Origin of the sequence: Neobacillus rhizosphaerae, assembly GCF_050477885.1 — a bacterium.
In the GTDB taxonomy this organism is placed as follows: domain Bacteria; phylum Bacillota; class Bacilli; order Bacillales; family Cytobacillaceae; genus Neobacillus; species Neobacillus rhizosphaerae_A.
This window is the reverse complement of record NZ_JBCNAC010000088.1, coordinates 1-57,671: the sequence shown is the minus strand read 5'-3', so window position 1 is coordinate 57,671 and position 57,671 is coordinate 1. Positions and strand designations below refer to the sequence as shown.

Here is a 57,671-nt window from a genome sequence, read left to right as displayed (position 1 = left end):
TCTTTACTTATCTACACAAATTCACTACTTATCTACAAATTTGCGCCAGCCAAACCTTACTTCACATTACTCTCAGTCCGCATTTTCTGCCGCAGCTGGTATTTCAAAACTTTTCCAGAGGCGTTTCTCGGCAACTGCTCCTCGATAAAAATCCGTCTAGGCACCTTATAGCCTGCGAGTTTTTGGCGACAGAAGCTTCGTAATTCCTGCTCATCAAGCACCGCCCCTTCTTTAGGGACAATAATCGCACAGACCGCCTCACCCCAAACCTCATCTGGCAAGCCAATAATTGCAGCATCAAGGATACCCGGATGCTCAAAGAGAACGCTTTCAACCTCCACCGAATAAACATTTTCCCCGCCAGAGATAATCATATCTTTCTTCCGGTCCACAAGCGTAATATAGCCTTCCTCATCAATCGTGGCTAAATCCCCTGTATAAAGCCAGCCGTTTTTCAGCGTGCTCTTCGTCTCCTCCGGCTTTTTATAATATTCCTTCATGACCATCGGACTGCGAACAATAAATTCCCCAATCACGCCGGGCAGTACATCGATTCCCTCTTCATTCACCACCCGCGTTTCCGTTAAGAAGATTGGCTTTCCGCCCTTGCCAAGATGATTCTTATGCCCTTCCGGATCGAGTAGAATTCCGCCAGGTCCTGCTTCCGTTAAACCGCACAGATTATAAAACTGATCGGTTTTAAATAGCTGCATGCTTTTTTTGACCAACTCTGGTGCCATCGGTGCAGCGCCATACCCGACTCTCTTAATCGAAGATAGATCGTAATCAGCTGCGTTCGGCACTTGAAGAAGGAAGTTATACATAGCTGGTACTGCGAATAGATGGGTAATTTTATGCTCTTGAATAGCTTGAAGTGTTTTTACTGGATGGAAATCACGATGGATAATATGGGTTGCACCGAGTGCCACACCAGAAATAAGGAATAGGTTCAGCTGCGCTGAGTGAAACAGTGGTGCTAAATGTAGAATATGCTCATGCGGCCTAATCCCCATATTGATGACTACTGCCATGCCAACTTTAAAAATTTGGCTGTGATCAAACAGTGCTCCCTTTGGACGGCCTGTTGTTCCTGATGTATACAGAATTTCTAAATCGTCTTTTTCAGAAACCTCAACATTAGGTTCTTCTTTGTTAGCAGATCGAATCTTTTCATACGAGTAATAGCCTGTTGTTTCTGGTTCTCCAACAGTTACTACTAGACGGACGCCTGAATCCTGCTTCGACTCCGCAATGATGGATTCAAATTCCTTGTCACAAACGACAACTGCAGCATCCGATTGGTGCAAAATATATTGGACCTCGGTAGCCGTCAGTCGGAAGTTAACCGGAACGGCAACCGCACCAATTTTAGCAGCTGCGAAAAAAGTAAACACAAAGTGATCCGAATTCTTCATCATTAATGCAAGCTTGTCACCTTGTTTAACTCCCTGACCCATTAACCCGTGTGCCAGTTGATTGACTTCCTCGTTAAATTGGCGGTACGTATAACTTCTGCCTTCACATTCAATGGCTAATAAATCAGGATATTTGCAAGCATTTTGCGTTAATAGGCTGCCGATATTCATAATTGGGATCCTCCTTTTATAAAAATGATTCACCATTATACATGCAATATTTATGCCAATATTCTGAATAAAAAAATAGCTTATTGGACAGTATTATTCAAACTCCTCATGTTTTACAAACATACACAGACGACAACTAACTGTCCAAAAACTGGACACAAAGGTCCAGACCCCTTTTGTGCCTAGGTTGATAATTGGTATTTTTTTATTTTTTCATATAAACCTGACCGGCTGATCCCTAGTAATCTAGCGGCCTTTACTTTATTTCCTTGAACTTGAACTAGTGCCTTTTTTATCGCTTCAAGCTCGGCATTTTCAACTAAGGAAACATTCACTAATGGTTCGTAAATGGTCACCTTCTTTGTCACATAGTCAGGCAGGTCATCATATTTAATTCTCCCGCTTTCAGCAAAGGTCATGGCCCGCTCCATCACATTCCTTAATTCGCGGACGTTGCCTGGCCAGTCATACCCTAATAATGTTTCTCTGGCCCGTTCCTCCATCCCCGTTATACTGGTGCCCAAAATCTGATTGAATTCAATCATGAACTGGCCAATCAAATGAACGACATCATTTAAGCGTTCCCTTAGTGGCGGGACATTTAAGGAAATGACATTCAGACGGTAATATAAATCTTCTCTAAAGGTGCCTTCTTTGACCATTTCCTCGAGATTTCGGTTGGTTGCGGCAATAATTCTGACATCCACCTGAATTCTAGCTGTTCCGCCAACCCTATAAAACTCTCTCTCTTGAAGGACCCTTAATAGTTTTGCCTGGAGAGCTAATGACATATCGCCAATCTCATCGAGGAAAAGGGTGCCACCATTAGCTAAATCGAACTTTCCCAGCTTCCCTTTTTGTCTCGCTCCTGTAAAAGCCCCTTCTTCATAGCCAAAAAACTCAGATTCAAGCAAGTCCTCCGGTATCGCCGCACAATTGACAACAATGAACTTTCCTGTGCTTCTTGCACTACTTTTGTGAATGGCGTGAGCAAACAATTCTTTTCCTGTACCACTTTCCCCGCGGATTAGTATCGTCGACCGGCCCTTTGCGGCTTTGGCAGCACTCTTTTTCAATTTATTCATATAAGGATCTACGGACAATAGATGGTCCCATGTGAACCTGGCTGATTCCGACTTTTGATACTGCTGACGATAAAAGCTTGCCTTGTTCTCTGCTTTTTGCAGCTTCTTGAATAACTCGCTGACTTCATTTAATTGCCGGAATACCACCTTTCCAATAGCACCGATTACTCTTCCATCTTCAACAATGGGAATGCGATGAACAATATATTTAATGCCATTTATCTCTAAAAACCCGCTCACTTCCGCTGTTTCAGATTCATAGACTTTTTCTAAGTGGAGATGGGGTAATACTTTTTCAGCTGGTTGGTGTAATACGGTTTCTACTTGAAGATTAAATAATTCTAAAAGCGGCGGACTGACCATTTGGATTTTTCTCTTCTCATCCGTCATGACAATCCCGTCAAATGCATGATCAATCGCTGTCTCCAATGTTCTTTTTAGTGTTTGAATCGTACGTAATTCCTGGGAGGTTTGCAAAAGGGACATAACCATATCCGTCTTTGTTAGAATTCCCACCACACGTTTCTGTTCATCGATAATTACACCGGTTCCAACCTGACTTGTTTTTACAATTCTCTCAATCTGTTCGTACGGGGTATTGATCTGTAATGTTTCTACCTGTTTTTTTATGTATGTTTTGATGGGAGTGTTAAGGGGACATTCAGCTATGACCATTTGATATAAACTGCTACGAGTAAAAACACCTAGAAGCCTTCTGTTTGAATCAGTTACGGGCAGTAGGTTCCACTTCTTTTCTTGCATTAGATCAAGGGCTTCCCTAAGCGTTGTAACTTCGGTTATCCTACAATCCACTGGCGTAATGATATCTTTAAATTCAAGCATTGCGTCACCACCCTTTTTACATAGTTTTATTGTACCAAAGAAGAGGGATATTTTTGAATTTTTAAATAATAAATAGGCCCATTTGGAACCTTTTAGCAAAACAATCGTAAATAATAGAGGGATTTTATAAAGGAGTGAGATTATGAGCGAAAAAGGGTGTATTAAATGTGGTAGTAAGGAGACTGGAACAAAAGATGTAGCTATGACCGGAACTGGTCTGTCAAAAATGTTCGATCTTCAACACAATACCTTCACGGTGGTTTTCTGCAAGAACTGTGGTTATTCTGAGTTTTATAATAAAAAAACATCTACAGCTTCAAATATCATTGACCTTTTCTTTGGTGGTTAAAGGGTTGGGAATGTAGTGCTCTAAAAAAGAGAAGGTCCCAGCCTTCTCTTTTTTCTCCTATTTATTTGGGTTGCATCCTAATCGCTCCGTCTAGCCTAATCGTTTCACCATTTAGCATTGGATTTTCAATGATACTTTGGACGAGCTGAGCATATTCAGCTGGATAACCAAGCCTTGGTGGGAATGGCACCATTTTTCCAAGTGAATCTCTCGCTTCCTGTGGGAGCGTATCAAACATTGGTGTGTGGAAAAGTCCCGGGGCAATCGTCATCACACGGATTCCGTATCGGGCAAGCTCTCTTGCAATCGGTAAGGTCATTCCGACAATCCCACCTTTTGAAGCACTGTAGGCAGCCTGGCCTATTTGACCGTCAAAGGCAGCAACAGAGGCGGTATTAATGATTACACCTCTCTCGTTTTGTTCGTTCACTTCGTTCCTCGACATTTTCTCAGCCGCGATCCGAATAACATTGAAGGTCCCAATTAAATTGACATTGATGACCCGTGAAAAAAGCGATAGATTATGGGCACCATTTCTGCCAATGACTTTCTCAGCAATCCCAATTCCCGCACAGTTCACAACTGCCTTAACTTCCCCCATAAATTCAGCCGCTTTAGATACTGCTTCCTGAACGTCTTCTTCCTTCGTAACATCCACCTTTAAAAATAATACCGCTTCTCCTAACTCAGATTCGAGTTGCTTCCCTTTTTCTTCTGACTGGTCAAAAATAACTACCTTTCCGCCTCTATTAACAATGTTCCGAACCGTGGCCTCCCCTAGTCCTGATGCTCCTCCTGTTACAATGGCACGACAAGCTTGAATATCCAAAATAAGTACCTCCTTTTAAGAATTCTATTTTGTTATTTTGCAAGATTTATGCCAATTTGATTGATAAGGAAGTGTAATGTGAAGTTGATACCTTATGTATAAGGTTCGGACACTTTTTACGCAAAACTGACCAAATATTGGACACGGCAAAAACAATAGACCCCATATTAAAATGAGGTCCTGACCTTTTTCTTTGATATTATATTTTCCTGTGAAGCTACTGCTCGTTTCTTTTTTTCCATAATAATAACTAAGGCGATAGCAATTAGTAGAAAAAGACTCGCAATCCGGAAGATCGAGGCAGTATCTACAAACTGTGCAAGTGCCCCAAAAATCACACCGCTAAGTCCGATTCCTAAATCAATAGATGAAAAAATCATTCCGTTTGCTACACCGCGGCGGTTGGTTGGAGTCATTAACAATGCCCATGACTGCAATGTTGGAATTAAGCAGCCAAAGCCTAAACCAAAAAACACACCTGCAATCGCGATTAAAAGACTTGAATGAGCATAAGAGAGTACCCACATGCCGATGAAAGTAAGTATGGTACAGAAGAGCACGAGTCCGATCGGCCCCTTCTCATCAAACCATTTTCCTGCAATCGGTCTTGCCACTGTAGCCATTATTGCATTAAAAATATAAAATAAAAAGATTTGATCGATGCCTCTCTCTTGACCAAAGATGACAATGAACGTGACGATTGATCCGTAGCCAAGATTGATTATGATCGTAATAAACGCAGGGAACCAACTTGATTTTTCAACTAATGAGCCTACATAAGAAAACTTTAAGTCTTCTTTTTTTGTATTTAAGACAGCTTCAGGGGTTTGATACCGAACAATCATAAGCAAGACAATCGCAATAACCCCTAACAGTGCTGAAATATAAATGAGATTTGTAAATGAAGTGATTTTATATAAAAAGATTCCTAGACTTGGAGCAACAATCATCCCAATTGTAATCGATAATCCGTAATACCCCATCCCTTCACCAAGCCGTGAATTAGGGATCACATCGACTGCTGCCGTCCCATTAACCGTTGTTGACCAACCCCAGGCCAAGCCGTGGACTAAGCGGAATAATAGAAAAATCAGAACCACTTGTGAAATCGGATAAAGAATCGTTATGAGTAAGAGCATAACTGCTCCTGATATGACAAGAGATTTTCTCGCTTTATATTCAAGCATAAAGCCAATAAACGGTCGGCTTATAACGGCTCCAATCGAAAATAATGCCGTAACTAACCCAATTTCTAAACCAGATGCTCCAATCGACTTTATATATGGCGGCAAAGTTGGAATAAGCATTTGAAATGACATAAACACAAATAAATTTCCGACCATGAGCATAATAAATGACTTCGTCCACAAACGCTCCTTCATCCTACCACTTCCTTCCATCAAAAAAGAACCTTCTCCGAGAAGATTCTCATTCATTTATTTTATTTCGCATCGCTAAATAATAGCACAGAAGCTGGAAAAAGGAAACCAGAAAGATTATTCGAAACAAGTTAATATTTCTGCCTATTTACGCTATCATTAAGTTAGATAAACATCATTCGAACGGAGGATTCTTATGCTAAAGAGAAAGCTAGTGATCACCCATACTTTAGATCAAGACTATATTAATCTATTGGAAAATATCTTACCGGATTGGGAGTTATTCATCGGTAAAGACAAAGAAATCTGGCAGGATCATTTGAAGGAGGCAGAAATAATTGCTGGCTGGAAAAAGGGCTTAGAGGAAGAAATACTCGCCCCTGAATCAAAACTTAAGTGGCTGCAAACCTGGAGTGCTGGGGTGAATAACTTGCCACTTGAGGAATTAAACAATAAAAACATAACAGTTACCAGTGCCAACGGTGTTCATGCATACCCTATTTCCGAAACAATTCTTGCCTTAATGCTTGGCTTAACTCGCAAGCTGCATACATATGTCAAAAACCAGCAAACAAAAACCTGGCATCACGCCCATATGGGATTAGAAATGCACGAAAAAACAGTAGGGATCATTGGGGTTGGGGAAATTGGAAAAGAAACAGCGAAGATTGCCAAGGCCTTTGGAATGAACGTCCTTGGTGTCAGGCACTCAGGACAGCCAGCAGACTATGTGGATAAAATGTATACACCTGACCAACTAGATATGTTGCTCCCCAAGTGCGATTATGTGGTGGTGACATTACCTCTTACGAAAGAAACTCATGGATTATTTGGTGCAGAACAATATAAGCAAATGAAGTCCTCTGCTTTTTTCATTAATATTGGTCGAGGAGAAATTGTGGTAGAAGATGACCTCATTCAGGCATTGAAGGACGGTACCATTGCCGGTGCTGGATTAGATGTATTTGAAAAAGAACCGCTTAGCGCGGAAAGCCCATTGTGGGAAATGGAGAATGTCATCATTACCCCACACACTTCTGGTTCCACAGAGCACTATAATAAGCGGGTCATCGAGGATATCCTTATCCCTAACTTAAAGGAATATATAGCAGGAAATATCCCGTCCATTAATCGGGTTGATTTTACAAAGGGATACTAACAAAGGAGCAACAGCATGCAGCAAGTTATAATCGATAAAACAACGAAAAAGAAAAAGCGCCTTGTAAAAGCGTTAAAATATATAGTTCCGGCCATCCTTATTTTCTTGTTGGCCGTTAATTTCATTCCAGTTAAGCAAATAAGTCAAAAGAGCTTTTTCAAAAATAGCCGGCCGTTAGTCATTGCTCATCAAGGAGGAGAACTACTTGCCCCATCTAATACGATGGCAGCATTTACGAACGCGGCAAATATGGGGGTGGATGTGATTGAGACCGATCTCCACATTACAAAAGATGGGTACTTGGTTGCTATCCACGATCCTACCGTCGATCGAACAACGGATGGACATGGCAAGGTTGCAGACATGACATTGGAGGAAATCCAGAAGCTTGATGCGGGGTACCAGTTTAAAGACCTAAAGGGCAACTATAACTACCGTGGCAAAGGAGTCTATATACCCACTATCGAAGAAATGTTTCAGACATTGGGTGATATGAGAATTGAAATGGAAATTAAGGACGACAACCCGCCTGAACGAACCGAAGAAATGGCCACTAAACTATGGGCACTTATCGAGAAATATCACATGGAGGATAAAATTCTGGTGGCTTCTTTTGACCAAGATATTCTAGAAACTTTTAACAAGTATGCGAAGGATCGGGTAGCTACTTGCGGCGGGAAACAAGAGGTAACGAAATTCGTTGTCTTCCATAAATTCTTCCTGCGGAACCTTTATCAACCAGAAACTGATTCCTTTCAAATCCCCACCGCAGATAGCGGATTTGATTTAACCGATCAAAAGTTGATTAACGGGGCACACCGACGTGGACAAGACATAAGCTATTGGACCATCGATGATCCAATAGAAATGAAGAAACTCTTAGATGCAGGTGCAGATGGAATCTTAACCAATCGACCGGATTTACTATTAAAATTAGTTGCTGAAAAATAGGAAAAGGGCTGCCCTTCAAATGGGCCGCCCTTTTATAGTTTAATTGATATCCACCTTTTCAATATTTCTAAAGGGTAAATAAGCAATTACGCAGCCGGCAAGAGCAAGGGCAATGGGTACGAAAATGAATGAAAAAATATTTACATTATCAGCGGAAGAGCTAGTAATTGAAACCAAAACAATCGCAGATACAATTGTTGCTGGAACCGACTTCTTCCTCATTCCAAAATACAGTGGAATTAAGGCCATTCCCGCTGAGGCTATCGCGCCAAGAGTCATGCTAAGCAATCCATTAACTAATACATCTGATGTTAAAGCCTTAGGTACAAAATGAAAATACGAATCTGCTAAATAAAACATTGTACCAACAAAAAGGTTCGACAAGAAAATTGTTAGGAAGGTGAAGCATGCAACTATAATTAACTTGGCAATGATGATTTTCTTCCGATTAATCGGATACATAAACATTAAGGAAATAGAATTACTTTTATATTCATCAATAATGAGCCTAGAGATCAGTACGGCAGCAAAGATAATAAAGATACTTCTAATAAGACTACCAAATGCCCCGAAAGCCATATCATAGCTAGGAAAAGGAATATTTCCATCACTTTTTTCAGCAAAATACAGCAAACAAAGGACACCCATTACAACCACATTGACAATTAACACATTTTTTATATATGAAAATAGTTTATACTTCTTTATTTCAAGACCGATTAATTTACGCACTAATACCGCCTCCATTAATAATTGTTAAAAAATAATCTTCTAGTGAATGGTTCTTCTTACTGAGTTCTTCAATCATAACTCCATTTAGAATAAGCGTTTTAGAGATATCCTCTTGAGAGATTCCTGCTTCATAGATCCGGAAACGTCCTTCTTCTACTACTTTAAAATTGGTGAATTTCAGGACCTCCTCCAATACATAAAGGGCCTTTTTCACATCATGAACGGCAAGCTCGAGATATTCTGTATTTTGTTCCTGAATTTCAGACATTGGGACCTCTTTTATTAACTTCCCGTCACTAATAACTCCAATGGTATCGGCAATCTGTTCAATTTCACCGAGAATGTGTGAAGAAATTAAAAGAGTCATGCCATATTCACGGCAAAGCATTTGAAAAAGTTTTCGCAGTTCTTTAATGCCGACAGGATCCATTCCATTAATGGGTTCATCTAAGATTAACAATTCCGGCTTGGTAATGATGGCACGAGCAATGCCGAGGCGTTGCTTCATTCCGAGAGAGAAGTCTTTTACTGGTTTATCCTCGATATTTGTTAATTTCACTAAGTCCAACGCTTGATCAATCGCCTTTTTGTCATAGTAACCCATATATTCGCAATGAAGCTCCAGGTTCTCTCTTGCTGTTAATCGATCGTAGAAGGCAGGATATTCAATAATGCTGCCCAGACGCTTCAGTACTTCATAGGACGTGTTGGTAAGTTTCTCACCAAAGATTTCAATCTCACCGCTTGTCGGCTTCACTAGATTGGTAAGCATCTTCATAATCGTCGTTTTACCGGCACCATTGGGTCCGAGGAATCCGTAGATTTCTCCTTTTTTTACTTTCATATTGACGTTTGTGACAACTTCTTTGCCCATATATGATTTTGTTAGTTGATTCGTTTTAATGATGTAGCTCATTTATTTCAGCTCCCCTTCGTCTTTAACTACTTTTATTCTAGTCAGTAGAGTTTTCTTTTTTATTAATCAAATCTTACGAAATTCTTAAGAAAGAAAAGGATGACCCGAAATCGAGACACCCTTGATGTTTAGTATGTTATTCGATTGAGCTTGACAGTAAATGTAGTCTTTTCATATGGTTTGCTGTTGAGTAAAATTTCTCCGTCCATTTTTTCTACCAGCCTCTTTGTGATTGTTAAACCGAGGCCGCTTCCTTGATATGATTTATTTCGTGAATCTTCAAGAGTGTACATTCTTTCAAACACCAAATCTTTATGGAGCGCACTAATGCCCTTTCCTTTATCCCATACGTCTACATAAACAGAATGTTGATCCGTTCTAAGTGTCAGACCAAGCACTTTCCCCTCACTACCATATTGAATCGCATTAGAAATCAAATTATTTAAGATACGGTCTAACTCCTCTTCGTTTCCAAGAGCATAGAGATTTTCTTCTGGGACATCAATTGCCACCTCAAATCCCTTCAAGGTGAGAACCTGATAAAAGTTTAATATATTTTTTCGGCAAATCTCATTCATGTTCACTCTTGTGAGCGGAATGTCTTTATCCCCAGATTCAAGCTTAGCCAAATCAAAGAACTTCTTAATAAGTTCTAGAACTTCCACCGTTTTCCCATGGACCTTTTGCAAAAGTTCAGCCGTTTCTTCCTGGCTTCTATTTTGGTCATTTAACATAATCTCAATGTAGCCAAGCACAACTGTCAGTGGTGTTTTCAAATCATGTGAGATGTTGGAAAGCATTTTCCGCATAGATATTTCCGTCTTATTGTAGCTGGCCATGATTTTCTGGTTGTATTCTAAGAGACGATTGATTTGGATTAATAACTGTTTAATATCTTCACGATCGGTATGTAGTAGCAATTTTTCATCCGTTTGTTTATTGATAATCCGCTGCAGCTTTTTGTGGATATACGTTAAATTTTCCTGGTCATTTTTTTTCGATCGATATTGTAAAAAGTTTAGTGCAGCTAATCCAATTATGATAAAGAGTAAAAAGAGGACCATAATTAAAACTCCCCGAGCTTGTAACCAATTCCCCATAAGGTTTTGATGTAATTTGGTGAAGAAGGATCATCCTCAATCTTTTCTCGTAGTCTTCTCATATGGACGTTGATTACATTTTCATCCCCGTAGTACTCATCTTCCCAAACTAAGCTATAAATTTGTGCTTTTGTATACACACGGCTAGGGTGTGAGATAAATAGTTTTAGAATATGAAATTCCTTTGATGTCAGCTTAATTTCAGTGCCGTTCTTATGTAAGGAGAAATTATCTAAATCAAGAGTTAAATCGCCAGCAGTCAATACCTTTTGCTGGTGCTCTTGTTCGGTACGAGAATAGTGTGTCGCCCTTCTGATGGCTGCCTTCACCCTAGCCGTCAGCTCAATCATCGAAAACGGCTTAGCAATATAATCATCTGCCCCAAATCCTAATCCTAATGCTTTGTCTAAATCTCCATCCTTAGCCGACATGATTAATACTGGGATCATGCTTTTCTCCCTGATGATTTTCAGAAATTCCATTCCATCAAGCTTTGGCAGCATTAAGTCCAGCAAAATCAGGTCAAATGTATCGCGTGAAAATTTCTCAAGAGCTTGTTCCCCGTCAAATGCAGGTACCACCTCAAAACCTTCTTTTGTAAATTGACCTTTCACCATATCACTGATGGCCGTATCGTCTTCAACTAACAATATTTTGTGTTTCATTTTGTCCTCCACCCTGTTTTTTCCTTTATGGTACATTTCCATATTTTGTGTCGAAATTCCTTCATATGGATTATAAAAACAAATAAAATAGATCTAGTCTGAGACTAGATCCGTTTTTCAACATCTTTTCTTATTGATTCAATAATATCCTCTGGTAGGTTGGCCGGAAGCGACGTACCATCTTTAAATACCCAGGCATTCACTATTTCCAGGTCTGTCTTTTTAAACGTAATACTGTAGTCATGATTTTGATATGAAAAGTCCACTGTTACATATTCTTCATTATAAAAGTCATCATCAATAATCATATTACTAATTTCAAATGGCTTCACAGTTAGCTCCTTTTTGTCGATCGTTTATGTACTTAGAGTTAACCTTTTCCTTTTGTTTATTCAGTTATTTGAGCAGTCTCCAATAATTTTTCTCCCGTTTTCAATAACTCTAAAATAAACTCTTTTATATCACCTGTCAGGACTCCTCCGTGACCAGAACACATTGCCTCAGGATCAAATTTAGACAGGATTTCTAACCCACTAAGAAACGGAGGAAGATGTTTGTTTGGCACCCCGCCATTTCGTAAATACTTCAGCCATTCCTCTCGAAGCTCCGTTCCCACCGATACCAAACCATCTGGTGATAAGGGATCTCCAAAGAAGCATAAAAAATCTCCCGTAAACAAGAGCTTAGACGGTTTATGAAAAAGAATAACTGAACCTGGAGTATGATAGTCAACCAGCTGACAATCAAACTCTCCATAATGCCCATCGCTTGGCAATTTATATAAAAATTGTTCAGGCTCAGGGCTTTCTATCGTCTCTTTCTCATTTGGATGAATCACTTTTTTTGCATGGTTAAAAATTGAGGAAGCTTGTACATGATCCTCATGCCCGTGTGTAGCCAAGAAAAGAACCACATCATCGACAGACCTTCCAATGCTGTTTAATGCCTGCTCAATGAATCCAGCGTGCTGTTGTTTCCCCGAATCAATCACCGTAACCGATTGTTCTTCTACTATTAAATAACAGTTATTATACGAGCCCCAGCTTTCATCCCAAACTGCTAGTACATATATGTTTTCTTTTACCGCTTCAAAAATATACTCCACCTTGTATCCTCCTAAAAATTCCTCCCATTTCTCCCTTATTTATATTTCCACAAAACTGCTTTATTTCCTTTATCCCTTTGCCAAATCTCTTCGATTGGCAGCTAATGGAGGCTGTTCTAACCACCCATTTGCGATCATAATATTAGCTCCATCCTCCGAATACTTTAAAATCTCTGCATTTAAACGTGAATAGTCTATGACCATATCACTTCTCTGACTTTCAGCAATAGCGACTCCATAGTTTCCAATACCTGCATAAATCATCAGGCTAAAATGAAACATCATTAATTTATCTGAGAAAGGAGATTCTGTAGATTCCGTTACTTCCTGGTCATAAGACATAGGAGGTGGAAGTGAATCCATTTCTAAATAACTACTAAATACTTTAATGTGCTTCAAGGCAATTTCTTTTCCTCTTAGAAAATAGTTACGGACTTTTTTCGATTCCGCCACTTGACTAAAGCCAGTAGTGATACTTGTACCAATATGGTTAGACTGAATATTCGCGTATAGATTGGTCACCTCTGTTCCAGTTAGCGATTCCCGTCTGCCAAGTCCTTCTAATATAAAAGATTGTTTATGAACAAACTCAACTTTTTTGGGATAGGGAATCGTTGGTGGGCGGACAACTAATCCCTTTTCAAGTAAAACCCTCACAGTTTCGGTGTCTAACTCCAGGGTGGATGTTAAGCACTTGGCATAGAATGAACGGATATCATGGCGATAGACATTCTGTAACACTCTACCGTATGTAATCAGTCCGCCCTTAGCCATATTTCTAACATATTTTAAGTAAAAAATATCTGAAAATAACCGCTTGGCCTTTAAGTTTACATCTTTGTCCGTAAATCCTTGTGGAACTTTGATATCTTCTTTTGTAAAAATGGCTCGAATATGCTCTACATGTTGTTGCGACAAATCCAAGGCGTGCACGACTACTTTTTTGATATCCTCGTCATCTATGTATTGTAAAAAATACTTGATTATGCAAATGGACATACTATCCGCAAGATACGAAGTCCACAAATACGACAATTCCGATGCTGTTAACTTTATATGTTCGTGAGTAGCTTCCATCGAATACCCTCCTACTTATATCTATTACGGAATAATATATCCAAAATGGAAAAAAGTATGAACAATAAGCAAAAGGGAGATGTCTTTGGACATCTCCCTTTTAAAGAACTATTAGTATATCGTTTGCATCCCTTTTCCTGCCACTGTCATCCATTCAAATTGACGTAGTCTTGCTTCAAACAACGTTAATGGATCACGGAACATTTCAGGATTAGTATTTAACTTGTTCAGCATTTCTTGATTTGCATGAATCTCGTTACGTGTTTCATCCACAGAACCATTTAAGATGGTAGCCGGACTTTTGAAGAATAACGTGACATCCCGTTCCAAGGATTTTTCAAACAACTCAAAGGACTGGAAAAACTGCTGATTAATCGCCGTGATTGCTTCTGAATAATCCTCATTTTCTACAAACGATTTATACTTATTATAGAGCAATGCTTTATTTTGAGAGATGGCTCCTAATAGCTTTCCAGCACTTTTTAATAGAAATTGAGACGGAGTCCGGCGGAGCAGAATATTGACAGTTTCCAGCTGGAATCGGCTTGTCATACGGTCTGTGTCTCGACGCCAATCATCAAGCACCTTAAAGTCACACTCCAGCTTGAGTCGCTCTTCCCCATACATTTGGTTAAAGCCTTCACCCATCTCATTTAAATATTCCTGACTTTGATTAAACTCCTCATGGCAAGTCTCAATCCACTCCTGGAAGGATAGGTAGAAATTCGGCATCACCGTTTGTTCTAAATATTCTTGAATCCGTCGATTCATTTCTTCATTAAGATCAAGATGAATTTTACTAAAATTACTATCTTCCTTAATCAAAGAAGAACATTCCTGGAGCATCTTCGGAATAGTTACTGAAATATCCTGCTGAATGGTTTCCTTTATTGCACGATAGGAACTCACAATAGCCTTCGCTTTCTGAACCTCAGTATCTCTCAGCTGGTTAACGGCTCCATTTAACTTTATTAACATTTCTTCATTCCAGCGGATGGATTCAACTAGTTGATTCTCAACATCAATACGTTTCTGTAAAAGACTTGAGATCGTTGTCCGGATATAGTATAGCAGCTTAGCCAAACGCTTATCTTCTATATTTCTCGTATTTTTAACAGACTGAATAAATTTGGTTAGGTCCTGCAGCTGCTGTTTTCGATCATATTGAGAAGAAAAAGCAAAAACTTTTGCATCCGGAAGATAAGAGTGAAGAATGGTCCTAGTTTCATCAAAAACTTGAATAGCCTCCTGCTCATCAGCTATCGTGTCCATCTTACTTAATAGAAAATGAACTGGAATATCTGGTGCTAACTCTTGTATTTGCGCTAGTACGGTTCGTTCCTTTTCCGTTAACGGTGCATTGGCATCTAGAACAAAGAGAACAGTGTCTGCTACATGGAGATTTCGTAAGATTTCATAACGGTCATAATGGTTTCCTTTTAATCCCGGTGTATCAATAAAAGCAATTCTATTTTCTTGTAAAAATAGGTTCGGCTCCCTGAATTCGATGATAGATTCTAGTGCATTGCGTCGTCGGTCCATTCGTTCTTGGAAATCCGAAAATTCCGGTAAAATCGTGACGGCGTTATCAGTAATTTCGGTAATTTCTTCTTCCTCTCCATGTGTAAACATAACCACTGAGGATGTCGGACTATCCTGTAAGTCTTCTCCTAACACAGTGTTAATAAAAGTCGATTTTCCGCTTCCACTTAATCCCGCAATGAAGAGATGTTGGGTATCAAAATCACTTAGCTGTTCCACAAGCCATTTCACCCGATTATTTTGACCCATATCATGAGCCTCTGCCCAACTCAAGATGCTAGTAAAAAGTGACAGACACTCATCACGTTCATCGAAGTTCAATTCAGTTGTGCTGATTAAATTTTCTGCCTCACTAACAATGGACGTACTAATGCTTGTTGGAAAAAGTTCATTCCACGAGAGTACAGCTGCAGATGATATCACCACAGTTGATGGGTCTGCTAATCGCAGCCAATTTGTTAACAGGTCTGGAATGAACCCTTGTAGCATTTTAATGAAGTATCTTCCCTCAATTAAACTTAAATAAGCTTCCTTATGGAGCTGCGAAAGGCCAGACCAGTTACTGTCTCGATTGATATCAAGATTTAATAACAAATGATTGATTTCTGTAATCCACGTAAAATAGGATTCTTCATTCTGATAACTTTTCCAGAGTGAGGTGATAAGCTGTTCAAACCTTTTCTGATCGAGGTTAAACAAGAGAAGTAACACCTGTGAGAAATAACTTGGTTGATGATTTTTCGCTACACCCTTTTCAATATACGAATCGATGACATCAAACCAAAGTAACGATTCAGTACGCTTCGCTTCAATTACTGCTAATTCAATCGCATTGGTCCAATCCTGTTGTTCCTCAAAAAAGGCGCGGGCGATTTCGGTCACATTTGGATAATCAGGATTGGCATTAACCGTCTTTTTAATGGTAGACACTGCTGCCTCTAATTTACCTCGTTCGATATAGAGTGAAAATAAATGTAAAGCGACCTCTGTATTTAAAGTAAGATTATCTGATTTTATGGCTGTATAAATATCTTCTGCTGTTGATAAAAGACCAAGCTCATAGTAGGCATCTGCTGTATTTTTCTTTGCCCATGGTTCAAGTTCATCACTGATATTTTCCCATTTAAAAATGGCTGCTTCGTAATCTTTATGTTGAAAATACACTTCACCCTGAGCAAAGCGAATCGATGATAAATCAGGTACATCCTTTTGTGCTTCCTCTTGAAAGGCTTCACCCAGCACCTGAATCGGGTGGATATCCTCATGTTCATTAATGAACATTTTATAATAGGTTTTTTCTTTTAATTGCTTTTCTAACGTCATTATATTTCCCTCCAATTGCAACCACTCTATGTCATTCATATGGAAAAGAGGCACAATTATTCCATATAGTATTCGATGTAAGTTCAGAATATAGGTCCCAATTATTAAGATTCTATCAGAGGTATTTTTTAAAAAGATGTCAGTTGTATTTCAATTTGGAGTCAAATGTAACTGTTAATGAGAAGAAATGAGTATTTAATCAAGCGGGACCTTATTCCCTTTAATACCACAAACGCAGTATAATAAAACCAAAGTCATAAAGGAGAAATGAACTTGGAAAAAGACCAAGCCTTATTTTTGTCCCATTGTATAGAAAACGCTAGTCCAATTTCATATGATTTTAATAAACTTGAAATCGTCAGCGGGACATTACCAAAGTTTCACCAATGGACGAATGGTAAGCATACATTGGCTGGCTACGAAGTAACCCGCCTCGACAGTGACATAGGCTATTACTTTTTATTCATAGATTGGCATCGCAATGAAAACTATTATTTAGTAATTTATGCACATGACAAGTCCACCACCTGTGCTGAAATTCGGCAAATTCAAGAGATTGATGGAACCCCCCATTTTGTCTGGATGTATAAGCCGTTTAAACGTGACGGGAAAAACGACCAAAGAAAAGCCTTTTTTAAACAAATGTTTGGATCGACAACGGTTCAAATCAAACTTCCTTCCTCTCCGCATGAGGTGGATGACTTTTTCAACCAATTGTTTAAGCTCTGTCAAAACCGAATTAAAGCCGACAAAATTGTAGACGTATTTGACTTTGAAAAATAAGTAAAGGAATGTGAAAAATGACTACCTATAAAAACTGTCAAAGCTGTGGAATGCCTCTTGCAAAAGATGAACTTGGAGGGGGGACCGAAAAGAACGGGACCAAAAGTACCAAGTATTGCAGCCATTGCTATTTGAATGGAGAGTTCACTTTACCGAATATCACTGTCGAAGAAATGAATGAACGAGTAAAACAGAAAATTGTTGAATTTGGAATGCCTAGGTTTATTGCGGGAATGTTTACGAGAAATATACATAAGTTGGAAAGATGGAATACGAGTAACTAAGCAGAAAAGGAGACCGCTTTGGCCTCCTTTTTGTTATAGTTATAATATTTTACTTAAAAATGCTTTTGTCCGTTCTTCCTTTGGATGATCGAATAATTCAATTGGGACATTTTCTTCGACAACTAAGCCGCCATCCATGAAGATCACCCGATCGCCCACTTCTTTAGCAAAGCCCATTTCATGGGTGACCACGACCATTGTCATTCCTTCTTTAGCTAGCTGCTTCATGACCTCGAGTACCTCACCGACCATTTCCGGGTCGAGTGCAGACGTTGGCTCATCAAACAGCATGATTTTCGGTTCCATTGCGAGCGCCCTAGCAATTGCTACCCGTTGCTTTTGCCCCCCGGATAAAGAATCAGGATAGGCCTCGGCTTTGTCTTCTAATCCTACTTTCCTTAAAAGCTCTAATCCTTTTGCTCTTGCCTTTTCTGCTGGTACATTCCTTACCTTCATGGGAGCAAGCATTATATTTTCAATCACCTTTTTATGCGGAAAAAGATTGAATTGCTGAAACACCATACCTACTTCGGTTCGGACTTTATTAATGTCAGTTTGCTTGTCCGTTAGGTCTACTCCTTCAATGCATACATGGCCGCCAGTGATGGTCTCAAGCATATTTAGACAACGTAGGAAAGTGGATTTCCCTGAGCCCGAAGGTCCAATGACAACTACAACCTCTTGAGGCTGGACCGTAACATTGATATCCTTAAGAACTTCATTACTTCCAAATGACTTTTTCAGATTTCTTACTTCAATCATTCAGTTGCCAACCTCCTTTCAAGACGTGATAACAGGAAGCTTAATGAGAGAGTTAACACGAGATAAATAACTGCTGCCGTTATATACGGCTCCCAAACCCTGAAATACTGCCCTTGCATAGCTCGTCCCCAATACATTAATTCGGGGGCGGCAATTAAAGCAGCCAGTGACGATTCTTTAATGAGGACAATAAATTCATTTCCTAAAGGTGGAATCATTCGTTTAAACGCTTGCGGTAGGATGATATACCACATGGATTGGACGTGAGTCATCCCTAATGAACGAGCTGCCTCCATTTGCCCTCGATCAATGGACTGAATGCCAGCTCTGAAAATCTCTGCTATATATGCAGCAGCATTTAACGAAAGAGTTAGAATGGCAGCAGCAATAGCGTTTGTACTCCCAGTGAATAATGGTACAACTGCAAAATGAATTAATAGAATTTGCACGAGTAATGGAGTACCACGAAAAAAGGTAATATAAATACTAAAAGGTAATGCTAAGAGCTTGTTCCTCATCATTTTTCCTAGACCGATTACTAGCCCCAGGACCGTTCCAATTATTATACTGGCGATTGAAAGACCAATAGTTAGTAACGTCCCTTTTAGAAAAAAAGGAGCGTATTCAGCTAAAATATCCCAACGAAAATCCATCATTTGATCCCCCTATACAGACATGATGCTCCCTATGCATCGAGTGCGGTTGTTAGACAGTGTTGCAAAAATAACCAAAAATTGCGTAACTGCTGTTTTGAAGAGTTACGCAATTTTTTCAGTTCTTATTATTGTTGGTCTTTTAGAATTTGTGTATCTGGCTCTACCTTAAACCATTTCTTGTAAATCTTTGCGTATGTTCCGTTATCAATAACTTCCTTAATTGCTTTATCAAGATCTGCCTTAAGCTTGCTTCCCTTTGGCATCATTAGCCCATAAAATTCTTTAGCAAATGCACCTGAATCTTCGATAACGACGAATTTATCTTTCGGGTTATTTTTCACATATTGTTCAACAACGGTATTGTCAGCAACAACTGCGTCTGCACCGCCGCTCTTTAATTCAAGAATTGCCAGATTGTTATTTTCGAATTTTTTAATTTTCTCATTGTTTTTACCTAGAAGCCCTTCAACTGCTTCTTGTCCAGTCGTTGCGTTTTGAACTGCAACTGTTTTACCATTCTTTAAATCTGCTGCACTCTTAATATCGCTGCCTTCTGGAACAAGGATTTTATTAGTTGATAAGAAGTACGGAATAGTAAAGTCGTAGGATTGCTTCCGCTCATCGTTAATCGTGATGGCAGAGATACCAAGATCAGCAGTCTTCTTGTCCAGCTCCACAAATAATGGATCCCAGCCTACATGTTCCACCTTAATTTTAACTCCTGCTTCCTTAGCCACTGCATTAATAAAGTCAATATCAAAGCCTACAACTTCTCCTTTGTCCTGGTATTCAAAAGGCGCATATGCTGCATCGGTAACAACTCTTAATGTTTTTTCACCGTCGCCTCCTGTTTTACTTGTCCCACAGGCTGATAGAATTAAGAGAAATGCCATCATGAAAAGGGTTGAAACTAATTTTAATTTCTTCATTTCTAGACCTCCATTATTTTTATATAAAAACAATTTTACCAAATCTTAATAATATTTTGAATATACTTGATTATAACTTTTTTTGTTTATATATTCAATCGTTATAATTTTCTTACTATAGCAATACACTAATTGACTACCGTAATAAAGTCTTTTTGAAATTAGGCATTCGCCGTTACACCCCGAAAGTCCCGGCATAATTTATAGGGTATATATCATGTTAGGAGAGATGCCCAATGAACCCCTACGGTTACTACCAAGTTCCACAAATGCCGATTGAATATCATAGCTATGTGCCAGCTGAGCAAATGAATTCTTATGTAACACATGATTCTTATGTAACCCAAGACCCTTATGCCACACAAATTCATTATGACCCCAATCGCCAGCCTCAACAGCTAGAGCGTCGAGTCAACCAGCTAGAAAGACAAAATGAGCGTCAGGAAAGAGAAATCAACCAGCTTCAACGAGATGTTAATCAGCTTCAACGCCGTCTACAACGAGTTAATCAACGTGTTCGCATACTCGAAAGAAGATTTAACATCCCATTCACTCCATTTGATGGAGAGTATTAAAAGACATTTAAGCGGAACCAGGCGCGTGCTGCCTGGTTCTTTTTTTATAGAAATCTTACATAGTTATAAGGGTTTCTCCCATTGATTTTCGCCATCTGGAAAAATGCTGTTACCTTTTCTTACACAGTTACTGACAAAGGGTACGAATTCAGATAAGTTTTTCAATATAAACACAGAGAGGAAGATTACAAATGTATCAAAGACAAGAGATTCAATTAGCTGAAAAGATTCTTCAGTTAGATAGGTTACGAGACGAATTGTACGAAGAGCTAATGAAAGTCATGGGTTCCCAAGCAAACGACCTGTTACGAAAACTACAAAATTATTAGAATCATTGAGGAGGGGAAAATTTGGCCACTCATTTACGTAAAGGACTCGAACGGCTAAAACAATTTTATATAAAAAAATTAATGGAATCGGAACAACAAAGCGGTACATCCGGAAGCGAGCTTCATTCCCTTACCATCAGAGAACTTGCAAATCTTTATAAAAAAACATACCCCGCTAATAAGTAGTATTACTTCAACTCTAATAACCTTTTCAAAAAAATTATGCATTATCGTACCAAAATCCAGTCCGATGTGAGAAAATCTAACATATAATGTAGTGTATATTACGAATTTTCCAACTATAACACGAACGGGTGTGGTGAGAGTCTAAAATGGGAAAAGATTTATCATATAAAGATAAGAAGGTAATCACCATTGGAATCGTTAGAGATCTAACCGGTCTTTCCGAGAGACAAATAAGATATTACGAGGAGCGGAAACTTATTTTTCCTGAAAGATCAGCAGGAGGAAGCCGAAAATTCTCTTTTTCCGATGTAGAATCGCTGATGGAAATCGCCAATAAAATCGAAGACGGTATCCAAACACATGAAATTAGAAAAGAAATGCTTCGTGATCAAAAGAAAATCAACCAGGATGCTATTCGCCGAAAGATGATTCAAGGACAGCTGAATGCTCAATTTGGCATTCGAAAAAATTAAAAATCCCCATCTATTGCCTTGACTCCTTGTTAGGAGCAAGGTTTTTTTATGTTAAAACTTCCCTTTCAACCAAGCAAAATTGCTCATTCTTCAAAAACCATGTTAGATAACCTTACAAACTTATAGATTCAACCACTTTTTCATGTAAAAATACAACTACACTAAATGTTATAAAAATTAACATTATTCTAAAGGGGGAGAAAAATGGATACTTTATTTTTAATGAACAGTTTATGGGTAATGGTTAGTGCTGTACTCGTTATTCTAATGATTGGAGGGTTCATCCTTCTTGAAACCGGATCAACAAGAATGAAGAATGCAGGGCATATTGCTGGGAAAACTATCCTAACCTTTGGAATAAGCTCCATTGTGTTTTGGGCAGTCGGGTTTGGATTGATTTTCGGAAAAGGAAATCCAATCATTGGTTTTTCGGACTTCTTATATTCTGGTTATGACATGGATAGCTTGTCGCTATCAGGCTCAGTTTTCTTTTTATTCCAATTAGCTTTTGCAGGAATTTCATTAACCATCGCATTCGGTGGATTTGCCGAACGTGCTAAATTGAGTGCCTACCTTGTCTTCGCCGTACTTTTCTCGGTCATCGTCTATCCTCCAATCGCTCACTGGATTTGGGGAGGCGGCTGGTTAGCCGAACATGGAAAACAGGATTTTGCAGGTTCAACGGTTGTTCACTTAACAGGAGCAATGGCAGCCCTTGCTGCTACTATTCTCTTAAAACCTCGAATTGGAAAGTTTAATAAAGATGGTTCAGCCAATAATCTTTCCGGCCATAACCAAGTCTTCACTGCGTTAAGCGTATTACTTCTATGGGTAGGCTGGTTTGGATTTAATGCAGGTAGTACCCTATCGGTTGACAAAGGATTTTTCGGATTCGTAGCCATTAATACGAATCTTGCAGCTGCAGCTGGAACAGTTGCTGCCATGATTATTTCTTGGATGGTTTTAGGTAAAGCTGATGTACCTATGATGTTAAACGGTGCGTTAGCCGGTTTAGTTGCCATCACAGCCTCCTGTGCATTTGTTGATACATGGGCCGCTGTTCTGATTGGCTTTATTGCCGGTTTTCTCGTATTCTATAGCATTCGCTTCTTTGAAAACAGAGGAATTGATGACCCGATTGCCGCTTTGTCTGTGCATGGAACAGCTGGTGTATGGGGGACACTGTCCACTGGATTCTTTGCAACAAAAGAACTAGCTACTGTTGGAAAACCAGGATTATTTTACGGAGGAGGCCTGCATCAGTTGGGCGTTCAAGCACTTGGCGTCTTCACTTGTGCATCCTTCGCCTTCATTGTATCGTTTGTTTTACTAGCTATAATGAAAAAGTTTATGAATGGTCTGCGTGTAACTGAAGAAGAGGAAATCATCGGCCTCGATATGAGCGAGCATGGCAGCTACGGATACCCCGAATTGCTTACAACTGAGCAAAAGGTAAAAGCGCAATAGTAATGATCCGGAGAGACTGACTCCTATTCATAAGAGTCAGCCTCTGCCTTTTTCATTTTTTATATAGGAGGTGGTAAGGATGGATTCTACAACCTACGAAAACATAGGAAATTTTAGAAAGTTTCAAATACTACAAGTCTCACATGATCATTTTCAATTAAACCAACTGCATCATCAAATTTTAACTAAAGTTTTAGAAGCAGCCATCGATCAAGTTTCTACTCGCTATGGCCCCCCGCCCTCTCCCTTCTCCTTCTTTGTCATGGGCAGTGCTGGCCGGCAAGAGCAATCGATTTGGAGCGACCAGGATCATGGAATTGTTTATCATGATCTAAGTGAGGAGGGAAGGTCCTACTTTTTAACACTTGGAAAGGAAATCTCAAAAGGGCTTTATCAAGTTGGATATCCTTATTGTGACGGGGGAATCATGGCAGGTAATCCTTTTTGGTGTAAATCCATAACCGAATGGCAGGAACAACTTGCGAAGTGGACAACGGAAGCCTCCTGGGAGTCTATCAGGTACCTACTAATCTTTCTTGATGCTCGGTCAGTTTATGGTGAAGGTGAGTATGTGAATGTCTTAAAACGCCAAATCTATCAAACCATTAACAAAAATCATCTTCATACAAAATTACTCAACAATACTTTGCATCTAAAAAAAGGAATTAATGTGTTAGGCCAGCTTTTAGTAGAGACACATGGCCCCCATACAGGTTCATTAAACCTAAAAGAACTCGGCTTTTTACCTTATGTGAATGCCGTACGGTTGGCAGCTATTAAAGAGAACGTATTGGAATCAGCTACTCTTTCGCGGTTAGAAAAAATACCTGTGACATGGTTGTCAACGAAAGAAAGAGAGTACTATATCGATCAATTTACAAGGTTGCTCAACTACCGGCTTTTATTTTGTCATTCAAGCGATTATGATTCCGGCCATTATCTGCCTATCAACCGTTTATCGAAGGAACAAACGAAAGAGATAAAAGAAATCATTAAAAGTGGAGCCTCCCTCTATCAAACCGTTAGAAAGTTACTAGAGAAGGAAGATTACTATGGGGATGAATGAAATGATCCAATTTTTCAAACAAATATCGGGTAAGCTTAGTCCAACTATTTATGCAGGGGTACAAGGGCAATCGACTCCACAACAAATCGCTTTTCTTAGACAGATACAAAGAGAAATGAAACAAAAAAGCACCTTAGACTCCCCTCTTAACGAATTGAGAGTAGTCGTGTTTGACTTAGAAACGACTGGATTTTATCCAGACAAGGGGGATCAAGTGATTTCCATTGGGGCTGTGAGGATGACGGGTTGCCAAATCAAAGAGACAGAAACATTCTATTCCTTAGTTCATTCGGACCTTCCACTTTCGGAGGAAATTTCTACACTTACTAATATCCAAGAATCGGAGTTGCGAACGGCACCGCCTGCATCGAATGTCTTAATCCAATTTATCCAATTTATTGATAGTGATATTTTGATCGCACACCATGCAAACCATGAACAATCCTTTATGCAAAAAATGACTTGGGAACTATTACGAACAAAATTTAATCACCGAATTATAGATACCTCGTTCTTAATTCGACTTTTTAACCCTTCTATCAAATCTTTGCCCCTTGAAGAGGTTTGTACTCAATGTGAAATTGAAGTAAAAAATCGTCATCATGCCCTCGGAGATGCGATGATGACCGCACAAATTTGGGGTTATTTTTTGCAGCAGGCCCAAACAAAAGGATTTCATACTCTACAGGAGGTGTATGAATATCTTGCTAAAATAGGTTAATAGAAAACACTATCCTACAAGTGTTTTCTTCTATCATTATCATCATTATTTTTGATCAAATCACTCGTAACCCTCTTATCTTTTATTCGTCCCCCTCTCTATTTTAAAATTTTTTTTTAAATTTTTTTCCCTCCTTTTTCCTATAAGAACAAGAATGAAAACGCTACCAATTATTTTGACTGTTTTGAATTGTCAGATTTTAATGTTGACCATGTTATCTTTTGGTTGTATGATTATCGAAAATAATCATCCATAAGTTATTACAGCCTTTGCACATCACCTTTTCTACGATGAGCAAGGGAATTCTTTTTAAAAAAATATTTAATCATTTAAAGCGGTTTATCACTAAAGAGGAGTGGTTAGGTTGGGAAGTCAATGGATTTTCCTTGGCGGCGAGTTCGTCAAGAAAGAAGAAGCTGTTATTTCAGTATATGATCACGGTTTTTTATATGGAGATGGAGTATTTGAAGGCATTCGTGTATACAGCGGAAACGTCTTTAGACTCGACGCTCACCTTAAAAGACTGTACGAATCAGCTCAATCCATTATGCTGAATATTCCATATACACAGGAGGAAATGACGCAATTAGTTGTTGAGACAATTAGAAAAAACCAACTGGACAGCGCCTATATTCGTGTCGTTGTTTCACGTGGTAGAGGAAATTTAGGCCTGGACCCTTCATCCTGCTCTAATCCAAACGTAATCATTATTGCTGAGGAACTAACCATGTATCCAAAGGAATTTTACGAAAATGGAATTAAAATAGCCTCCGTAGCGAGCAGAAGGAATCGCCCAGATGTACTAAGTCCACAAATTAAATCGCTTAATTACTTAAATAATATCCTTGTTAAATTAGAAGCCAATCAAGTAGGGGTTCAGGAAGCCCTCATGCTGAATGACCAAGGTTATGTAACTGAAGGTTCTGCTGACAATATCTTCATTGTAAAGAATGGTGTTATTTACACCCCTCCTGTTTACTTAGGAGCTTTAGAAGGAATTACTCGGAACGCAATCATTGATGTGGCGAGAGCGAAAGGGTACGAGGTGAGAGAATCACCGTTTACGAGACATGATGTATATGTGGCGGATGAAGTATTCCTAACGGGAACAGCTGTTGAAGTCATTGCCGTTATCGAAGTCGATCGCCGGATAATCAAAAATGGCAAACCTGGTGAAGTTACAACTCAACTATTAGAAGAATTTAGACGAATCGTCACAACAGACGGAGTGGCTTGTTACCCTGAAGGTGCAAACCACGCCATTGTCAGTTAGGAGATAGATACATGCGAAGCGATATGATTAAAAAGGGAATTGACCGTGCCCCCCACCGCAGCCTTTTATATGCAACTGGGGTAAAAACGAGTGATTTAGAGAAACCGTTTATTGGGGTTTGTAACTCGTTTATTGAAATTATTCCCGGACATAAACACCTTAATCATTTCGGTGAGATTGTAAAAGAGGCCATCCGTGAAGCTGGTGGAATTCCTTTTGAATTTAATACGATTGGTGTTGATGACGGAATAGCGATGGGACATATCGGCATGCGCTATTCCCTCCCAAGCCGTGAGATTATAGCCGACAGTGCCGAAACAGTTATTAATGCCCATTGGTTCGATGGTGTGTTTTACATTCCAAACTGTGACAAAATCACACCTGGAATGCTGATGGCTGCCGCAAGAACGAATGTCCCATCTGTTTTTGTTTCAGGTGGTCCAATGGAAGCAGGTGTTTCTCCTTCCACAGGGAAAAACCTCTCCCTCACTTCTGTATTTGAGGGTGTCGGTGCTTACCATAACGGCACCATTAGTCAACAGGAGCTTCTTGAAATTGAAACTCAAGCCTGCCCTACATGTGGTTCTTGTTCTGGAATGTTTACAGCAAACTCCATGAATTGCCTCATGGAAGTGTTAGGAATGACGGTTCCTGGCAACGGAACGATCGTTGCTACGTCTGAAGAAAGACATGAATTGATTCGCCAGGCAGCTAGACATTTAGTTGACTTGGTGAAAAAAGATATTCGTCCACGGGACATTATTACAAGAGAAGCAATTGATAATGCTTTTGCACTTGATATGGCAATGGGCGGATCTACCAATACTGTGTTACACACACTTGCTATTGCCCATGAAGCGGGGATCGATTACGATCTTCGTGAAATTAATAAAATTGCTGAAAGAGTTCCTTATCTTTCTAAGATTATGCCAGCATCTGATTATTCAATGGATGATGTTCACCGGGCCGGCGGGGTTAGCGCGATTATCAACGAGCTTTATAAAGTCGAAGGTGCGCTACATAAAGACTGCTTAACGATTACGGGAAAAACGCTTGAAGAAAATGTGAAAGATGCAACAATCACCAATGAAATGGTTATTCGTACGAAAGATAATCCATATAGTCCTGTAGGTGGCCTTTCCATCCTTTATGGAAACATTGCTCCAGATGGTGGCGTCATTAAGGTTGGTGCTGTTGATCCTTCGATTAAAACATTCCTAGGAGAAGCAATCGTATTTGAATCCCAGGATGAAGCATTAGAAAGCATTCATAACGGAACAGTTAAAGCCGGCCATGTAGTGGTCATCCGCTACGAAGGTCCAAAAGGTGGGCCAGGAATGCCGGAAATGTTAGCTCCTACCTCCGCTATTATGGGCCGGGGCTTAGGAAAAGAAGTTGCCCTCATCACAGACGGACGTTTCTCAGGTGCAAGCCGTGGTATTTCCATCGGTCATATCTCGCCTGAAGCAGCAGAAGGCGGGCCAATTGGCCTTGTTGAAAATGGTGACAAAATCTTAATTGATTTAGAAGCGCGTTCAATTGAACTACTCGTTGATGAAGAAGTGTTAACGGCTAGACTTGCTGCATGGGTAAAGCCAGAACCAAAAATCAAATCTGGCTATCTAGCAAAATACGCAAAGCTTGTTACCTCTGCTAATACAGGCGGGGTTATGAAAATATAATATTTCGCAAAGTTAATAGATAAAAGGGATCCACTAGTACCCCTCCCCTTCCACAGAGAAGTAAAGGTACTAAACCATTCGTTCCATCCTTGACAACCAAATACGATAAATCGATGACGGGAAAAAAGGAATAAGAATATGCATTTTCAGAGAGCTGGGGTTGCTGGAAGCCCAGTAATGCACCTTATTCCGACATCATCCCTGAGTATTGGGCTGAACGGTTACACTTAGTAGGCTCAATCAGGTGTTGTTTCTTAACACCTGTTACCAAAAGAAGCGTTATTCTATTTGTTGTCGCTTCATAAGGCGGTATTCGTAAGGATACTGTAAAACCGGGTGGTACCGAGAAAAAGAAAGGCCTTTTCTCCCCGATTATTCTGCTTTTGATATACTTCACTGCAGTCTATTCGGGGAAAATAGGGCCTTTTTTACTATGTATGGAGACAAATTTTTTATCAAAACCACAGCCACACGCTGAGTTTTTCAAATATTCAAATATCCACAAGGAGGGATTACGACGTGAAAGTAGAAGCAAAAAAGCTGGAATTCCAAACCAGTACTGAACCCAAAACTGGTGCCGACCTTCTGATCGACTTATTGAAACAAGAAGGTGTTGATACATTATTTGGGTATCCAGGAGGTGCAGTCCTTCCGATCTATGATGCCATCTATCGGGCAAAAGGAACCATCAACCACATCCTTTTCCGCCACGAGCAAGGTATGATTCATGCTGCTGAAGGATATGCCCGGATTACTGGAAAACCTGGAGTAGTCATTGCCACTTCAGGACCAGGAGCTACTAACCTGGTAACTGGAATTACAGATGCCATGATGGATTCTCTGCCACTCGTGGTATTTACCGGGCAGGTTGCACGAAGTGTCATCGGAACAGATGCCTTCCAGGAAGCTGATGTGATGGCTATTACAACACCAATCACCAAACATAACTACCAAGTGCAATCTATATCCGATTTGCCAAGAATCGTGAAGGAAGCTTTCCATATTGCTTCTACCGGCCGACCAGGTCCAGTCTTAGTCGATATTCCAAAAGATATCTCAGCAGGAGTATTAACAGAAGAACCAAAAGAAGCGAGTATTCATTTACCAGGCTACCAGCCAACTACCAAACCAAATCCTTTGCAGATTAAAAAACTGGCTGACTCTATTTCTAAAGCAAAGAAACCTGTTGTACTTGCCGGAGCCGGAGTTCTCCACGGAAAAGCTTCAGCTGAACTGACTGCACTTGCTGAAAAATACGACCTACCAGTAGTCACCACCCTATTAGGATTAGGCGCCTTCCCGGCTGACAGCCCTCTCTCCTTAGGAATGGGTGGAATGCATGGAACGTATGCCGCAAACATGGCTTTGCATGATTGTGATTTACTAATCAATTTTGGAGCACGCTTCGACGACCGTTTAACAGGCAATCTGAAACACTTTGCCCCATTTGCAAAGGTCGCTCATATCGATATTGACCCTGCTGAAATCGGCAAAAATGTGTCAACACAAATCCCGATTGTTTCTGATACACGTGAGGCATTAATGGAATTAGCACAGCATGAAGTAGAACAGCCAGAACACGAAGCATGGCTCACAACCCTCCAACAGTATAAACAGGAATATCCGCTTTGGTATAAGCATGATCCAAACGGAATGTGTCCACAGTGGGTAATTGAAGCAGTGCATAAGGTAACAAATGGAAATGCCATTGTAGCAACCGACGTAGGTCAACATCAAATGTGGGCTGCGCAGTATTACACCTTTAAGCAGCCGCATCGCTGGATCACATCAGGTGGACTTGGCACGATGGGATTTGGCTTCCCTGCAGCCATTGGGGCACAAATTGCATCACCAGAAAGTACAGTTGTTGCCATTGTCGGAGACGGCGGTTTCCAAATGACCCTTCAAGAATTATCGGTCATTTATGAACGAAACCTTCCTGTAAAAATCATCATCGTTAACAATGGAGCACTCGGAATGGTTCGTCAATGGCAGGAATTATTGCATGGAAATCGAATTTCTGAATCCATCCTTCATACCCAACCAGATTTCGTCAAGCTGGCTGAAAGTTACTCGATTCGCGGTGTGAAAGTGAACACTCAGGAAGAACTCATTACCGTCTTACCAGAAGTTTTTGCACACAATGGCCCTGTTCTTGTTGATTGCCGTGTCCTTCAGCAGGAAAAAGTTTTTCCAATGATTGCGCCTGGCAAAGGAATCCATGAAATGATTGGGGTGAAACCATGAAACGGATCATAACAGCCACTGTTCAAGACCGAAGCGGTGTACTAAATCGGGTCACTGGCCTCCTTCAAAGACGTCAATTCAATATTTCTAGCATCTCTGTTGGGCCGACTGAAACAGAAGGCGTCTCCAAAATGACCTTAGTTGTTGAAGTCGAAGACGAGCAACGTCTTGAACAAGTGACGAAACAATTAAACAAGCAAATTGATGTATTAAAAGTGTCCGATATTACGGATAAAGCCATTGTTGCAAGGGAACTCGCTCTCATTAAGGTAGCAAGCAGCAGTCAGCTTCGAAGCGAGATCAACGGAATTATTGATCCGTTCCGTGCCTTGATTATTGATGTGAGCAAAGATAGTCTAGCCGTCCAAATCACTGGCCGCCCTGACAAAATCGATGCCTTGATTGAACTGCTCCGCCCTTACGGCATTAAAGAAATTTCCAGAACCGGTCTGACTGCCCTCCAACGAGGCCATCAGCCACAAGTAAACGAACTAGCTACCTACTCACTATTAAAATAAAAACTATTCCTGAAAGGATGATTCATAATGGTAAAAGTACTTTATAACGGAGATATTCAAGAGGCAGTTTTACAAGGAAAAAAAATCGCGGTAATCGGATATGGTTCACAAGGTCATGCACATGCCCTGAACTTAAAAGAAAGTGGATTTGATGTAGTCGTTGGTCTAAGAGGCGGAAAATCATGGGATAAAGCAGTGGAAGACGGCCTTGATGTACGCTCAGTTGCCGAAGCAACAGCTGTTGCAGATGTAGTTATGGTCCTCCTTCCAGACGAAATGCAGCCTAAAGTGTACGAAGAAAGTATCAAACCGAACCTAGAAGCAGGAAACGCTCTTGTTTTTGCCCATGGCTTTAATGTTCACTTTAGCCAAATCGTTCCTCCAGCAGATGTGGATGTATTCCTAGTAGCACCTAAAGGACCAGGACATTTAGTACGCCGCACATACACTGAAGGCGCTGGTGTTCCTGCCCTATATGCTGTTTACCAAGACTACACGGGTCAAGCGCGTGAAGTAGCTCTTGCCTATGCAAAAGGAATTGGTTCCGCTCGTGCAGGCGTGTTAGAAACGACTTTCCAAGAAGAAACAGAAACAGATCTATTCGGCGAACAGGCTGTCCTTTGCGGTGGTACGACTGCCCTAATCAAAGCAGGCTTTGAAACTCTAGTAGAAGCTGGATACCAGCCAGAAGTTGCATACTTTGAGTGTTTACATGAATTGAAATTAATCGTGGACCTTTTATACGAAGGTGGCTTTGAAAACATGCGCTACTCGATCTCTGACACAGCACAATGGGGAGATTTCGTATCTGGACCACGCGTGGTAAACGAGGATACAAAAGCCCGTATGAAGGAAGTTTTAAAAGATATCCAAACTGGCGTGTTTGCAAAAGGCTGGATCTTAGAAAACCAAGCAAATCGCCCACAATTCAACGCCATCAACCGCGCTGAAAACAATCACCAAATCGAGACTGTTGGCCGAGAGCTTCGTGCATTAATGCCATTCATTAAAAAGCCAGTAAATGCAAAGAAGGAAGTGGTGGTAAATGGTTCACGTTAACATCTTTGATACAACCTTACGCGATGGTGAGCAGTCCCCAGGTGTGAATTTAAACCAGCTCGAAAAGTTAGAAATTGCGAGACAACTAGAACGATTTGGTGTAGATATTATGGAGGCCGGCTTCCCGGCTTCCTCACAAGGAGATTTTGAAGCAGTACGAGCGATTGCCCAAACAATTAAAAACGCATCCGTCACAGGCTTGGCACGCGCGACAAAATCAGATATTGACATTGCGTGGGATGCCTTAAAAGATGCAGCTGAACCAAGATTGCATGTGTTTCTTGCTACCTCCCCTATCCATATGAAATATAAATTAATGAAAACACCGGAACAAGTGACACAAGCGGCAGTCGACATGGTCGCATATGCGCGCCAAAGATTCCCGCAGGTGGAATGGTCTGCAGAGGATGCTTCCCGCTCTGACCTTGATTTTCTCGTTCAAATCATTACAAAGGTGATTGATGCAGGAGCAACCGTGATCAACCTTCCAGATACAGTTGGTTATACCACACCGGAAGAATATGGCCGTATGTTCCGCTACATTCGAGAAAATGTACCTAATATTCATAAAGTATCCCTCTCTTGCCACTGCCACGATGACCTTGGTATGGCTGTAGCAAATAGCCTTGCTGCCATTGAAAATGGAGTGACTCAAGTAGAAGGCACGATTAACGGAATTGGTGAACGTGCCGGTAACGCCTCTTTAGAGGAAATCGCTGTCGCCTTAAATATTCGAAAAGATAAATATCCTTACACAACAAATCTAGTATTAAAAGAAATCAAACGTACAAGCGATCTTGTCAGCCGGTTTACAGGCATGTTAATTCCCCCTAACAAAGCGGTTGTTGGAAAAAATGCCTTTGCCCATGAGTCAGGCATTCATCAGGATGGCGTGTTAAAAAACACGTTAACCTATGAAATTATTACCCCTGAATTAGTTGGGGTAAAATCTAATGATTTGGTCCTTGGAAAACATTCTGGCAGACATGCATTCAAAGATAAAATTGAGCAAATGGGTTATACCCTTTCACCTGAAAAACTAGGTGAAGCGTTCACTGCATTTAAGCAATTAACTGATCGCAAAAAAGAAGTAACGGACGAGGATTTATTTACGATTTTAACCGATATTCAAACGACAGCAGTCGATGTAAAAAAATACGAACTTGTTGCTTTCCAAGTACAATACGGTTCAGCCAATCTCCCTACTGCGACGGTAGCCTTAACTACCCCAGAAGGAATCCGCGTGGAAACCGCACGTACAGGATCAGGAAGTGTCGAGGCGCTAATGAACACATTAGAAGCACTCATTAAAGAAGAAATTCATCTGACAGATTTTAGATTAAGTTCAGTTGGTCAAGGCCGCGATGCCCTTGCTGAAGTTCACGTAAAAATGACCGTTAACGGCACTAAAGTCAGCGGCCGCGGATCAGCACAGGACGTCTTAGAAGCATCAGCAAAGTCATTCTTAAACGCAGTGAATCGAGTTTTTTATAACCAAAAAGCATTAGTAAAAGAAACAGCTATTTCTTAAAAGCAAGGGCGTATAATCGCGCCTTTATTTTACAAAAAATGAGGAGGTTGCTCTAATGAAAAAACATATTGTCTTACTTCCTGGTGACGGAATCGGTAAGGAAGTCATTCATTCAGCAAGAGAAGTATTAAGTGCCGTAGCAGAAGAATATAATCATTCTTTCAGCTTTGAGACCCATGAAATCGGAGGAGCAGCCATTGATCAATACGGCACTCCCCTTCCAGAATCAACCGTTGATGCTTGTAAACAGGCAGATGCAGTATTACTTGGAGCAGTAGGCGGACCAAAATGGGATCAGAACCCTTCCCATTTACGTCCAGAACGTGGCTTGCTTGGCATTCGTAAGGTCCTTGATTTATATGCAAACTTACGGCCAATCAAAGGATTTAAAAATCTCCTCCATGCATCACCATTAAAGGAAGAAGTGGTATCTGGCAGTGACCTCCTTATTGTACGTGAATTAACTGGCGGCCTTTACTTCGGGACACCAAGTGAACGCCGTGATAACGGAAACGCGGTAGTAGACACACTTGCTTACACACGTAAAGAGATTGAAAGAATTGTAGATAAAGGCTTCCAAGCTGCACAGCAGCGGCGCGGTCATTTAACTTCTGTTGACAAGGCAAATGTCCTTGAATCGAGTAAATTATGGCGCGAAGTGGTCGAGGAGAAAAAGGCTCAATATCCGGATGTTGCAGTTGAACATTTGTTAGTTGATGCAGCGGCAATGAAATTGATTACGAACCCTACTCACTTTGACGTCATTGTTACCGAGAATCTTTTTGGAGACATCTTAAGTGATGAGGCATCCGTTCTAACCGGTTCGCTCGGCATGCTTCCATCTGCCAGCTTACGTGAAGATGGGGTTGGCCTTTATGAACCTGTTCATGGCTCTGCTCCAGATATTGCTGGAAAAGGAGTGGCTAATCCAGTTGCGATGATTTTATCGGCTGCTCTCATGCTTAGATATTCCTTCCAATTGGATGATGAAGCGAAGGTCATTGAAGACGCGGTTCAGTCTGTACTCGATGCAGGCTTCCATACGGGGGATCTCCAAGTGACAGATGGGCGCCTTGTAGGCACAGTAGAAATGACAAAACTGATTGTAGATTACATTAAATCGCAAAACGCATCTAAGTGTATCGCCAGCTGTTATTTTTGATAGGTAAAGCAGAATCCGTCAGGCTTGTTCTTCAACGATTGCCTGGCGGATTTCCTGCAAATTTTTCAACATCAAAAATCTATGAACGTGAGGAAGGAAGCTATGCAAACACCAAAAAATATTATCCAAAAAATTTGGGAACAGCATGTGGTCCATCAAGAAGAAGGAAAACCGGATTTATTATATATCGATTTACACCTCGTACACGAAGTGACCTCTCCTCAAGCATTTGAGGGCTTACGTATAAATGGACGCAAAGTCCGTCGTCCGGACCTTACTTACGCAACTATGGATCATAATGTTCCTACCCGACAACGTCTTGTCATTAATGACCCAATCTCTAAAAAGCAAATCGATACCTTACAGGAAAACTGTCAGGAATTCGGTATTACACTTGCTGACATTCATCATCCCGATAATGGTATTGTCCATGTCATCGGTCCTGAGCTTGGCCTCACCCAGCCAGGAAAAACGATCGTCTGCGGGGATAGCCACACCTCTACACATGGTGCATTCGGAGCTCTTGCCTTTGGGATCGGCACAAGTGAAGTGGAACATGTACTTGCCACCCAAACGCTTTGGCAGGCACCGCCAAAAACTCTTAATGTAAAAGTAAACGGCAATCTTGGGGTTGGTGTAACAGCCAAAGATCTAATTTTAGCCATCATCGGCAAATTTGGAGTCCAATTTGGAACGGGTTATGTGATGGAATACACAGGTGAAGCGATTCGAGCCTTGTCTATGGAAGAGCGGATGACTGTCTGCAATATGTCGATTGAGGCTGGTGCAAGAGCGGGTTTGATCACTCCTGATGAAACTACGTTTGAGTATTTACGAGGACGCCGTCATGTGCCACAAGGTGAAGCATTTGAAGAAGCTGTAGCTAAGTGGCAATCACTTGCAACAGACGAAGGCGCAGTTTATGATGCAGTGGTTGAAATTGATGCAGCGGCAGTCGAGCCACAGGTTACTTGGGGAACAAATCCTGGCATGTGCATTCCTGTAACAGCTAATGTTCCAAGTCCAGATGATGTTGAAAGACCAAGCGAGCGAGATGAAATTAACCGTGCTCTTGGATATATGGGACTTACGGCTGGAGAACCGATCTCCAACGTTAAAATTGACCATGTTTTCATTGGTTCGTGTACAAACTCCAGGTTAAGCGACTTACGAAAAGCGGCTGAAGTCGTACGCGGAAGAAAGGTTAGCCCTTCTGTTACCGCTATCGTGGTGCCCGGTTCGTTTAGTGTAAAACTGGCTGCAGAGAAGGAAGGCCTGGATGTAATCTTTAAAGAGGCAGGATTTGAATGGCGAGAGGCCGGCTGCAGTATGTGTTTAGCGATGAATGATGATATCGTTCCTGCAGGCGAACGCTGTGCCTCCACTTCTAACCGAAACTTTGAAGGGCGTCAAGGAAATGGCGCACGGACCCATTTGGTCAGTCCAGAAATGGCTGCAGCTGCTGCAGTTGCAGGTCATTTTGTTGATGTCCGTCAATTTACTGCTCAGGAGGTTATGTAGCATATGGAACCACTACGCATTCACCAAGGCCTTGTTTGTCCATTAAACAGGTCTAATGTAGATACGGATCAAATTATTCCGAAGCAATTTTTGAAGCGAATTGAACGCAGTGGCTTTGGTCAATACCTCTTTTATCATTGGCGATTTGATGATGCTGGGAATCTACGGCCTGATTTCCCATTGAATTTGTCAAAATATCAGGGTGCCTCTATCTTAGTTGCCGGTGAGAACTTTGGCTGCGGCTCATCCCGTGAGCATGCACCATGGGCAGTGCAGGATTTTGGCTTTAAGGTAATCATCGCACCAAGCTACGCTGATATTTTTAAAAATAACTGTGTAAAAAATGGGATTCTAGCCATTCAGGCAAGTGAAGCACAGGTACAAACCATAATGAAAAACGCTGAAGCTGAGGGCTACATGCTAACGGTCAGTCTTGAGGAACAAAGAGTGTTTGATAACTCGGGATTCGAGATGACTTTCGATATCGCTCCGTATCCTAAACAAATGCTGCTTAACGGTTGGGACGAAATTGGGGTTACTTTAACCTATGAAGATAAAATCAAACAATATGAATTAGTTCGTTAATTTGAATGAGCCTGGAGATCCAGGCTCATTTTTAGATATGATCTAAAATATTTTTATTATCCGTTTCCTCATCATAGGTAAGTACATCTTCTACCGGCTGGTACGACTCACCATAGAAATGCTTATCCTTATAGGTGTGGATCATGTCATATGTTTTTTTCATCGCTTCAAAAATCATTTCCTCTGATTCATCATTTGGTGCCCAATAGAGAATTTCCATACGGTTAATTTCATTGGTTGCCAGTGACCTTCTTTCATAACCAATCGACGTAGCATGCTCAAATTTTTCTCGCTTATAAAAATGCAACCTTTTCCCGGTATCACTATCCTCATAGTTTACTGGTTCTACTTCTAGGATGATAGGTTTTCCCTTTTCTTTTAACATCTGCAAAAGCTTATGACCAAGTCCCTGGCCCCTGGCATTTTTCGAAACGAATAAATAATCGATAAAAATGAAATTATCCAGTTCCACATACATCAAAACATGGTTGGGCCCTTCATTTTTATGATAGATTTCAGCGCGTTCTTTAAGTAGAGTTTCCATATGTTCTCTTGATTTCATTTCTTCCACTGGAAAATATTGATTTAACTTTTCATACCAATGCATGATATCCCCCTTTAAAATTCCGGTAAATGATCTAAATTGTTTTCCTTTATGCCATCAGGTTCACTTCTGATAATATCTCTTCCATATTTATGAAAGACATCAACATGGGCTAACTTTCCTGACTTCGCTTCATCCAAGGCTGTTAAATAATCCAACTCTCTCCCACTGCTTGTCTTAAAAGCGATAATATCGCCGTCATCATTTTTTCTTACGGCTACAAATGCTTCTTTACCATCAGAACTAGTCTGACTTGCCTCTTTCATTGCGGTTTGCTCACTTTGTTGCTTATATTCTTCATATAATTTTTCAAAATCCTGTTTTTCCATTCATTCCACCTCCGAACATTTGTTAGTATTTTTCCATTAGAAAAAATTATCCCTTGTCCTGTCCCGAAAGTGTCAAAAACTGTTCATACTTATATACCCATATGAAAATCCGCTTGAAACCTATCGTGGTATAATTTACCTGATTAGGGGTGATTAAATGGAACCGTCAGAAGGAAATGCATGGTTTTATATTCGAGATCATCAACAACATGGACCTGTAGGAATATTTGAATTGAAAAAAATGTTTGAACAAGGAATTTTAACCGCAGAATCGTTCATATGGACAAAGGAACTAGAAGGCTGGCAAACGATGAAAAGTCTTAACCTATTTCCTGACTCCAACTTGGTCTCTCCGGTTAATTTAGCCGGTAATTGGGAGGAAATCAAAAAAGAAACATATCCCCAAGGAAGACCCATTGTCCGTTATCTTGCAAGATTTTTTGATCTTTCTTTGTTTTCATTATTTCTTATTACCTTTGTGTCCGTCTTTTCTCCAAGATTTATCCTTGAGTCATCAGGAATCACCATTTTTATACTCAGCCTAGTTCTTTATGTTCTAGTGGAGGCCTCCATCCTTTCAATTTTTGGAAATACCCTCGGAAAAACAATACTCAATGCGCGGCTTCGAATGGTCAATGGTGAACGGATTGATTTTGTTACAGCCTTTAAGCGAAGTATCTTTGTCACTGCAGCTGGAATGGGATTTGGTGTCCCCTTAATTAATTTCATTTGCTTTTATTTTTCATATTTTGATTTGAAAAAGAATGGAAGATCCACTTGGGATCATCAAATTGGAACAGTTGTATTATACGGTAAAGTAAGTTTCGCACGGATTCTTTTCGTCAGCCTCTTTCCTTTTTCTCTTCTAGTCGCCGGACTCATTATATAAATACCTATTTGTGAATATCACATAAGCAAAATATAAACTCTTGCCCTCCACAAACCGAAAGTGGAGGGCTTTCTATCGTTGGAGGGTATAATACGAATAAGGAGTCCACTAGGAGTGAATTGAATGATTAGCTTGGATAAAACGCATGATCCACGGAAGAATGCTGAATTGCTTGCAACAATTACGGGAAGGCAATTGGATTATCGAGAAGTAGTCAGGGAGGCAGAAGAATTATTTCAGCAGAGTTTGAGCGAAGAGTTTGTTCCTCTTCCAAATAAAAAACCTTCACAATCAGTTGGTTATAAGGATAAAATCACAGAAGTTTTATTCCGTCTACTCTCAAAACCTTCAAGTCTTTTGGAGCCAACTAGGATCATAGTGGATAATAAAGGCGAGGTATTTCCTGACTGGAAGGATACGCTAGATATAGAATACAACCAAATGAAAAAAGTGATAGACCGTGAAGTAAATGTCGTAGATTTTGGTGCAGTCGGGGATGGAAAAGTGGATTGTACTTCAGCTTTTAAAAGGGCGATTGGAGAAGGGCGTGTAAAAGTTATTGTGCCACCGGGAGTTTTTTTAACAAAAGGAATTCGTCTGCCTTCATGGACCTGGCTTGAGGGATCTGGTAAAGGAGTAACAACGATTAAGCTCGACCATCAGGCTTCAAAAGGAACAAGGCTGATCACCAACGCAAATCACTGGAAAGGAAACCACCATCTACTCGTCCAAGGAGTAAGTCTGGACTGGAACGTGAAGAGGTTAGGTGACGCAGTAAAAACCAGTACTTGGGGGAATCATTCAAGCTGTTTAACTTTGGCCAACGTGACCTACGCTTGGGTTAAGAAGGTGGAAGGGATCAATCCTGGTCTTCATTGCTTTGATATCTCCTCCACTCTGTATAATTACGCTGGTGATGGCTACCGTGCACGTGGTGGCACTAAATATGTCTGGCTCGATCAGGTGACGGGCTATGGCTTTGGGGATGATGGGATTACCACTCATCATAGTGATTATATTTGGATTTCTAACTCCCATATGTGTGACCCAAGTGGACGAGCCCATCAAAAAGGGCACTCCAATTCAAATGGGATCGAAATTGATGATGGTTCACGTAATGTTCTGCTGGTGAATAACTCATCTACAAGATGCTTTGGCGGGGTGGAAATTAAAGCTCATCAAAATTCATCGGCAGCCTCAAATGTTGTCATCATCGGCCATATTTCTGTGAACGATAACCGGTCGTTTAACTTCCGTCACATTGGACACCATAAAATTTCCGATGCGGAATCGCAGACGGCATTTAATATTGTAGCGGTAAACCTTGCCACCATCGCACCCGTATTTACAGATTTATATGAGGAGTCCGCTCCACGCGGCATGGTGATCTCTGCTTATAAAAATGTCGTGGTCCATCATTTTACCTTGATGGGGGATCCTGACTATGACTATAAAGGAAATCCTATCATTGCAGTACAATATCAAGCTAGAAATGTGCGGCTAAACAACCTCTCGTTTCAAGGGTTTAAGCATGCTGGTGCAGATTTAAAGGTTTATGGTGGTGAAAACCGAGCTGATTCCATTAAAGTAACAAATATGAAAACCCAAGCTTCAACTCCAAAGCCAATAGATGTTGGACGAGGTCTTCTTGATTTTACTATTGAGAATGTATGTGAGAAGCAGCTAACATACTGAAAAAAGCGTCATAATTATTTATGGCGCTTTCCTTCCTTTTCTACTCTCTCCACCGTTAATTCATCCACAAGCTTTTCTGCCACTCGTCGATACAAGTTGCTCATATGTACAAGTGAGGAAATCATCAACACTTGTTCGAGATATGCAGAATCTTCCTTCTGTGTTTGCGTAATCTCTTCTTTTACTTCCTTCACTCTTTGCTCGATATCTTCTTTAAAATCGTTTGCATTTTGGCTGGTTAAATGAAGATAGCTGGTATAAAAAGATTCAACATCTAACTCCTCTTTTACAATCTTCTTATTGATCCCATCTAGCGTCACCTTAATATCATTAATCGAAAGTGCCCCTTTTAACTGGTAAATCAGGCTGATTAAAATAAGATGCTCTCTAGAGTATTTCTTATTTTGAATTGGAAAAATTAACTTTCCTTTTGCATAGTTGTTGATCATTGTTTTTGTGAGGATCTTTTCGTCTTCATTCCGCTTTGTTTCGTTAAATTTACTTTCAAATAATTGAATGACCTGATCCATATATAAATCAATCTTTGGAATCTCATCCAAAGTTAAATTCGTCTCCAAGCCAAGCTGGTTAATAATTTGGTTAATATGTTCCATCCGAAAACCCCGATCATTATTATAATATTTTTCATTATACCTAAATAAATAGTTGTTGACTAGGTAAAGTTACATAGGTATCATTATAAGTAGTTATTGAAACTACATGTTGTGTCAGGAGGAATTAAAATATGAACAATTATATTCGTGAACCCATTAATGGACTGACTCACTTAGCTGGAGCAGTTTTGGCCTTTGTTGGACTCCTCGCAATGGTCATCAAAACCGCTATAACGGATCCCTCCCCACTGGCTATTACTGCAGTCATCATCTTCGGAGTTAGCATGATCCTGCTTTATTCCGCTTCGGCCACCTATCATATGGTTATGGCTAATGAAAAAGTAATTGCTTTTTTGAGACGGCTTGACCACTCAATGATATTTGTACTGATTGCTGGAACATATACCCCATTCTGTTTTATCAGTTTGAACGGAAAAACGGGGGCCATTTTATTTTCGATCATCTCCAGTGTTGCGATTAGTGGGGTTGTGTTTAAAATGGTGTGGTTTACTTGCCCGCGCTGGATTTCTACTGCATTGTATATTGCCATGGGCTGGATGATTGTTTTTGTTTTTTCTCCACTAACAGGTAGCATAAACCCAATGGGCTTAGTATTACTAATACTCGGGGGGATTTTTTATACAATTGGCGGGGTCATATACGGGGCAAAACCGAAGTTCCTAGAAACGAAATACTTAGGTTTCCACGAAATTTTTCATATTTTTATCTTACTAGGAAGCCTGGCACATTTTTTCTCTGTGTTTTTGTATGTCATTTAAGGCTTTTTTCGCAAAAATTGTTGTTATTCATTACTTAGCTTTTCCATTGCCGACTTTTGACTTGATTAATTTCTTCCATACTGTCCAAAGTTGCCTTACCTTCTGACAGTGTTTCTCTGGTTTCTGCTAACACTGTCAGAAGTTGCCTTGCCTTTTGACAGTGTTTCTCTTTTTTCCGCCAACTCTGTCAGAAGTTGCCTTACCTTCTGACAGTGTTTCTCTGGTTTCCGCCAACACTGTCCGAAGTTACCTTACCTTCTGACAGTGTTTCTCTGGTTTCTGCTAACACTGTCAGAAGTTGCCTTACCTTCTGACAATGTTTCTCTTTTTTCCGCCAACACTGTCCGAAGTTGCCCTTACCTTCTGACAGTGTTTCTCTGGTTTCTGCTAACACTGTCAGAAGTTGCCTTACCTTCTGACAATGTTTCTCTTTTTTCCGCCAACTCTGTCCGAAGTTGCCTTACCTTCTGACAGTGCCATGCTGGTTTCTGCCAACACTGTCCGAAGTTGCCTTACCTTCTGACAGTGTTTTGCTGTTTTCCGCCAACTCTGTCCGAAGTTGCCTTACCTTCTGACAGTGTTTCTCTGGTTTCCGCCAACTCTGTCCGAAGTTGCCTTGCCTTTTGACAGTGTTTCTCTTTTTTCCGCCAACTCTGTCAGAAGTTGCCTTACCTTCTGACAGTGTTTCGCTGTTTTTTGCTAACTCTGTCCAAACTTGCCATTGAATCAGGAATAAAAAAGTACAGAGAGCAATAAAGTTTACGAAACGAGCTTAAAAAATAAAGAGATGCGAATGGCACCTCTTATTGTTTGTTTATCATGATCCAATAATTCTACTTAATTCTTCGTACAAAACTACTCCATGATTATAAACAGGATCCTTTGCACCATACAGAAGTGTAACACTATCTTTCGTACTTAAATCAATGATTTGCTCAATCATCTGCTGCTTTTGTTCATCAGACTGAAGTTCATTAAGGTATTGCTTTCGAAACTCATCAAACAATTCTGGCTTATGACAAAACCATTTCCGCAGCTCATTGCTTGGAGCAATCTCCTTAAACCAAAAAGACAATCTCGCCGCTTCTTTAGATATACCCCTCGGCCACAGTCGGTCAATCAAAATCCGACTGCCATCCGTATCATCATACGATTCGTACACCCTCTTAAGAAAAATATTATTCATCATATCACCTCACCATTGTCCCAATGACATAAGTGTCCTCCCAGAACGGACAGTGTCCACGGATGGTGGCTGACACCAAAAAAAGACACCAAATATCAATCCTCATCCTTGACGTCGATGCTTTCTGGGATGGGTTCGTTTAGGATTTCTTCGATTAGCTCCTTGTATTTTTCTAATTGTTTTAAATGGGTGCTGAATTGGTCTTTGTTGATCAGGTACTGCTCTCCATCAAAAACGGCGCGGATTTTCTTTTGTTGAATGAGACCTTTAACGGTTGCCTCTGGCATCTCTAGATATTCTGCTGTTTCCTTTATAGTAAGATACAAAGTTACGACTCCTCTATTGAAAAATTAATCTGATTGACCACTCGTCCCAATCTCCCACTTGTTGTGACAGCTTGAGACAGTGAATTTAGAATGGCTTCTTCTGCAGCTTCGGCAGCAGCCGTAAATAGTAGATTCATTATTGGATGTTCCTCACGAAGCTGTACTCGGGGTTCAAGTACATCCTCTGAAAAATGAGCTATTTTTTGAGCCGTTGAAAAAGCGATGACAATATCCCCACTGCCATGACTAAAATGACTGCCGGTACGACCAAGACCAATCCCGCAGCGTTTGGCTAGCCGTTGTAATTGCCGGTCACTTAGCGGAGCATCTGTTGCTAGTACAAGAATTATAGAACCATCCGAAGTTTCAGATAACCCTTCTCCGCCAGCATAGCGATATCTCTGCAACTCCTCTTTTTTCCCAAAATTACTTAGAACAAGGCATCCGACCGTGTAGTCGTCAACGATACGGGAGGAACCAATTCCGCCTTTATAGCCAAAGCACATCATGCCCTTTCCGGCACCAACGGCCCCTTCCATCACTTGACGGGTAGTCGCATTCTTGATTGCTTCAATTGCATGCATTGGTTTTACTGGGAAAAGTCTTATAGAATTTAGGTAGCTGTCGTTGCATTCACCTACTACTATGTTGATTGTCCCAGTTGTGTCGCCAATTTCCGGGGTTTTTTGGAGCATGTACTCCAGCACTCCCTGCGTTACAGCAGGAACAGCAAAGGTATTCGTTAACATAATCGGCGATTCGAGTACGCCTAATTCATTCACCTGCACAAGTCCTGTCGTTTTCCCAAATCCATTAATGACATAACTTGCTGCCGTTACCTTTTCACTAAACAAATTGCCGCTATGCGGTAAAACGGCTGTTACTCCCGTACAGGCATACTCCTTTCCACTTTCTTCAAGTGGAAAATCCAACGTCACATGGCCAACCAAGACCCCAGCGACATCCGTGATACAGTTCTTTCCACCCGTTGGCAGCTTGCCAATGAGTATTCCGGCACCCCTTGCCTTCATCGCTTAATCCCTGGGCGGTGATTAAGGAAGTTTTCATAAGCAAAGCCTTTCACTTCGTCCTCTGAAAAATGCTTTAATAGCTCATTAATTAAATTTTGGCTCTTAGAGGCATCTTCTAGATTCGTAATAAAGGTTGAAATTCCATCAAAATCAGAGCCTAAGCCAATTTGCTTCACCCCGCCCAACGAGCAAAAATGATCAATATGTTTCACTAGGTCAGTAATTTTCACCTCTCCAGATTCTTTTACAAATGGTGGATGGTACACCACATGAATGAGTCCCCCCTTGGCAAACATCGCTTTCGCCTGTTCATCTGTTAAGTTACGTGGGTGATGGCAAAGTGCTCTTGCATTAGAATGGCTCGCAATTGGATACTTGGCAAGCTCAATGACCTCCCAGATCCCCTTATCACTTAAGTGGGAAACATCTGAAAGGATCTGATGCTCGTTATTAAACTCAACGATTTCTTTTCCAAAAAGAGTTAGTCCTGCTCCGCGGGGTTCTCCTGCTCCATCTGCAGCCAGGTTTGCTTGATTCCAGGTCAACCCTACTGACCGGACCCCTAACCTGTAAAGAATATGCAGTTTGGCTAAATCGTTGCCAATGGCGTCTACCCCTTCGAGTGTCAGCATTGCTCCAATTTGGCCAATTTTTAAGCGGTCAAAATCAGACCATTCCTTGATATGTACCATGTCCGGATTTCTTCCGAGCACTTCTTTGTAAAAATAATCAATTTGTTCAAGTGCCACCTGAAATTTCTGGTCTCCTTTAATTTCGGGTTCTATAAAAATAGCAAAGCACTGAACCTTTATTTGTCCTTGCTGTAATCGAGTTTTATTAGTTTGTAACTCCGTTGCATCTGCAAATCTTAGTGTTCCTCTTGCTTCTTGGAGCTTTAGCAGCGCATCACAATGTAAGTCGATTATATTCATATTGAGTGATCTCCTTTTTTATGAAAATTTTGCCATAATAAATAGAGCCAGGTAGAGAGGTACCTAGCTCAAATAAAATTTAGTTTGCTTGCTCCGCCATCTCTTTAACCTTTGGCAGCACCTTGTCCCAGATGTCTGCGCTCATATCTCGGTACTTCTCTCCATCGGTCATTGCTGAGAAGTCACCTTGTAAAATATGTAGGGTAGTCTTCCCATTTCCCTCAAGCAGTTGGAAGGTAATCCCATCTTCCTCTGTCACCGCAGGCCTTTCCGCACTTCGAACGTCAAATACGGTAAAGCGAATAATTTTGTTTTTCTCAACAGCCGTAACGTTACCTTCAACAATCACTGTACCATCCTGGCCTTTCCAAAGCACTGGACTTCCCAGCTCCCAATTAGACTCAAGATGGAACTGCGGACCGCCGCTTGAAAATTCCTTTGCCCAATCGGCATTATACTCACTAATAGTAAGTACATCCCATACTTTAGTTGCAGGAGCATTAATTGTAATCGAATTGTCAACAAAAAGTTTACTCATAGTTTCCTCCACATTGGCATCATTGTTATTCCTATTATACGACACAAATTTTTAAATAAATACTGCGATGCTGTTCAATTTTGGACATATATTCTTACAAAGAACCACTGAAAAAGTCTGTTAAATAACCTCCCAGCATAAAAGAATTGATCCAACGGTTATAGAATAATGTAACTTAAGTTAGAAAAAATAGAATACAAATCTGACAATAAAGGATTGTTAATGATGGAGAGAAGCCAATTATCAAGAAGAATCTCGGTTGCATCCGGAAAAGAACCTGCAGATACGGTCATTAAAAACGGGAAAATCATTGATGTGTTCAATGGTGAAATATTCGAAGCAGATATCGCCATTGTTGATGGCTATTTTGCAGGGATTGGACAATACGAAGGAAACCATACAATTGATGCTAAAGGCTCTTATATTTCACCTGCTTTCATCGATGGCCATGTTCATATTGAGTCATCTATGGTAACTCCCAGTGAATTTGCCAAAGTTCTCCTTCAGCACGGTGTAACCACCGTAATTGCCGATCCTCATGAAATCGCCAATGTGTGCGGTGCAGCAGGAATACAATATATGCTAGATTCCTCCGAGAACCTCCCTTTTGACTTTTACTTTATGCTGCCTTCCTGTGTACCTGCTACTGCATTCGAGCATGCAGGTGCCAATCTAAGTGCTGAGGACTTAAGACCTTTTTATCAGCATCCCCGTGTGCTCGGGTTAGCAGAAGTAATGAATTTCCCCGCTGTATTACAAGCAGAACCTGACATGCTTACTAAAATCTGTGATAGCAGGCAAGCTGGGAAAACAATCGATGGTCATGCTGCCGGATTAAGTGCAAATGATCTGAATGTGTATATGTCAGCAGGCATACGAACAGATCATGAAAGTACCAATACGAAGGAAGCTTTGGAACGCCTTAGAAGAGGAATGTACCTAATGATTCGTGAAGGCACCGTGGCGAAGGATTTACAGCAGTTGATTCCCATTGTGAATGAACGGAATGCTCGTCGCTGTTTGTTTGTGACAGATGATAAACATTTAGATGACTTGATTTGTGAAGGCAGTATTGATCACAATGTACGACTGGCCATTGCCTCAGGTCTCTCTCCTCTTACCGCCATCCAAATGGCGACAATCAATGCCGCAGAATGCTTTGGGCTAACTGAAAAAGGAGCCATTGCTCCCGGATACAAAGCGGACTTTATCCTTTTTGAGGACCTTGAAAATATTAAGATTGTAGACGTATATAAGGATGGGAATTCAGTTATTGAAAATGGGGTATTTTTAAATAAGATAGAAAATAAGAGTGTAACAGGAACGAAGCTGCTAAGTAATTCTGTCCATTTTCATGAAATTACTGAACAGAGCTTTGATATCCCTTTATTAAGTAAGAAAGCCAATGTTATTGAGATTATCCCCAATAGTCTCGTTACAAGACATGTGATTGAGGAAGTGGATACCTGTGAACAAGGCACTTTCCAAACTTCTATTCCTAATGATCACTTAAAGTTAGCTGTGATTGAACGTCATCATATGACTAAAGAAATTGGCTTAGGTATCGTGAAAGGATTAGGCTTAAAAAACGGGGCCATTGCTACAACAATCGCCCATGATTCCCACAATCTCATAATCGCTGGTACTAACAATCATGATATGGTTGTCGCAGCTTATACTCTTAAGGAAATGCAAGGCGGTATGATTGTTGTTAATCAAGGGGAAGTTATAGCCTTTTTAGAGCTTCCTATAGCTGGATTAATGTCTGATCGTCCCTTTCAGGAGGTTTATTCTAAACTAAATGAGATTAATCTTGCGCTAAAAAAATTAGGGGCGAGCGGTGAATTTAATCCATTTTTGACTCTTTCTTTCCTGGCTCTTCCCGTCATACCTGAACTCAAATTAACAGACCAAGGATTGTTTCAGGTTTCTACTTTTAAGCATATACCTATCGATGCATCTGATAAATAGACGGAAAAATTCCGCTTATTTATTAATTATTATTAAAAAGTGCTTAAATAGACGGAGAAATTCCGCCTATTGACTCGAAAAATGTGAAAATGGGAGGTTTTTCTTTGCATAAGCGGAAAACCTCCCATTATTTTCCCCAAAACGAGCTCCATTTTTCATTTAAGCGGAAAATCTCCGCTTAAATTACTTTTGCTGGTTACTCGATATAAGAACAAAACATCTTACTTTTAAAAGGGAGGGAGTTTTATCTCAAAAACCCAAGAGAAACTTACGGTGAACCGTATCACAAGTAAGTGAGGTTTTATATAAACAAGGTTTTTATACGCCTAATAAAGAAACTCGCCAATATGGCGAGTTCTACCTTTTTATATACCAATAACGATGCCAATTCGACTGGCATTTCGGCACATATTTTAAGAAAAGCACCTCGAAACGGAACTCTTTATGATTTTAGACTGGCTTTTATTTATTCTGTTTTGCTAATCTGTACTACCTTCTTCTCCCGAAATACTACATGTTCTAGCAATAAACAAAACATCAAACCAACGAGCAAACCATTCGCGATGATGTTTCGCAGCCATGGAGCGACGCTTTCGAAGGCAGCAGGCGACATGAACATCATCCCAATTCCGACCATCAACGAAAGACCAATCACTAATAAATTTCGTGAAGACGGCTCCTGCCCCATTAAATCACGAATTCCAAATCCCATCATCTGAGAAAATGGAATGAACAAGGAAGCGTAAGCAACCTCTAACGGTAGAGTAGATAAAAATTCTCCTATATAAGGAAAAAACCCAATAACAATAATAACTATTGCCCCAATCACCAGCGGGCGCTTTGCTTTAATCCCTGTTGTAGTAATAAACCCAGCTGAAACAGACAATGGTACAACTCCAACAACTGAAAATATTCCCGAAACAAGCAAGTTTACTCCATTGCCGAAGATCCCCTTTTGATATTGCTTAGGCTGGATTTCTTTTTCAAGGGCAATTCCCACTACTAAAATACTGGCAATCACATTCGAGATTAACACAATCGAAGTAATCACGGAGGTTAATACGATCCCTACATCAAACTTTGGAACTCCCCAGCTGAATACTTGAGGTAAAGCAAACCAGCTACTCGGTTCATAGACTTGACCGGTATGGAGTAAACCAAATAAATGAAAAAGGCTCCAACCAACCACAATCCCAAAAAGCGGCCCCATGCTTTTCCAAATCCCTTTAGCCCTTAATGAAAACACTAAGATAATGATAATCTCAACTAAACAAATCAGTGTGATTTTTCCATTAAGTTGCCCGGACGCTGTAATTCCAAGGATACTTTTAAAAAACGAACCACTGAGCTGGCTTACAAGAAGAATTAAATAAACCCCTGTGACGATTGGGGTGAATAATAACCGTATTTTTTCAATAATAGGCAAGAAGCTTACGATTGCTAAAAATAAACCAGCAATAATAAGACCCATTTCAAGTTGCTGTAGTAAAAGCCCCTGTCCTCCAGGTGCACTCATGGTCCCCAGCAAAATAAAAATCGCCCACCACATTCCAGCAGCCCCTTCAACTACTGGAAGGCGGTGCCCAATAAACACTTGAATCAATGTTGCAGCCCCTGAAACCAACAGCATCCGTTGCATGAAAGTGGAGATTTCTGCAGGAGACATGTGAAAGGCTGCACCCACTACAACAGGAACTGCAATGATATTCGTTAGCATAAAGACAGCCCATTGGATGCCTTGCACCCCTGACAAAAGGCTGCTATCTTTTCTCAATATGTCGTTCATCTTTTAGAAACACCTACTCATTTTATAAAACTAAGGACTCTTGTTTATTGACCTTCTTAGTATAATACCGGTCGAGAAAATAACCATTGGTTGAAGCTAGAACTTGTTGAAAAAGCATCCCCACAACTACAGGCACTGCCACCGCAGCAGGGAAAAATGAAACAGCTAATACCGCGCCAGCACTGATGTTCCTCATTCCACCGCTAAATGTGAGGGTAACAACAGTATCCCGGTCCCTCTTCATCAACCTCCCCAAAAAGAAGGAAAATAAATAGCCAGAGAAGGCAATGCAAAAGACAGTAACTGTTATACCTACAAGCTTCAAATTAATGTCTTTTAAATAAGGAGCAACAATTGCCCCGTTTAGCATCACCACAATACCGATGCAGATTTTTGAAAATGGGGCAAGACGTGAACCTAATTGTTCTTTAATTTTCCCCTTTGTTATTTGGTTCAAGAACATTCCGATTAAGGAAGGAATGACAACCATTCCAAGGAGCCCTTTCATTATGTTCAAGAAGTCCATTTCCACTTTTTGACCGATAAATAAGGAAAGTGAAAGCGGAACAATAATGGGGGAAAGCAAGGTATCTATTAAAATAAGAGATAAAACTAAGGGAATGTTCCCATTGTAGATGGAAACCCATATGAAGCTCGTTACTCCTGTTGGGATGACCATACCTAAAATGAGACCAGTAATGGTGTAAACATCACCAGAAAAGGCGACATGACCTACTCCCCATGCCCAAGCTGGCATGAGAACATGTAAAATCAACATCGCCATAAAAATTGGAAATGGATGGGCCATAACCTCTTTTAATGAACGGAAATTAGAGCTTAAACTCCCTGCGAAGGTCATAAAGGCAAAGATCCAAGGAATCAGATAGGAAAAGTCTGTTAGGTGGACACTAAAAATCACCCCAGTTACAACGCCCACAGGAGTAATTAAGGGCATAATTTTTTCTAGTTGTCTATTTAATTTATGCAGCATAACGCTCTCCTATTTGTCTTCCAACGAATGTAAATAGGCCTTCCAGGCTGTAAGCCCACCTTCTAAAACCGTTACGTTGTAATTGTGAGTATCAAGGATCTTCGCACATTTAGCTGCGGAATTCCCCGTGGTACAGGTTACGATGACTTCTCTGTCTCGTGGTAAAGCTAATGGAGCATTTCCTTCCTTTTCTTCCATTTCAAAAATAATCGTCTTTGGGATATTCCGACTTTCTTCTATATGAAATTCATTGTATTTATCTTCTGCACGCACATCGAGAACGACTGCCCTATCATCTCCAAGCAGCTTTTCATGCAGTTCTTTCGGTGTCAATTTTTTGATTGTCATTGTGTGCACCCCCTTTACAAAGAATACCATAAATTCTTTTGTGGATGAAAAAAATCCTTCGGTAAACGAAAAAAAATTACAATTACGCCTTAGGTCTTAGATTGAAATAAATCCCAAGTTCATTGTAGAACACTAGAGGAATTATTATGCTTTATATAGAAGATATGAGAAAAGGGGATGGAAGAAAATGAAAAGAATTTTAATTTTACTATTAGTTATCACTGGATTATATATTGTTTTCAATCAAGGTTTCCAAATGGATTGGTTTAAAGCGTCGGAGACAAAAAATACTCAAGCCGCCATAACAACCGATACAGACTTGATTGAAATCAATGTTTCTAGTGTAAGTACCACTATTATTCCGGAAGACCGTGACGATTTAGAAGCCGTTTATAATGGAAAAGAAAAACTTTCGGTGAACGACTCAGGAAATAAGGTTGAAGTTTCGATTAAGAACAAATGGTTTGATTGGTTTAACTGGGCACCTTTCTCCAAAAAGAAGGAACTGAAAATCTATATACCAAAAAATTATGACCGTAATATGAGTATCGATTTAGGTTCAGGTAATTTACACTTCTCCGGCTCTTCCAAAAATAAGCCTTTAAAATTAAATGAGTTAACCGTTGATATTGGCTCTGGAAACCTCAACCTTTCTAATTTGGCAGTTAACCATTTTGAGCATGACGTCTCTTCAGGGAATGTGAACATTAATTCACTAAAGGCGGATTCAGGTACCTTTGATGTGAGTTCTGGTAACCTTGAAATCAAACACTATACGGGTCCAATTGAGGCTGATATATCCTCCGGAAGGTTATCTATTCAAGTCGATCAACTAGTAGATTCAATCACCATCGATGTTAGCTCAGGAGATGTAACCCTTGATTTACCTAATGATGCTGATTTTACAATGAATGGCGATGTAAGCAGCGGTAATATTTCTAGTACCTTCCCATTGACCTCCAAAGACCAAAGCAAACACAGTATCCAAGGGAAACACGGATCTGGAAAATTCCCAATCAACCTTGATGTCTCTAGTGGAAATATCAGAATTCATTAAAGCAAAAAGCGGCAGTCATTTGAGACAGCCGCTTTCATTTGTTTATTCCTCCAGACTTCTTCGACCACTATGCCAGCTTCTGCTTTGATCGACACTTTTACTAGATTTCATCAAGGTATTCCCCGCATATACTATTGTCTCGCTAACCAAAGCGAATAATCCGGTTCCGATCGCCAGGTGGAAGACCGCCCATGAAAGATCCAGAAATGTCATGACTACCACGGCCCCAATAACTAATTGAAAAAGAACTGCCGACGTACATAGTACAAGTCTCTTTTGGATGCTCCTTCCCCATCCTTTTGTAAATGACCAGAATGTAAGTAAGAGAATATACAGAGTAGAAACAACCGCAAGTCCACGATGAATGGTTTGGAGAAGTTCTGGAATAGTCGTAGGATAGAAGGTTTGTCTACAACCTAACCATCCACAAGCCAATCCATAGGTTTGATGCTTAATATACGCACCAAAAGCCATTGTACACAAAAGGAGAATGAGTAAAATATTTAAATGGAGAATGACCAACCTTGGATTCCCTTCCGTTAAATAAACTTTGTTCTTTCGTTCCTCAAGCTCCAGATGTCTCCAAATCCAAATCAAAAAGACAAGAAAGAGCATGGCGATAATTAAATGAACGGAAATAACAATTGAAGGCAAATCACGGACGACAACAACAGCCCCAAGTATGACCTGAATCACCAGGAGACCTAACATGGCAAATGCCACATGATGTACTCTTCGCCCATTTCTCCCTCTCATAAGAGTAAAAAATAACAGGAAAGAGAGTAAACCAAGGGTTGCTCCAATAACTCGATGCAAATATTCAATTAATGTAGCCCCCTTTAACGCCGGAATAACTTCACCGTTACACAATGGCCATTCAGGTCCACACCCCATGCCAGAATTAGAGGAGGCTACATATCCCCCAAAAACAATTAAAAAATAGGTCAGTACTACTCCAGCAAGTGCCAAGTGTTTCGTTTTCACCATTCAACCCCCTTATTATTTTATGAATATTTAGAATCAATTAATAATTTAACAGAATAAGACAAGCCTTTCGGTGATTTGTATCACGAAAACTTAAAAATTGTCGGTAACCAAATCCAACAAATTTTCATAGGGTACTATTGCCTTGTGTCTTTTACTCATGGAAGGAGAATTAAGATGTATTACAACCCTTTTCATTATCCTGTTTATCCTCCCATTCCTGCTTATTACACTTATACTGTGAACCCTTCATATCCTCGGAGCTATCCGCCGGTAGATACAAAAATATTTGTCAAGTCCGTCAAATCGTTCCGTTTACTTATGGAACAAGGAAGTATTTTACTAGATAGATTGAGCGATCCAGGTTTTGACTATAAAATAATGAGTGCCGCCCAGCAAGGGAAACATAGCGAAGTGGACGCGATGATTAAGTCTATCGGTTTGAAGGTTCCTGTCATCACGAAGTTTACCCCGTCAGGAATTAACTTCATCCTCACTACCCAAACAGATCAAGCTCACCCGATGAGTTGCTGTACACTATCGGTAGCTATGAAATGGGGCATGTAGTGTATTTAGGAGTTTAATAATATTGCTACTACAAAAAATATCTACCGTAAAAATTCGTAACGGGTTTACTTACGGGGGACAAAACTGTAAAAAGTAGTTCCAATCTCTGATTCATTCTCACTTTTTCTCGTCATTTCATTCATAGGAAAAAACCACATTAGGATTTTCCCTTCATAACCCGGATGAAAGACATTTTCCATATATTTCAACCGTTTTTTGTCCTTCATAACCCGCATGAAGGACATTTTTCATATAATTCAACCGTTTTTTGTCCTTCATAACCCGGATGAAAGACATTTTTCATATAATTCAACCGATTTTTGTCTTTCATAACCAGCATGAAGGACATTTTTCATATAATTCAACCGTTTTTTGTCCTTCATAACCCGCATGAAGGACATTTTTCATATAATTCAACCGTTTTTTTTCCTTCATAACCCGGATGAAGGACATTTTTCATATAATTCAACCGATTTTTGTCTTTCATAACCCGCATGACACATTTTTTATTTAGGCTTAATGCTTTTATATTTGCGATTTTCCTTTTTGCACCTCAAAAGTGAACCCGTTAAAATAATCGGTGGGTATTCTAATTTCATCCCCAATTTCATACGATGGAATTCATCCTAGGTTTCTATCCTAAATAGGTGTAAAATGGAGATTATGCTTTATAAAGTTAATAGAATAAAGGAGTATTACACCCTTGAAAGAACACACAAATAAGTTTCAGGAACAATCACTGTTTAGTATTTCGTGGCCACTTTTTATTGAGCTGGCTCTTCATATGGGTATGGGAATTATCGCAACTTTAATGTTAAGTCACTATTCGGATACTGCAGCGGCAGGGGTGGGAGTAGCGAACCAGCTATTAAACATCTTTATCTTAGTCTTCACCGTGACCTCCATTGGAGCTACCGTCTTAATCAGTCAGAACCTCGGTGCAGGTCGTCTTAAGAATGCAAGACAATTATCTCGTTCTGTATTTGGCCTTAATTTCTGGTTCGGGATCACCATTTCCATCATCGTCTTTCTTTTTGGAAAACATCTTTTACTCTTATTCGATATTCATGGGAAAGTTTTCGATTATGGGCTTACTTTTGTTCGGATTTGCGGGATCTCTCTCTTTTTTGAATCTATTTCACTCGCATTAAGCGCGGTTTTGCGTAGTCACGGCTATACAAAAGAATCCATGTTTGTCACTGTCGTCATGGACCTGATTAGTATAGGTGGAAATATTGTAGCCCTTTCAGGTATCTTCGGTTTACCAATCACAGGTGTAACCGGTGTGTCATGGGCCATCGTTATAGCAAGACTTTATGCAGTTTGTGCTCTAATTTATCTTGTCTATAACCGACTTTCTTTAAAGCTAGAAATACGGGATATTTTTCATGCAAAAAAAGAGGACATTAAAGGACTCCTATCTATTGGCATTCCCTCAGCGGGTGAGAATTTGTCCTATCAATTATCCCAGCTGTTGATTACTAGTTTTGTAGTCTCAATGGGAACTTCCTCTTTGGCAGCACGTGTATATATTTTAAATATTAATATGGTTTGTTTTTTATTTACGTTAGCGATCGCTCAAGGTACACAGCTTCTAGTAGCACGCTACATTGGTGGTAGGCAGTTTAACCGTGCACTTCAGCGCGGCATCCGGACATTAAAAATTGCCATGGTCGCCTCACTCGTTACATCATTAGTAATCGCCTTAATCGGTTCTCCTATATTAGAGACTTTTACAAAAGATTCTAGTATCATAGCTGTTGGGCTACCTGTTTTATGGGCGATTGTGTTTGTTGAACCAGGAAGAGCGATGAATATTGTCTTGATGAGTTCATTAAAATCTGCTGGTGATGTCCGTTTTCCTGTCATTATTGGAATGCTCTCAATGTGGGGAATTGCCGTTTCACTTAGCTATTTGTTTGGAGTTCATTATGGTTTAGGTCTGTTAGGGATTTGGCTTGCGCAAGGAACAGACGAATGGCTGCGCGGCTGTTTTGCTTTAAGGAGATGGCTCATGAAACCGTGGGAACCTAAGCTAAAGAGTAGGGTTTCTGTTCAAAGCTAAAAGAGTGGCATCCGATTAATTCGTGATGCCACTCTTTTTATTGCCTATAATTAAATACTCCTCCAAATTGTCAGCTGGTACCGGCCTGCTGAATAAATATCCCTGTCCTATTTCACATGCATTGTTCTTTAAAAACGAAAGCTGTTCTTCTGTTTCAATACCTTCAGCAATGACGACAAAATTTAAATTCATCCCCATATCAATAATCGTTTTTACCATCATTCCTTGATTGGAATGATAAATGATGTCATCGACAAACGATTTATCGATTTTAATCTTATCGATTGGAAGATGCTTTAAATAACTTAGTGACGAATAACCTGTTCCAAAGTCATCCATCGATAAAAGAACACCTAACTCTTTTAATTGATTTAAAATAATCGTAGAGTTTTCTAAATTTTGCATGATACTTTCGGTGATTTCTAATTCTAAATGGTTTGCTTGAAGTCCCACTTCTTCTAGGATTGTTGAAATATATTCAATAAAATGGTCATCCTCAAACTGTCGGACAGAAACATTCACCGCGATCGGGAATTCTCTAAATCCTGCATTTTCCCAAGCTTTCCTTTGTTTGCACGCTTCCCACAATACCCACTTGCCTATCGGGACAATCAACCCAGTTTCCTCTGCTAATGGAATAAATTCAGAAGGAGCAATAAATCCATGTTCTGGATGATTCCAACGTACTAATGCTTCAATCCCTACAATTTCTCCAGTTGCTAAAGACACTTGCGGCTGATAATGAAGCGTTAGCTGGTTCTTCTCTAGAGCTTTTCGCAATCCATTTTCTAGCTCCATTTTTCTAATAGAATTTCCATTCAAATTGGAAGAATAGAAACGGTAATTATTTTTCCCGCGTTCTTTTGCTTGATACATGGCGGTATCTGCATTTTTAATTAATGTTTCCTCATCTAGTCCATCGGAAGGATAAAGACTGATACCGATACTAGGAGTAACAAAAAACTCCTGGTTATTCACTTCGATAGGCTTAGAAAATTCATAAAGAATCCGTTGGGCTACTAGTGCAGCCCGCTCTTTATCAATATCTTCAAGCAGGATAATAAATTCATCTCCACCCTGTCTAGAGACCATTCCCTCATCTTTAACTGACATTTCTAACCGGTCCGCTACTCTTTGCAGCACAATATCTCCGGTGTTATGTCCCTTTGTATCATTAATAATCTTAAAGCGGTCTAAATCTAAAAACAAAACGGCTAGCATTTTGTTTTCTTCCTTCTTGTTTAATGCATCGTTAAGATGATGTCTAAACCTATTTCGATTTGGTAGACCTGTTAGCGTATCATAAAAGGCCATATTTTGGATCGTTGCCTCCGCTCTCTTACGCTCCGTAATGTCTCTGCCAACTACTTGAACAGCAAACCTACCTTCATAGGAAATCGGAGTCGACGCCATTTCTACATCAATGGTCTCTCCATTTAGTTTTTTTACTTTAAACTCGAGTCTGACCTTTTGCTGTTCGTGTGGATTGCCTCTTACTTTAAAAGCTTCCACAATTTGTGGAGGGACAAATTTTAATGGGGAATGACCAATTAAATCCTCAGGATGTTGGGCACCCACTAACTTCCAACCAGCTTCATTAATATATTCAATTTTTTCATAGTTAACGACAGCAATAATATCTGGAGACATTTCAACTAAACTACGATAACGGTCTTCACTCTCTTTTCGATCCGTTATATCAAATAAAACACTCGTAAAGTCAACAAACTCCCCTTTACTATCCAATGTTGGGAACCCTCTGTCCTGAATCCAGCGAACTTCTCCATCTGGGCGTATAATCCGATACACACTTGTAACGGTTTCCCCTAAGGCTAGTCTCTTTCCTCTGTCTTCAATTACCTCTAAATCTTCGGGATAAATGACCTTTCTCCACAGATTTAAATCTTTATAGAAATCAATATAAGAATACCCATATAATTTTTCAATTCCTGGGGTGATTAGTAGCGTTTCCGATTTTAAATCATGTGACCAAATCGCAACATCAAGTGTATCAAAGATATTTTTTAATTTAAGTTTATTTTGTCGAGCCTCTTCGTCCTTTTTCTCTATGCCTTTTAATGAGCGGAGAAAAATCGGCAGGGCTGCGAAGAGGACAATAATAGAAATGATTTTTAAAAATCTAATAGATGGATAGAAAGCAGAAACTGCAATGTCAAGCAGCTCTGAAAAAACGATCAAACTAAAAATGAGTTTCCAATAAGTTGGATCATTTAATTTCCTGGTCCCCAAGTTTATTCTCTCCCTTATAACATGCGATGTGTCGGAGCCACATGACAATAAATTTAGCCTTTATCTATAAAATAACAAAAATCGACTTAATTAACAATGAAGTAAAAAATAAAAATGGAAGCGATTACATTATTTGCATATAAAAAACAGTTCCATGGAAGGTCCTTCCTTCCCAGACTTGCTGGTTATAGCTGTTCAACAGTTTGTCAAAACATTTCTAACAAACTGTGAACTTATCACTATAGCCATGTTATTTAAATGCAAATGTAATATATTGTA

The 57,671-nt window shown here is 40.1% G+C and carries 56 protein-coding genes; 28 read left to right on the top strand and 28 right to left on the bottom strand.

The features are described from left to right. Positions 1–56 precede the first annotated feature (56 nt). On the bottom strand, positions 57–1,586 hold the full coding sequence (locus ABES03_RS11985) for an acyl-CoA synthetase (protein ID WP_430117513.1): 1,530 nt from the start codon (positions 1,584–1,586) through the stop codon (positions 57–59). 182 nt (positions 1,587–1,768) lie between these two features. Beyond that, positions 1,769–3,514, bottom strand: coding sequence for a sigma 54-interacting transcriptional regulator (locus tag ABES03_RS11980; protein ID WP_430117512.1), 1,746 nt, complete (start codon positions 3,512–3,514; stop codon positions 1,769–1,771). Between the two features lie 142 nt (positions 3,515–3,656). Between ABES03_RS11980 and ABES03_RS11975 the strand changes: the two genes are divergently transcribed. After that, positions 3,657–3,863 carry a zinc ribbon domain-containing protein gene (locus ABES03_RS11975; RefSeq protein ID WP_335546601.1) on the top strand — a complete coding sequence of 69 codons (207 nt, stop codon included), beginning with the start codon at positions 3,657–3,659 and terminating at the stop codon, positions 3,861–3,863. Between the two features lie 61 nt (positions 3,864–3,924). Here the strand turns inward: ABES03_RS11975 and ABES03_RS11970 are convergent, their stop codons facing one another. Together ABES03_RS11970 and ABES03_RS11965 are read right to left on the bottom strand one after the other, a co-directional pair. Further along, positions 3,925–4,692: a 3-hydroxyacyl-CoA dehydrogenase gene (locus ABES03_RS11970; protein WP_430117511.1), complete on the bottom strand. Its 768-nt coding sequence runs from the start codon at positions 4,690–4,692 to the stop codon at positions 3,925–3,927. Between the two features lie 167 nt (positions 4,693–4,859). After that, on the bottom strand, positions 4,860–6,074 hold the full coding sequence (locus tag ABES03_RS11965; RefSeq protein ID WP_430117510.1) for an MFS transporter: 1,215 nt from the start codon (positions 6,072–6,074) through the stop codon (positions 4,860–4,862). A 193-nt stretch (positions 6,075–6,267) separates the two neighbouring features. On the opposite strand from ABES03_RS11965, the gene ABES03_RS11960 reads away from it, so the two are divergent. Beyond that, the gene (locus ABES03_RS11960) at positions 6,268–7,230 is read left to right on the top strand and encodes a D-2-hydroxyacid dehydrogenase (protein ID WP_430117509.1); all 963 of its coding nucleotides are present in this window, start codon (positions 6,268–6,270) and stop codon (positions 7,228–7,230) included. 15 nt (positions 7,231–7,245) lie between these two features. Continuing rightward, a complete protein-coding gene (locus ABES03_RS11955) occupies positions 7,246–8,181 on the top strand; it encodes a glycerophosphodiester phosphodiesterase (protein ID WP_430117508.1) in 936 nt (311 codons plus the stop codon). A gap of 39 nt (positions 8,182–8,220) precedes the next feature. Here the strand turns inward: ABES03_RS11955 and ABES03_RS11950 are convergent, their stop codons facing one another. From ABES03_RS11950 to ABES03_RS11915, 8 genes are all read right to left on the bottom strand, one after another. Next, on the bottom strand, positions 8,221–8,913 hold the full coding sequence (locus ABES03_RS11950; RefSeq protein WP_430117507.1) for an ABC transporter permease: 693 nt from the start codon (positions 8,911–8,913) through the stop codon (positions 8,221–8,223). Next, entirely contained in the window at positions 8,906–9,829 is a 924-nt protein-coding gene (locus tag ABES03_RS11945) for an ABC transporter ATP-binding protein (protein ID WP_430117506.1), read from the bottom strand. The genes ABES03_RS11950 and ABES03_RS11945 overlap by 8 nt, the downstream gene beginning before the upstream one ends. Positions 9,830–9,957: 128 nt before the next feature. After that, positions 9,958–10,893 (bottom strand): sensor histidine kinase, encoded by a 936-nt coding sequence (locus ABES03_RS11940; protein ID WP_430117505.1) that lies wholly within the window; start codon positions 10,891–10,893, stop codon positions 9,958–9,960. Positions 10,894–10,895: 2 nt separating this feature from the next. Next, positions 10,896–11,594, bottom strand: a complete 699-nt coding sequence (locus ABES03_RS11935; protein WP_430117504.1) for a response regulator transcription factor — start codon at positions 11,592–11,594, stop codon at positions 10,896–10,898. Between the two features lie 104 nt (positions 11,595–11,698). Then, entirely contained in the window at positions 11,699–11,926 is a 228-nt protein-coding gene (locus tag ABES03_RS11930) for a hypothetical protein (RefSeq protein ID WP_430117503.1), read from the bottom strand. Between the two features lie 56 nt (positions 11,927–11,982). Then, entirely contained in the window at positions 11,983–12,699 is a 717-nt protein-coding gene (locus ABES03_RS11925; protein ID WP_430117502.1) for an MBL fold metallo-hydrolase, read from the bottom strand. A gap of 69 nt (positions 12,700–12,768) precedes the next feature. After that, positions 12,769–13,776: a DUF3231 family protein gene (locus tag ABES03_RS11920; RefSeq protein WP_430117501.1), complete on the bottom strand. Its 1,008-nt coding sequence runs from the start codon at positions 13,774–13,776 to the stop codon at positions 12,769–12,771. A gap of 111 nt (positions 13,777–13,887) precedes the next feature. Further along, positions 13,888–16,641, bottom strand: a complete 2,754-nt coding sequence (locus ABES03_RS11915) for a dynamin family protein (protein ID WP_430117500.1) — start codon at positions 16,639–16,641, stop codon at positions 13,888–13,890. A 273-nt stretch (positions 16,642–16,914) separates the two neighbouring features. On the opposite strand from ABES03_RS11915, the gene ABES03_RS11910 reads away from it, so the two are divergent. Together ABES03_RS11910 and ABES03_RS11905 are read left to right on the top strand one after the other, a co-directional pair. After that, positions 16,915–17,424: a hypothetical protein gene (locus tag ABES03_RS11910; RefSeq protein WP_430117499.1), complete on the top strand. Its 510-nt coding sequence runs from the start codon at positions 16,915–16,917 to the stop codon at positions 17,422–17,424. A 17-nt stretch (positions 17,425–17,441) separates the two neighbouring features. Next, positions 17,442–17,708, top strand: coding sequence for a zinc ribbon domain-containing protein (locus tag ABES03_RS11905; protein ID WP_430117498.1), 267 nt, complete (start codon positions 17,442–17,444; stop codon positions 17,706–17,708). A gap of 39 nt (positions 17,709–17,747) precedes the next feature. On the opposite strand, the gene ABES03_RS11900 is transcribed toward ABES03_RS11905, so the two are convergent. The 3 genes from ABES03_RS11900 to ABES03_RS11890 all read right to left on the bottom strand — a co-directional run bounded on the left by ABES03_RS11900 (position 17,748) and on the right by ABES03_RS11890 (position 20,055). Continuing rightward, positions 17,748–18,470 (bottom strand): amino acid ABC transporter ATP-binding protein, encoded by a 723-nt coding sequence (locus ABES03_RS11900; RefSeq protein ID WP_430117497.1) that lies wholly within the window; start codon positions 18,468–18,470, stop codon positions 17,748–17,750. Next, the gene (locus ABES03_RS11895) at positions 18,467–19,123 is read right to left on the bottom strand and encodes an amino acid ABC transporter permease (protein ID WP_430117521.1); all 657 of its coding nucleotides are present in this window, start codon (positions 19,121–19,123) and stop codon (positions 18,467–18,469) included. Before ABES03_RS11895 ends, ABES03_RS11900 begins: the two co-directional genes overlap by 4 nt. Positions 19,124–19,251: 128 nt before the next feature. Continuing rightward, positions 19,252–20,055, bottom strand: a complete 804-nt coding sequence (locus ABES03_RS11890) for a basic amino acid ABC transporter substrate-binding protein (RefSeq protein WP_430117496.1) — start codon at positions 20,053–20,055, stop codon at positions 19,252–19,254. A gap of 236 nt (positions 20,056–20,291) precedes the next feature. On the opposite strand from ABES03_RS11890, the gene ABES03_RS11885 reads away from it, so the two are divergent. The 16 genes from ABES03_RS11885 to leuD all read left to right on the top strand — a co-directional run bounded on the left by ABES03_RS11885 (position 20,292) and on the right by leuD (position 36,450). Next, a complete protein-coding gene (locus ABES03_RS11885) occupies positions 20,292–20,630 on the top strand; it encodes a hypothetical protein (protein WP_430117495.1) in 339 nt (112 codons plus the stop codon). A 191-nt stretch (positions 20,631–20,821) separates the two neighbouring features. Beyond that, positions 20,822–20,959, top strand: coding sequence for a hypothetical protein (locus ABES03_RS11880; protein ID WP_308080990.1), 138 nt, complete (start codon positions 20,822–20,824; stop codon positions 20,957–20,959). 21 nt (positions 20,960–20,980) lie between these two features. Continuing rightward, entirely contained in the window at positions 20,981–21,145 is a 165-nt protein-coding gene (locus tag ABES03_RS11875) for a hypothetical protein (protein WP_430117494.1), read from the top strand. A 146-nt stretch (positions 21,146–21,291) separates the two neighbouring features. Next, the gene (locus ABES03_RS11870) at positions 21,292–21,618 is read left to right on the top strand and encodes a MerR family transcriptional regulator (protein WP_430117493.1); all 327 of its coding nucleotides are present in this window, start codon (positions 21,292–21,294) and stop codon (positions 21,616–21,618) included. A gap of 204 nt (positions 21,619–21,822) precedes the next feature. Next, the gene (locus tag ABES03_RS11865) at positions 21,823–23,085 is read left to right on the top strand and encodes an ammonium transporter (RefSeq protein ID WP_430117492.1); all 1,263 of its coding nucleotides are present in this window, start codon (positions 21,823–21,825) and stop codon (positions 23,083–23,085) included. A gap of 79 nt (positions 23,086–23,164) precedes the next feature. Further along, complete coding sequence (locus ABES03_RS11860; protein WP_430117491.1) at positions 23,165–24,151, top strand: DUF294 nucleotidyltransferase-like domain-containing protein; 987 nt, start codon at positions 23,165–23,167, stop codon at positions 24,149–24,151. Beyond that, positions 24,138–24,872: an exonuclease domain-containing protein gene (locus ABES03_RS11855; protein ID WP_430117490.1), complete on the top strand. Its 735-nt coding sequence runs from the start codon at positions 24,138–24,140 to the stop codon at positions 24,870–24,872. Before ABES03_RS11860 ends, ABES03_RS11855 begins: the two co-directional genes overlap by 14 nt. 364 nt (positions 24,873–25,236) lie before the next feature. Then, the gene (gene ilvE, locus ABES03_RS11850) at positions 25,237–26,145 is read left to right on the top strand and encodes a branched-chain-amino-acid transaminase (protein ID WP_430117489.1); all 909 of its coding nucleotides are present in this window, start codon (positions 25,237–25,239) and stop codon (positions 26,143–26,145) included. 11 nt (positions 26,146–26,156) lie between these two features. After that, positions 26,157–27,827, top strand: coding sequence for a dihydroxy-acid dehydratase (ilvD, locus tag ABES03_RS11845; RefSeq protein ID WP_430117488.1), 1,671 nt, complete (start codon positions 26,157–26,159; stop codon positions 27,825–27,827). Between the two features lie 519 nt (positions 27,828–28,346). Beyond that, on the top strand, positions 28,347–30,074 hold the full coding sequence (ilvB, locus tag ABES03_RS11840; protein ID WP_430117487.1) for an acetolactate synthase large subunit: 1,728 nt from the start codon (positions 28,347–28,349) through the stop codon (positions 30,072–30,074). Next, a complete protein-coding gene (ilvN, locus tag ABES03_RS11835; RefSeq protein WP_430117486.1) occupies positions 30,071–30,592 on the top strand; it encodes an acetolactate synthase small subunit in 522 nt (173 codons plus the stop codon). The genes ilvB and ilvN overlap by 4 nt, the downstream gene beginning before the upstream one ends. A gap of 27 nt (positions 30,593–30,619) precedes the next feature. After that, positions 30,620–31,651 carry a ketol-acid reductoisomerase gene (ilvC, locus tag ABES03_RS11830; protein ID WP_430117485.1) on the top strand — a complete coding sequence of 344 codons (1,032 nt, stop codon included), beginning with the start codon at positions 30,620–30,622 and terminating at the stop codon, positions 31,649–31,651. After that, positions 31,638–33,182 carry a 2-isopropylmalate synthase gene (locus ABES03_RS11825; protein WP_430117484.1) on the top strand — a complete coding sequence of 515 codons (1,545 nt, stop codon included), beginning with the start codon at positions 31,638–31,640 and terminating at the stop codon, positions 33,180–33,182. Before ilvC ends, ABES03_RS11825 begins: the two co-directional genes overlap by 14 nt. Positions 33,183–33,237: 55 nt before the next feature. Further along, on the top strand, positions 33,238–34,344 hold the full coding sequence (gene leuB / locus ABES03_RS11820) for a 3-isopropylmalate dehydrogenase (protein ID WP_430117483.1): 1,107 nt from the start codon (positions 33,238–33,240) through the stop codon (positions 34,342–34,344). A gap of 102 nt (positions 34,345–34,446) precedes the next feature. Continuing rightward, a complete protein-coding gene (gene leuC, locus ABES03_RS11815) occupies positions 34,447–35,865 on the top strand; it encodes a 3-isopropylmalate dehydratase large subunit (protein ID WP_430117482.1) in 1,419 nt (472 codons plus the stop codon). A gap of 3 nt (positions 35,866–35,868) precedes the next feature. Next, positions 35,869–36,450, top strand: coding sequence for a 3-isopropylmalate dehydratase small subunit (gene leuD, locus ABES03_RS11810; RefSeq protein ID WP_430117481.1), 582 nt, complete (start codon positions 35,869–35,871; stop codon positions 36,448–36,450). Between the two features lie 31 nt (positions 36,451–36,481). Here the strand turns inward: leuD and ABES03_RS11805 are convergent, their stop codons facing one another. Both ABES03_RS11805 and ABES03_RS11800 read right to left on the bottom strand, forming a co-directional pair. Next, the gene (locus ABES03_RS11805) at positions 36,482–37,057 is read right to left on the bottom strand and encodes a GNAT family N-acetyltransferase (RefSeq protein WP_430117480.1); all 576 of its coding nucleotides are present in this window, start codon (positions 37,055–37,057) and stop codon (positions 36,482–36,484) included. Positions 37,058–37,068: 11 nt separating this feature from the next. Then, the gene (locus ABES03_RS11800) at positions 37,069–37,320 is read right to left on the bottom strand and encodes a DUF3892 domain-containing protein (protein WP_430117520.1); all 252 of its coding nucleotides are present in this window, start codon (positions 37,318–37,320) and stop codon (positions 37,069–37,071) included. Between the two features lie 220 nt (positions 37,321–37,540). Between ABES03_RS11800 and ABES03_RS11795 the strand changes: the two genes are divergently transcribed. Next, positions 37,541–38,272: an RDD family protein gene (locus ABES03_RS11795; protein ID WP_430117479.1), complete on the top strand. Its 732-nt coding sequence runs from the start codon at positions 37,541–37,543 to the stop codon at positions 38,270–38,272. A 123-nt stretch (positions 38,273–38,395) separates the two neighbouring features. Next, positions 38,396–39,967 carry a glycosyl hydrolase family 28-related protein gene (locus ABES03_RS11790; protein ID WP_430117478.1) on the top strand — a complete coding sequence of 524 codons (1,572 nt, stop codon included), beginning with the start codon at positions 38,396–38,398 and terminating at the stop codon, positions 39,965–39,967. Positions 39,968–39,981: 14 nt separating this feature from the next. Here the strand turns inward: ABES03_RS11790 and ABES03_RS11785 are convergent, their stop codons facing one another. After that, on the bottom strand, positions 39,982–40,581 hold the full coding sequence (locus tag ABES03_RS11785; protein WP_430117477.1) for a DUF1836 domain-containing protein: 600 nt from the start codon (positions 40,579–40,581) through the stop codon (positions 39,982–39,984). Between the two features lie 131 nt (positions 40,582–40,712). Here ABES03_RS11785 and trhA point away from each other — a divergent pair, with 131 nt between their 5' ends. Then, complete coding sequence (gene trhA, locus ABES03_RS11780; RefSeq protein WP_430117476.1) at positions 40,713–41,360, top strand: PAQR family membrane homeostasis protein TrhA; 648 nt, start codon at positions 40,713–40,715, stop codon at positions 41,358–41,360. Positions 41,361–42,177: 817 nt separating this feature from the next. Here the strand turns inward: trhA and ABES03_RS11775 are convergent. The 5 genes from ABES03_RS11775 to ABES03_RS11755 all read right to left on the bottom strand — a co-directional run bounded on the left by ABES03_RS11775 (position 42,178) and on the right by ABES03_RS11755 (position 45,373). Continuing rightward, a complete protein-coding gene (locus tag ABES03_RS11775; RefSeq protein ID WP_430117519.1) occupies positions 42,178–42,546 on the bottom strand; it encodes a DUF488 domain-containing protein in 369 nt (122 codons plus the stop codon). Positions 42,547–42,641: 95 nt separating this feature from the next. Further along, a complete protein-coding gene (locus tag ABES03_RS11770; RefSeq protein ID WP_430117475.1) occupies positions 42,642–42,872 on the bottom strand; it encodes an excisionase family DNA-binding protein in 231 nt (76 codons plus the stop codon). A 2-nt stretch (positions 42,873–42,874) separates the two neighbouring features. Then, complete coding sequence (locus tag ABES03_RS11765; RefSeq protein ID WP_430117474.1) at positions 42,875–43,903, bottom strand: P1 family peptidase; 1,029 nt, start codon at positions 43,901–43,903, stop codon at positions 42,875–42,877. Next, positions 43,900–44,835 (bottom strand): dipeptidase, encoded by a 936-nt coding sequence (locus ABES03_RS11760; protein WP_430117473.1) that lies wholly within the window; start codon positions 44,833–44,835, stop codon positions 43,900–43,902. Before ABES03_RS11760 ends, ABES03_RS11765 begins: the two co-directional genes overlap by 4 nt. Positions 44,836–44,914: 79 nt before the next feature. Further along, complete coding sequence (locus tag ABES03_RS11755; protein ID WP_430117472.1) at positions 44,915–45,373, bottom strand: SRPBCC family protein; 459 nt, start codon at positions 45,371–45,373, stop codon at positions 44,915–44,917. A gap of 225 nt (positions 45,374–45,598) precedes the next feature. Here ABES03_RS11755 and ade point away from each other — a divergent pair, with 225 nt between their 5' ends. Continuing rightward, complete coding sequence (gene ade / locus ABES03_RS11750; protein WP_430117518.1) at positions 45,599–47,344, top strand: adenine deaminase; 1,746 nt, start codon at positions 45,599–45,601, stop codon at positions 47,342–47,344. Positions 47,345–47,810: 466 nt separating this feature from the next. Here the strand turns inward: ade and ABES03_RS11745 are convergent, their stop codons facing one another. Genes ABES03_RS11745 through ABES03_RS11735 form a run of 3 tightly spaced genes read right to left on the bottom strand, consistent with a single transcriptional unit; the run spans position 47,811 to position 50,469 of the window. Beyond that, positions 47,811–49,130 carry a purine/pyrimidine permease gene (locus ABES03_RS11745; protein WP_430117471.1) on the bottom strand — a complete coding sequence of 440 codons (1,320 nt, stop codon included), beginning with the start codon at positions 49,128–49,130 and terminating at the stop codon, positions 47,811–47,813. Positions 49,131–49,152: 22 nt separating this feature from the next. Then, positions 49,153–50,121: a bile acid:sodium symporter family protein gene (locus ABES03_RS11740; RefSeq protein WP_430117470.1), complete on the bottom strand. Its 969-nt coding sequence runs from the start codon at positions 50,119–50,121 to the stop codon at positions 49,153–49,155. Between the two features lie 9 nt (positions 50,122–50,130). Further along, entirely contained in the window at positions 50,131–50,469 is a 339-nt protein-coding gene (locus ABES03_RS11735; protein WP_430117469.1) for a rhodanese-like domain-containing protein, read from the bottom strand. A gap of 187 nt (positions 50,470–50,656) precedes the next feature. Between ABES03_RS11735 and liaG the strand changes: the two genes are divergently transcribed. After that, positions 50,657–51,526 carry a LiaG family protein gene (liaG, locus tag ABES03_RS11730; protein WP_430117468.1) on the top strand — a complete coding sequence of 290 codons (870 nt, stop codon included), beginning with the start codon at positions 50,657–50,659 and terminating at the stop codon, positions 51,524–51,526. A 42-nt stretch (positions 51,527–51,568) separates the two neighbouring features. Here liaG and ABES03_RS11725 read toward each other — a convergent pair whose 3' ends face one another. Further along, on the bottom strand, positions 51,569–52,513 hold the full coding sequence (locus ABES03_RS11725; RefSeq protein ID WP_430117467.1) for a COX15/CtaA family protein: 945 nt from the start codon (positions 52,511–52,513) through the stop codon (positions 51,569–51,571). Positions 52,514–52,687: 174 nt separating this feature from the next. Between ABES03_RS11725 and ABES03_RS11720 the strand changes: the two genes are divergently transcribed. Together ABES03_RS11720 and ABES03_RS11715 are read left to right on the top strand one after the other, a co-directional pair. Continuing rightward, positions 52,688–53,077 carry a hypothetical protein gene (locus tag ABES03_RS11720; protein ID WP_430117466.1) on the top strand — a complete coding sequence of 130 codons (390 nt, stop codon included), beginning with the start codon at positions 52,688–52,690 and terminating at the stop codon, positions 53,075–53,077. A gap of 703 nt (positions 53,078–53,780) precedes the next feature. Continuing rightward, complete coding sequence (locus ABES03_RS11715) at positions 53,781–55,142, top strand: MATE family efflux transporter (protein ID WP_430117465.1); 1,362 nt, start codon at positions 53,781–53,783, stop codon at positions 55,140–55,142. A 15-nt stretch (positions 55,143–55,157) separates the two neighbouring features. On the opposite strand, the gene ABES03_RS11710 is transcribed toward ABES03_RS11715, so the two are convergent. After that, on the bottom strand, positions 55,158–57,392 hold the full coding sequence (locus ABES03_RS11710; RefSeq protein WP_430117464.1) for a sensor domain-containing protein: 2,235 nt from the start codon (positions 57,390–57,392) through the stop codon (positions 55,158–55,160). Between the last annotated feature and the right edge of the window lie 279 nt (positions 57,393–57,671).

What these genes read in the sequence shown, in the direction of transcription:
- ABES03_RS11985 (WP_430117513.1), bottom strand. Translation starts at nt 1,586, where the DNA reads ATGAATATCGGCAGCCTATTAACGCAAAATGCTTGCAAATATCCTGAT.
- ABES03_RS11980 (WP_430117512.1), bottom strand. Translation starts at nt 3,514, where the DNA reads ATGCTTGAATTTAAAGATATCATTACGCCAGTGGATTGTAGGATAACC.
- ABES03_RS11975 (WP_335546601.1), top strand. Translation starts at nt 3,657, where the DNA reads ATGAGCGAAAAAGGGTGTATTAAATGTGGTAGTAAGGAGACTGGAACA.
- ABES03_RS11965 (WP_430117510.1), bottom strand. Translation starts at nt 6,074, where the DNA reads ATGAAGGAGCGTTTGTGGACGAAGTCATTTATTATGCTCATGGTCGGA.
- ABES03_RS11960 (WP_430117509.1), top strand. Translation starts at nt 6,268, where the DNA reads ATGCTAAAGAGAAAGCTAGTGATCACCCATACTTTAGATCAAGACTAT.
- ABES03_RS11955 (WP_430117508.1), top strand. Translation starts at nt 7,246, where the DNA reads ATGCAGCAAGTTATAATCGATAAAACAACGAAAAAGAAAAAGCGCCTT.
- ABES03_RS11945 (WP_430117506.1), bottom strand. Translation starts at nt 9,829, where the DNA reads ATGAGCTACATCATTAAAACGAATCAACTAACAAAATCATATATGGGC.
- ABES03_RS11940 (WP_430117505.1), bottom strand. Translation starts at nt 10,893, where the DNA reads ATGGTCCTCTTTTTACTCTTTATCATAATTGGATTAGCTGCACTAAAC.
- ABES03_RS11935 (WP_430117504.1), bottom strand. Translation starts at nt 11,594, where the DNA reads ATGAAACACAAAATATTGTTAGTTGAAGACGATACGGCCATCAGTGAT.
- ABES03_RS11920 (WP_430117501.1), bottom strand. Translation starts at nt 13,776, where the DNA reads ATGGAAGCTACTCACGAACATATAAAGTTAACAGCATCGGAATTGTCG.
- ABES03_RS11915 (WP_430117500.1), bottom strand. Translation starts at nt 16,641, where the DNA reads ATGACGTTAGAAAAGCAATTAAAAGAAAAAACCTATTATAAAATGTTC.
- ABES03_RS11905 (WP_430117498.1), top strand. Translation starts at nt 17,442, where the DNA reads ATGACTACCTATAAAAACTGTCAAAGCTGTGGAATGCCTCTTGCAAAA.
- ABES03_RS11900 (WP_430117497.1), bottom strand. Translation starts at nt 18,470, where the DNA reads ATGATTGAAGTAAGAAATCTGAAAAAGTCATTTGGAAGTAATGAAGTT.
- ABES03_RS11895 (WP_430117521.1), bottom strand. Translation starts at nt 19,123, where the DNA reads ATGGATTTTCGTTGGGATATTTTAGCTGAATACGCTCCTTTTTTTCTA.
- ABES03_RS11890 (WP_430117496.1), bottom strand. Translation starts at nt 20,055, where the DNA reads ATGAAGAAATTAAAATTAGTTTCAACCCTTTTCATGATGGCATTTCTC.
- ABES03_RS11885 (WP_430117495.1), top strand. Translation starts at nt 20,292, where the DNA reads ATGAACCCCTACGGTTACTACCAAGTTCCACAAATGCCGATTGAATAT.
- ABES03_RS11880 (WP_308080990.1), top strand. Translation starts at nt 20,822, where the DNA reads ATGTATCAAAGACAAGAGATTCAATTAGCTGAAAAGATTCTTCAGTTA.
- ABES03_RS11870 (WP_430117493.1), top strand. Translation starts at nt 21,292, where the DNA reads ATGGGAAAAGATTTATCATATAAAGATAAGAAGGTAATCACCATTGGA.
- ABES03_RS11865 (WP_430117492.1), top strand. Translation starts at nt 21,823, where the DNA reads ATGGATACTTTATTTTTAATGAACAGTTTATGGGTAATGGTTAGTGCT.
- ABES03_RS11860 (WP_430117491.1), top strand. Translation starts at nt 23,165, where the DNA reads ATGGATTCTACAACCTACGAAAACATAGGAAATTTTAGAAAGTTTCAA.
- ABES03_RS11855 (WP_430117490.1), top strand. Translation starts at nt 24,138, where the DNA reads ATGGGGATGAATGAAATGATCCAATTTTTCAAACAAATATCGGGTAAG.
- ilvD (WP_430117488.1), top strand. Translation starts at nt 26,157, where the DNA reads ATGCGAAGCGATATGATTAAAAAGGGAATTGACCGTGCCCCCCACCGC.
- ilvN (WP_430117486.1), top strand. Translation starts at nt 30,071, where the DNA reads ATGAAACGGATCATAACAGCCACTGTTCAAGACCGAAGCGGTGTACTA.
- ilvC (WP_430117485.1), top strand. Translation starts at nt 30,620, where the DNA reads ATGGTAAAAGTACTTTATAACGGAGATATTCAAGAGGCAGTTTTACAA.
- ABES03_RS11825 (WP_430117484.1), top strand. Translation starts at nt 31,638, where the DNA reads ATGGTTCACGTTAACATCTTTGATACAACCTTACGCGATGGTGAGCAG.
- leuB (WP_430117483.1), top strand. Translation starts at nt 33,238, where the DNA reads ATGAAAAAACATATTGTCTTACTTCCTGGTGACGGAATCGGTAAGGAA.
- leuC (WP_430117482.1), top strand. Translation starts at nt 34,447, where the DNA reads ATGCAAACACCAAAAAATATTATCCAAAAAATTTGGGAACAGCATGTG.
- leuD (WP_430117481.1), top strand. Translation starts at nt 35,869, where the DNA reads ATGGAACCACTACGCATTCACCAAGGCCTTGTTTGTCCATTAAACAGG.
- ABES03_RS11805 (WP_430117480.1), bottom strand. Translation starts at nt 37,057, where the DNA reads ATGCATTGGTATGAAAAGTTAAATCAATATTTTCCAGTGGAAGAAATG.
- ABES03_RS11800 (WP_430117520.1), bottom strand. Translation starts at nt 37,320, where the DNA reads ATGAAAGAGGCAAGTCAGACTAGTTCTGATGGTAAAGAAGCATTTGTA.
- ABES03_RS11795 (WP_430117479.1), top strand. Translation starts at nt 37,541, where the DNA reads ATGGAACCGTCAGAAGGAAATGCATGGTTTTATATTCGAGATCATCAA.
- ABES03_RS11790 (WP_430117478.1), top strand. Translation starts at nt 38,396, where the DNA reads ATGATTAGCTTGGATAAAACGCATGATCCACGGAAGAATGCTGAATTG.
- ABES03_RS11785 (WP_430117477.1), bottom strand. Translation starts at nt 40,581, where the DNA reads ATGGAACATATTAACCAAATTATTAACCAGCTTGGCTTGGAGACGAAT.
- trhA (WP_430117476.1), top strand. Translation starts at nt 40,713, where the DNA reads ATGAACAATTATATTCGTGAACCCATTAATGGACTGACTCACTTAGCT.
- ABES03_RS11775 (WP_430117519.1), bottom strand. Translation starts at nt 42,546, where the DNA reads ATGAATAATATTTTTCTTAAGAGGGTGTACGAATCGTATGATGATACG.
- ABES03_RS11765 (WP_430117474.1), bottom strand. Translation starts at nt 43,903, where the DNA reads ATGAAGGCAAGGGGTGCCGGAATACTCATTGGCAAGCTGCCAACGGGT.
- ABES03_RS11760 (WP_430117473.1), bottom strand. Translation starts at nt 44,835, where the DNA reads ATGAATATAATCGACTTACATTGTGATGCGCTGCTAAAGCTCCAAGAA.
- ABES03_RS11755 (WP_430117472.1), bottom strand. Translation starts at nt 45,373, where the DNA reads ATGAGTAAACTTTTTGTTGACAATTCGATTACAATTAATGCTCCTGCA.
- ade (WP_430117518.1), top strand. Translation starts at nt 45,599, where the DNA reads ATGGAGAGAAGCCAATTATCAAGAAGAATCTCGGTTGCATCCGGAAAA.
- ABES03_RS11745 (WP_430117471.1), bottom strand. Translation starts at nt 49,130, where the DNA reads ATGAACGACATATTGAGAAAAGATAGCAGCCTTTTGTCAGGGGTGCAA.
- ABES03_RS11740 (WP_430117470.1), bottom strand. Translation starts at nt 50,121, where the DNA reads ATGCTGCATAAATTAAATAGACAACTAGAAAAAATTATGCCCTTAATT.
- ABES03_RS11735 (WP_430117469.1), bottom strand. Translation starts at nt 50,469, where the DNA reads ATGACAATCAAAAAATTGACACCGAAAGAACTGCATGAAAAGCTGCTT.
- liaG (WP_430117468.1), top strand. Translation starts at nt 50,657, where the DNA reads ATGAAAAGAATTTTAATTTTACTATTAGTTATCACTGGATTATATATT.
- ABES03_RS11725 (WP_430117467.1), bottom strand. Translation starts at nt 52,513, where the DNA reads ATGGTGAAAACGAAACACTTGGCACTTGCTGGAGTAGTACTGACCTAT.
- ABES03_RS11720 (WP_430117466.1), top strand. Translation starts at nt 52,688, where the DNA reads ATGTATTACAACCCTTTTCATTATCCTGTTTATCCTCCCATTCCTGCT.